The organism is Burkholderia sp. Tr-20390 (genome assembly GCF_017104595.1).
Classification (GTDB): domain Bacteria; phylum Pseudomonadota; class Gammaproteobacteria; order Burkholderiales; family Burkholderiaceae; genus Burkholderia.
In genome coordinates this window covers 1-41,016 of sequence record NZ_JAAGPC010000074.1, presented here as the reverse complement: position 1 = coordinate 41,016, position 41,016 = coordinate 1, and the positions used below count along the sequence as shown (strand labels likewise).

35 protein-coding genes and 2 pseudogenes are annotated in these 41,016 nt (G+C 65.5%); 6 read left to right on the top strand and 31 right to left on the bottom strand.

The features are described from left to right. From G3N98_RS20930 to G3N98_RS20900, 7 genes and pseudogenes are all read right to left on the bottom strand, one after another. A pseudogene (locus G3N98_RS20930) lies at positions 1 to 599 on the bottom strand (glycosyl transferase); the annotation flags it as partial. Further along, positions 596 to 1,207: an HAD-IIIA family hydrolase gene (locus tag G3N98_RS20925; RefSeq protein ID WP_089443821.1), complete on the bottom strand. Its 612-nt coding sequence runs from the start codon at positions 1,205 to 1,207 to the stop codon at positions 596 to 598. The pseudogene G3N98_RS20930 and the gene G3N98_RS20925, both read right to left, overlap by 4 nt. Then, entirely contained in the window at positions 1,198 to 1,980 is a 783-nt protein-coding gene (locus G3N98_RS20920; RefSeq protein ID WP_206149112.1) for an SDR family oxidoreductase, read from the bottom strand. The genes G3N98_RS20925 and G3N98_RS20920 overlap by 10 nt, the downstream gene beginning before the upstream one ends. Positions 1,981 to 2,135: 155 nt before the next feature. Next, positions 2,136 to 2,651: a hypothetical protein gene (locus G3N98_RS20915; RefSeq protein ID WP_206149111.1), complete on the bottom strand. Its 516-nt coding sequence runs from the start codon at positions 2,649 to 2,651 to the stop codon at positions 2,136 to 2,138. After that, positions 2,605 to 2,847, bottom strand: a pseudogene (locus tag G3N98_RS20910) (response regulator); the annotation flags it as partial. The gene G3N98_RS20915 and the pseudogene G3N98_RS20910, both read right to left, overlap by 47 nt. Before the next feature lie 198 nt (positions 2,848 to 3,045). Beyond that, on the bottom strand, positions 3,046 to 3,939 hold the full coding sequence (locus G3N98_RS20905; protein ID WP_206149110.1) for a BON domain-containing protein: 894 nt from the start codon (positions 3,937 to 3,939) through the stop codon (positions 3,046 to 3,048). 187 nt (positions 3,940 to 4,126) lie between these two features. After that, positions 4,127 to 4,495, bottom strand: a complete 369-nt coding sequence (locus G3N98_RS20900; RefSeq protein WP_089476608.1) for a chemotaxis protein — start codon at positions 4,493 to 4,495, stop codon at positions 4,127 to 4,129. Positions 4,496 to 4,795: 300 nt separating this feature from the next. Between G3N98_RS20900 and G3N98_RS20895 the strand changes: the two genes are divergently transcribed. Next, the gene (locus tag G3N98_RS20895; protein WP_206149109.1) at positions 4,796 to 6,388 is read left to right on the top strand and encodes an ATP-binding protein; all 1,593 of its coding nucleotides are present in this window, start codon (positions 4,796 to 4,798) and stop codon (positions 6,386 to 6,388) included. A gap of 17 nt (positions 6,389 to 6,405) precedes the next feature. On the opposite strand, the gene G3N98_RS20890 is transcribed toward G3N98_RS20895, so the two are convergent. The 5 genes from G3N98_RS20890 to G3N98_RS20870 form a co-directional block, all read right to left on the bottom strand. Next, positions 6,406 to 6,729 carry a four-helix bundle copper-binding protein gene (locus tag G3N98_RS20890; RefSeq protein ID WP_206149108.1) on the bottom strand — a complete coding sequence of 108 codons (324 nt, stop codon included), beginning with the start codon at positions 6,727 to 6,729 and terminating at the stop codon, positions 6,406 to 6,408. A 29-nt stretch (positions 6,730 to 6,758) separates the two neighbouring features. Then, complete coding sequence (locus tag G3N98_RS20885; protein WP_206149107.1) at positions 6,759 to 7,964, bottom strand: zinc-dependent alcohol dehydrogenase; 1,206 nt, start codon at positions 7,962 to 7,964, stop codon at positions 6,759 to 6,761. 576 nt (positions 7,965 to 8,540) lie between these two features. Next, positions 8,541 to 9,767: a porin gene (locus G3N98_RS20880; protein WP_206149106.1), complete on the bottom strand. Its 1,227-nt coding sequence runs from the start codon at positions 9,765 to 9,767 to the stop codon at positions 8,541 to 8,543. A gap of 60 nt (positions 9,768 to 9,827) precedes the next feature. Further along, the gene (locus G3N98_RS20875; RefSeq protein ID WP_089476603.1) at positions 9,828 to 11,153 is read right to left on the bottom strand and encodes an MFS transporter; all 1,326 of its coding nucleotides are present in this window, start codon (positions 11,151 to 11,153) and stop codon (positions 9,828 to 9,830) included. A gap of 53 nt (positions 11,154 to 11,206) precedes the next feature. Then, positions 11,207 to 12,268 carry a lactonase family protein gene (locus G3N98_RS20870; RefSeq protein WP_089430075.1) on the bottom strand — a complete coding sequence of 354 codons (1,062 nt, stop codon included), beginning with the start codon at positions 12,266 to 12,268 and terminating at the stop codon, positions 11,207 to 11,209. 238 nt (positions 12,269 to 12,506) lie between these two features. Here G3N98_RS20870 and acnA point away from each other — a divergent pair, with 238 nt between their 5' ends. Genes acnA through G3N98_RS20855 form a run of 3 tightly spaced genes read left to right on the top strand, consistent with a single transcriptional unit; the run spans position 12,507 to position 16,842 of the window. Beyond that, on the top strand, positions 12,507 to 15,131 hold the full coding sequence (gene acnA, locus G3N98_RS20865; protein WP_206149105.1) for an aconitate hydratase AcnA: 2,625 nt from the start codon (positions 12,507 to 12,509) through the stop codon (positions 15,129 to 15,131). Positions 15,132 to 15,169: 38 nt separating this feature from the next. Then, positions 15,170 to 16,063, top strand: a complete 894-nt coding sequence (locus tag G3N98_RS20860; RefSeq protein ID WP_089429264.1) for a GntR family transcriptional regulator — start codon at positions 15,170 to 15,172, stop codon at positions 16,061 to 16,063. Between the two features lie 44 nt (positions 16,064 to 16,107). Then, on the top strand, positions 16,108 to 16,842 hold the full coding sequence (locus tag G3N98_RS20855) for an ABC transporter substrate-binding protein (RefSeq protein WP_206149104.1): 735 nt from the start codon (positions 16,108 to 16,110) through the stop codon (positions 16,840 to 16,842). Between the two features lie 280 nt (positions 16,843 to 17,122). Here the strand turns inward: G3N98_RS20855 and G3N98_RS20850 are convergent, their stop codons facing one another. The 6 genes from G3N98_RS20850 to G3N98_RS20825 form a co-directional block, all read right to left on the bottom strand. Continuing rightward, positions 17,123 to 18,121, bottom strand: coding sequence for a transketolase family protein (locus G3N98_RS20850; RefSeq protein WP_175238070.1), 999 nt, complete (start codon positions 18,119 to 18,121; stop codon positions 17,123 to 17,125). Then, positions 18,118 to 18,963 carry a transketolase gene (locus G3N98_RS20845; RefSeq protein WP_206149103.1) on the bottom strand — a complete coding sequence of 282 codons (846 nt, stop codon included), beginning with the start codon at positions 18,961 to 18,963 and terminating at the stop codon, positions 18,118 to 18,120. The genes G3N98_RS20850 and G3N98_RS20845 overlap by 4 nt, the downstream gene beginning before the upstream one ends. A 40-nt stretch (positions 18,964 to 19,003) precedes the next feature. Then, entirely contained in the window at positions 19,004 to 20,329 is a 1,326-nt protein-coding gene (locus G3N98_RS20840; RefSeq protein WP_206149102.1) for an MFS transporter, read from the bottom strand. Between the two features lie 74 nt (positions 20,330 to 20,403). Continuing rightward, a complete protein-coding gene (locus G3N98_RS20835; RefSeq protein ID WP_206149101.1) occupies positions 20,404 to 21,153 on the bottom strand; it encodes an SDR family NAD(P)-dependent oxidoreductase in 750 nt (249 codons plus the stop codon). A gap of 159 nt (positions 21,154 to 21,312) precedes the next feature. Next, the gene (locus G3N98_RS20830) at positions 21,313 to 22,212 is read right to left on the bottom strand and encodes a LysR substrate-binding domain-containing protein (protein ID WP_206149100.1); all 900 of its coding nucleotides are present in this window, start codon (positions 22,210 to 22,212) and stop codon (positions 21,313 to 21,315) included. A gap of 621 nt (positions 22,213 to 22,833) precedes the next feature. Next, complete coding sequence (locus G3N98_RS20825) at positions 22,834 to 23,421, bottom strand: TetR/AcrR family transcriptional regulator (RefSeq protein WP_089476595.1); 588 nt, start codon at positions 23,419 to 23,421, stop codon at positions 22,834 to 22,836. Between the two features lie 164 nt (positions 23,422 to 23,585). On the opposite strand from G3N98_RS20825, the gene G3N98_RS20820 reads away from it, so the two are divergent. Next, on the top strand, positions 23,586 to 23,834 hold the full coding sequence (locus tag G3N98_RS20820; RefSeq protein ID WP_089476594.1) for a hypothetical protein: 249 nt from the start codon (positions 23,586 to 23,588) through the stop codon (positions 23,832 to 23,834). Between the two features lie 126 nt (positions 23,835 to 23,960). Beyond that, positions 23,961 to 24,440, top strand: coding sequence for a DUF1348 family protein (locus G3N98_RS20815; protein ID WP_047851177.1), 480 nt, complete (start codon positions 23,961 to 23,963; stop codon positions 24,438 to 24,440). Between the two features lie 227 nt (positions 24,441 to 24,667). Here G3N98_RS20815 and G3N98_RS20810 read toward each other — a convergent pair whose 3' ends face one another. The 13 genes from G3N98_RS20810 to G3N98_RS20750 all read right to left on the bottom strand — a co-directional run. Further along, on the bottom strand, positions 24,668 to 25,030 hold the full coding sequence (locus G3N98_RS20810) for a Fis family transcriptional regulator (protein ID WP_241026011.1): 363 nt from the start codon (positions 25,028 to 25,030) through the stop codon (positions 24,668 to 24,670). A 183-nt stretch (positions 25,031 to 25,213) separates the two neighbouring features. After that, positions 25,214 to 26,584, bottom strand: coding sequence for a metallopeptidase TldD-related protein (locus G3N98_RS20805; protein ID WP_206149099.1), 1,371 nt, complete (start codon positions 26,582 to 26,584; stop codon positions 25,214 to 25,216). Between the two features lie 90 nt (positions 26,585 to 26,674). Beyond that, complete coding sequence (locus G3N98_RS20800; RefSeq protein WP_206149098.1) at positions 26,675 to 28,489, bottom strand: aminopeptidase P family protein; 1,815 nt, start codon at positions 28,487 to 28,489, stop codon at positions 26,675 to 26,677. A 53-nt stretch (positions 28,490 to 28,542) separates the two neighbouring features. After that, positions 28,543 to 30,309: an ATP-binding cassette domain-containing protein gene (locus tag G3N98_RS20795; RefSeq protein ID WP_206149097.1), complete on the bottom strand. Its 1,767-nt coding sequence runs from the start codon at positions 30,307 to 30,309 to the stop codon at positions 28,543 to 28,545. A 62-nt stretch (positions 30,310 to 30,371) separates the two neighbouring features. Continuing rightward, the gene (gene tldD / locus G3N98_RS20790; RefSeq protein WP_206149096.1) at positions 30,372 to 31,838 is read right to left on the bottom strand and encodes a metalloprotease TldD; all 1,467 of its coding nucleotides are present in this window, start codon (positions 31,836 to 31,838) and stop codon (positions 30,372 to 30,374) included. Positions 31,839 to 31,863: 25 nt separating this feature from the next. Continuing rightward, on the bottom strand, positions 31,864 to 33,177 hold the full coding sequence (locus G3N98_RS20785) for a thioredoxin domain-containing protein (protein WP_206149095.1): 1,314 nt from the start codon (positions 33,175 to 33,177) through the stop codon (positions 31,864 to 31,866). A gap of 14 nt (positions 33,178 to 33,191) precedes the next feature. After that, complete coding sequence (locus G3N98_RS20780; protein ID WP_206149094.1) at positions 33,192 to 33,602, bottom strand: biopolymer transporter ExbD; 411 nt, start codon at positions 33,600 to 33,602, stop codon at positions 33,192 to 33,194. A 1-nt stretch (position 33,603) separates the two neighbouring features. After that, the gene (locus G3N98_RS20775; RefSeq protein ID WP_089459807.1) at positions 33,604 to 34,329 is read right to left on the bottom strand and encodes a MotA/TolQ/ExbB proton channel family protein; all 726 of its coding nucleotides are present in this window, start codon (positions 34,327 to 34,329) and stop codon (positions 33,604 to 33,606) included. 30 nt (positions 34,330 to 34,359) lie between these two features. After that, complete coding sequence (locus G3N98_RS40355; protein WP_206149093.1) at positions 34,360 to 35,025, bottom strand: energy transducer TonB; 666 nt, start codon at positions 35,023 to 35,025, stop codon at positions 34,360 to 34,362. A gap of 107 nt (positions 35,026 to 35,132) precedes the next feature. Beyond that, positions 35,133 to 37,427 carry a TonB-dependent receptor gene (locus tag G3N98_RS20765; RefSeq protein ID WP_206149092.1) on the bottom strand — a complete coding sequence of 765 codons (2,295 nt, stop codon included), beginning with the start codon at positions 37,425 to 37,427 and terminating at the stop codon, positions 35,133 to 35,135. Between the two features lie 466 nt (positions 37,428 to 37,893). Beyond that, entirely contained in the window at positions 37,894 to 38,868 is a 975-nt protein-coding gene (locus G3N98_RS20760) for a FecR domain-containing protein (protein WP_089476586.1), read from the bottom strand. A gap of 42 nt (positions 38,869 to 38,910) precedes the next feature. Then, on the bottom strand, positions 38,911 to 39,402 hold the full coding sequence (locus tag G3N98_RS20755; RefSeq protein ID WP_089459803.1) for an RNA polymerase sigma factor: 492 nt from the start codon (positions 39,400 to 39,402) through the stop codon (positions 38,911 to 38,913). Between the two features lie 637 nt (positions 39,403 to 40,039). Beyond that, positions 40,040 to 41,016 (bottom strand): aminopeptidase N C-terminal domain-containing protein (locus G3N98_RS20750; RefSeq protein ID WP_206149091.1); only part of this gene is annotated, 977 nt, incomplete at its 5' end.

Here is a 41,016-nt window from a genome sequence, read left to right as displayed (position 1 = left end):
CCCGGCCGGCGCGGACCGCCGATGCGCTGCAACGTGGCCCGCAACCGCGCACTGACCGCACGCCGCGCCGCGTCGCCGGGCTCGAACGCCATCCGCCAGTTCGACGTCGTGGCGCCGATCGCGCGCACGAGCGCGAGCTGCCGCGCCACCTCGTGCCGCACGTGCGACTCCGGTTCGCTTTCCGGCACGCGATCGGTCAGCAGTTCGTACGGGTTCTCGCGGCAATGCGCGAGCCGCAGCGGAATGCCCGCCAGCCAGCACATCATCGCGGCGGGCAGCGGATTCTGGCTGTAGACGGTAAAGACCACGGCCGCATCGAAACGGCCGGCCAGCAGCCGATCGATCATGTCGAGATCGGCGACCGGATTGCCGCGCACGTCGGGGTGCTTGACCCACGGCGCATCGTAGGTCCACACGTCGTCGACCATCGGCAGGTGCGTCGCCAGCGCGGCGCCCGTGCGCGACGTCAGCAGCGTGAGCCGGCGACCCTCGCCGCTTTCCTGCAGCGCGCGCAACGCGGGCGTCGTCATCAGCACGTCGCCGACGCTGTCGAGCCGCACGCACAGGATGCGTCGTGCGCGACGCCACGCGGCGTTCATCGCCGGCCCCAGGTGCCGTGCCGCCGCACGGCTTCGCGCGCGACGATGTCGGCCGCGCGGTCGACGCGATCGACGACGTGGTGCGGCGTGCGCGCGGCGCCGGTGCGCCATTCGGTCTCGTGCCCGCAGTCGACGAGGATCGTGCGGCAACGCGCGGCGCGCCCGGCCTCGACGTCGTCGAGGATGTCGCCGATCATCCAGCTCCATTCGGGGACGACGCCCAGCGTGGCCAGCGCGCGACGCAACATGCCGGGGCGCGGCTTGCGGCAGACGCAGTCAATCGTATAAGCCGGCACGCTGCCGCGCGGGTGATGCGGGCAGTAAAAAAAATCCGCCAGTGTCGCGCCGTTTGCTTCGAACAGTTCGGCGAGACACCGGCGGACCGCGCCAAGCTCGTTTTCGGTAAAGCGGCCGAGCGCGACACCCGGCTGGTTCGAGACGACCACGATCGGCATGCCGGTCGCGCCGAGCGTGCGCAGCGCGCGCGCCGCGCCCGGTGCGAGACGCATGCGCGCCGGATCGACGTTGTAGGGCACGTCGTCGAGCAACGTGCCGTCCTTGTCGATCAGCACGGCCCCGGGCAGCCCCCTTTCGCGCTTCAAGGCCATGACGTCTCCTTCATCGGCAGCACCATCACTTCCGGCACCACCGTGCCGGGCGGCTGCATCAGCACGAAACGCACGGCGGCCGCGACGTTCTCGGCCGGCTGCAGCGTGTCCGCGTCGATGTCCGGGAAGCGGTCGAGCAGGAACGGCGTGCGCATCCCGCCCGCGACGATCGCCGACACGCTCACGCCGGCCGGCCGCAGTTCGGCATGCAGCGCATGCGACAGGCCGAGCAGCCCCCACTTCGTCGCGTGATAGGCGGACGCATTCGGCCACGCGCGCTTCGACGCGGTCGACGCGATGTTGACGATATGCCCGGTGCCGCGCGCCTTCATCATCGGTACCGCGGCGTGGCACATCAGGTAAGGGCCGAGCAGGTTCGTCATCAGCACCTGCCGCCATGCGTCGACGCTCACGTCGTCGATCGGCGCGATCACGTCGATCGCCGCGTTGTTGACGACCACGTCGAGATCGCCGAGCGCTTCCCGCGCGTCGTGCACGACCTGCAGCACGGACGCCTCGTCGCGCACGTCGAGCGGCCGGCCGACCGCCGGCCCGCCGTGCCGTTCGAGCCGCTGCGCGACGGCGGCCGCGCGGTCGCCGTCGAGATCGGCGACCACCACGTGCGCACCGTGCCGCGCCAGGTCTTCGCAGATGGCCTCGCCGAGGCCGCGGCCGCCACCGGTCACCAGCACGACGCGGCCGGCGAGCGGCGCTTGGGTCGAATCGTGTTTGACGTCGTTCACCTGCACCTCCTTGCGAACGTCCGGACGCATCCGGACTGGCTGTGACGCTTGTCGCGACAAGCGTCGATGCAGGAGATGCAGCGAGAACCGTGCCGGCTTGCCTGCACCCGTGCCGCCTCGCGCGCCGGCACGCCATCGCTGGCTTTTTTATAAGCTGCTGTAAAAACCGCCCCGGCCGGCCGCGCTCAGATCGCCAGCGCGTCCGGCGTCGCCTGCGCGCGGCGCTTCGCGAGCGCACGCAGGCAGTGCGCGATGCAGCCCGCGAATGCCTCGTCGAACCACGGTTGCGCGCCCGACACGCCGACCACGATCCCGCCGAGCGCGACCCCGCCCCACAGGTTCGTATCGCCCGCGCGCAGCCGGTACGGCTCCAGCGCCTGCACGACGTGGCCGTCGCGGCCCGTTTCCCACGACAGCCGCGCCTTCGCGCGCGCATACGCACGGTAGTCTGCGTCCCAGTCCTTCGGGTCGGGCAACGAGAACTCGTACAGGATCGCGTCCTCGAACGCCGCGTCGCGAGGCCCAAGCGCGGGATCCATGATCACGATGTGCAGGCAGCCGCTGTCGCCGACGAAGTCGCTCTGCAGCGCGGCCGACAGGCTCGGCAGCAGCAGTTCGACCGCGGCGACCGCGGTCTGGCGGTCGACAAATGCGCTACCGGCGCGGCGGCCGGTCAGCGCTTCGGGTGGCGGGTTCGACATGGGTTTCTCCAGAGGAAAAGGCGAGTGCGCGCAACGTCGCGATCAGGTCGGCCGTTGCGGCGGGCTTGGTCAGGTAAGCGTGGAAACCGGCCTCGACCGCGCGCGTGCGGTCGCGCTCGCGCGCGTGGCCGGACAGCGCCACGCCCTCGAGCGGCGCGCAGCCTTCCCGATCGCGCGCGGCGTCGATCTGGCGAATGACGCGCCGCTGGTCACGCATCCGCCGGCGCGTAAGCACGCGCCGTGCAGGCCGCATCGATCGCGAACGTGACGAAGCCGCCGCCGTACTTGCCGATGACGATGACGATCACGAGCACCGCCCGGGCGGCGTATCGTCGGTTCCCGTCGTCATGCGTGCGGGAGGCGGTTCGGGGCGCGCCGGTTCATGCACGAGCGCTCAGTGATGCGGTTTGCGCTCGCGGTCGCGACCGACGGTGCCCGGCTCGGGATCGAGCACGGCGGGCTGCGTCGGCGTCACGGTCCGCTGGTCGGGATGCAGCACCATCCCCGAATCGTGCTCGCCCTCATCACGCCGAACCCGCACGCGATTCTCGACGTCGCGCACGCCCATGCAGCCGTCGGCCAGATCCTCGATGCCATGCTTCATCCATCGCGCCGGCACCGTGCCGTCCAGTTCGACGCGGCCGTCCTGCACCTGCACCGTGACGTCGCTCACGTCGATGTCGAGTGCATGCGCGAGCCGCTCGCACACATCTTCGCGGATCCGCTCGTCCGATCGCGTATAGCCTTTCGGCCCGCGACGATTGCGCAGCGCGTCGCGTTCGGCGTCGCTGCCGAACCGCGACAAGTCGGGGGCGTCGCCGCGGTAGCGCGGAACGTCGCGCGGATCGCCATAGGCGCGGTCGCGGTCGTATTCGCCCATCCGGTGATGCCCGCGAAACGCCGGGGGAACGCCGCGGTACGGGCCTTCCCTGTACTGGCTTTCCCGCCAGTCACGGCCCTGCGCGCGATAGTCGCGCTCGCCGTAGCCGGGATCGGGTTCGCGCGCCGGCTGGCGCGGGAAATCGCGCTGCCAGCCCGCCTCGGCCCCGCCGCGCCGCTGGCCGACCGGCCGCGCCGCGCGTTCGCTCCATTCGCTGCCCCAGTCTTCCGGACCGACGTCCTCGCTCGCGAAGCGGCGGTACGCCGACTCGTCGCCCGCTTCCGGCCATCGCGCCGGATCGTCCGGGATGCCGCGCTCGCCGGCGCCTCGGGTCGCGCGTTCGTTGCGCTCCTGCCAGTCGGGCGGGCCACCGCGTTCGCCGTGCCGTCCGGGATATCGTCGTTGCATCGTGTCCCTCCTTGAGCGCGCCTGCGCCGTGCACGGCCCCATGCCGGGTCACGGCGCGCGTCGGTCAGGTCGAATGCAAGTCGCGTGCCGCCGTGGTGGCCGATGGAAGACGGACGCGCATCGCGACGTCGATCAGCTGCCGGACGCGAGAATCTGCAATGCGATTGCAGTTTTTGCGTGCCGGGCGTCACGGCGTGCCGTCATCGCCCGCTTCGTCCCCGTCATCCGGTTCCGTCGTGCGGCCGGGCTCGCTCAGCCGCTCGGTGCGGTCCGGCTTGATGTCCATGCCCTCGTCGAGCGTCGAATCGCCGTCCGCCGACGCGCGCTCACCGGTGCCCGCACGGTCCGTATCGCTGTCGAGCGACGCATCGCCGCGTTCGAGCGCGTGATCGTCGAGCGGCGAATCGACGTCGAACGGATGACGGCGCGCGCCGGCCGTGTCGCTGCCACTGTCGGACGAGTCGCTCGGCCCCAGTGCGCGGCCGTCGCGGCCGCGGCTGGCATTGTCGTCGTCCGGGCCGGACGGTTCGTTGTCGGGGTTCAGCGTGCTGTTCATGTGGTTCTCCTTGCGAGGCTCGCGGCCGCGTGCAGCCGGCCCACGCGGCGCGGCTGGCGGATCGCAAGCGCATGCAATCGGCGTGCCGCGCCGCGCACCGGAACCGATTGCGCGCGGCCGGAATGGCGATCGGCACAACCGATGCGCACCCATTGATCAGCCAAATTGAGTTCCCTTATGCTTTCGGGGGTGCCAATCCCCTAAGCTTTCGGGGTGCCAATCCGATCCGTACCGCCGCCGCCGGCCCGCCCGACGGCGGCCGGGCGGCGCTTGCCCGCCCGCCTTCGACAAGCCGCTCCGATGATGAAAGACGACCTCAATCCTCGCTCGCCTCCCCCGCCGCTCGGGCAATCCGACGCGCGCGACCTGTTGCACCGCTTCGCCGAGTTCCGGTTCCAGACGGTCGTCGAGTCGATCACCGACTACGCGGTGTTCATGCTCGACCCGTACGGCAACGTCGCGACCTGGAACGCGGGGGCCGCACGCATCAAGGGCTATCGCGCCGCGGAGATCGTCGGCCACCACTTCTCGCGCTTCTATCCGCCCGACGCGATCGCGGCCGGCCGGCCGTCGCTCGGGCTCGCCGAGGCGGCCGCCAACGGCCACTTCGAGGACGAAGGCTGGCGCGTGCGCAAGGACGGCTCGCAGTTCTGGGCGAACGTGACGATCACGCCCGTGCACGATCACTCGCACCAGCTCTGCGGCTTCATCAAGATCACGCGCGACATGACCGAGCGCAAGCGGCTCGAGGAGCTCGAAGCGTCGACGCACCGGCTCAGCGTGTTCATCGCGATGCTCGCGCACGAGCTGCGCAACCATCTCGCGCCGTTGCGCCACTCGGTCGGCGTGCTGCAGAGCCTGGCCAACCCGGCCCCCGCGCTCGCGCAGTGCCGCGACGCCGTGCATCGTCAGGTCACGCAACTGACACGGCTCGTCGACGACCTGCTCGACGTCGGGCGCATCACCGCCGGCAAGCTCGAGCTGAACGACCGGCCGATTACCGTGCGCGACATCGTGTGCCGCGGCGTCGAAAGCATCCAGCCGAAGCTGGCCGCGCGCGGGCAGCACATCCACGTCGATCTGCCGGCCGATGCCGTGCCGCTGCACGGCGACGATGCGCGGCTCGTCCAGGTGCTGCACAACCTGCTCGACAATGCGTCGAAGTTCTCGCCGCTCGGCGGACGCATCGACGTCGGCGCCACGATCGAGGGGCCGGTCGTCGCGATCCGCGTGACCGATCGTGGCGTCGGCATCGCGCGCGACGCGCTCGAAACCATCTTCGACCTGTTCGAGCAGGAAAGCGGGGCGGGCCGGCGGCCGACCGACGGCTTCGGGCTCGGTCTCGCGATCTGCCGGACGTTCGTCGAACTGCACGGCGGGCGCATCTCGGCCGAAAGTGCCGGGCCCGGTCACGGTGCGACGTTTACGGTGCGGCTGCCGATCGACCGCATGGCGCGCGCGACCCGCGCCGACGTGCGCGGGCCGGTCAAGTCCGCGCAGACGGACACGACGCCGCTCCGTATCGTCATCGTCGACGACAATCGCGATTCGGCCGACACGCTCGCCGTGCTGCTGCAGGTGAAGGGGCACGCGCCGCGCGTCGCCTACAACGCGCACGACGCCGTGGCGCTCGCCCGCGACTACGCCCCGCAGCTGATGATCCTCGACCTCACGATGCCCGACGTCGACGGCTTCACGCTCCTGCACGAACTGCGCGCGATCGACGCGCTGCGCGACACGACCTGCGTGGCGCTGTCGGGACACGCCAGCGCGGCGGACCTGGAGCGCACCGCACGCGCAGGCTTCGACGAGCACCTCGTGAAGCCCGTCGAAATCACCGTGCTCGACGCGCTGCTGCAGCGCGTCGCACGCCGGGTTCGCCGCACACCGTGACCGCCGTGCTCACGTGCTCAAGCCACCGCGCGACACATCGCCGCGCATGCTTCACACGCGAGCGCGCAGCGGCGGCAATGATCGTGTGCATGCCGCTGGCATTCGGCCGCACACAAGTCGCATGCCTGCGCGCACAACGCGCAGACGCTGGGCGTGAGCACGCTGCGGCGCGCCATCGCGCCCGACGCGAAGCGGCACAGCTGCGCGCATTCGATGTCGAGCGCGATGCAGTCGGCCAGCGCCTGCGCGTGGCGTTCGGCGAGGCACGCGGCCGTACAGGCATCGCAGGCGTGGGCGCACGCGTCGCAAGCGGCCATGCAGTTGTCGTAGGGATCGTTCATCGCAGTCCTCCCGGTTTCGGTTCGCATCGTCACGGCGTCAGCTTCACCTTCATCCAGCCCGGCTCGCGCGTGTCGAACGCGCGATAGGCATCGATCGCATTCGTCAGCGGCTCGCAACGCGTGAGCACCGACAGCGGGTCGAATGCGCCGCTGCGCACCAGCTCGACGAGCGGCGGCGTCACCGTTCGATGATTGCAGTTGCCCATCTTGATCGTCAGGTTGCGGTTCATCGCATCGCCGACCGGGAACACGCGCGACGCCGGCGGATACACGCCGATCACCGCCACCGTGCCGGCTTTCGCGACCGCGCGCACCGCCCATTGCAGCACCTGCGACGGCCCGTCGCCCGGCACCCAGTTGCGGCCGTCCGGCTTGCGGTGCGGCGCGATCGCCTCGACTTCCGCATCGAATGCATGCGCCGCGTCGCGATCGGCCGCGGCCGGCCCGTGCGTCGCGCGCATCGCGTCGACGCCCACCGCGTCGATCACGCGATCGACGCCGATTCCGCCCGTCAGCCGCAGCACCGTCTCGACCGGGTCGTCCTCCGCGAAATCGACGATCTCCGCGCCTTGCGCGCACGCCATCTCGAGGCGCAACGCCACGCGGTCGATCGCGATCACGCGCCCGGCGCCCATCAGCTTCACGCTCGCGATCGCGAACTGGCCGACCGGCCCCGCGCCGAACACGGCGACCGTGTCGCCCGCGCGCACTTCCGCGAGCTGCGCGCCGAAATAGCCGGTGGGAAAAATGTCCGACATCAGGATCGCGCGATCGTCGTCGATCGCATCCGGCAGCCGAATCAGGCTCGCATGCGCAAGCGGCGTGCGCGCGTACTCGGCCTGCAGCCCGTTGAACGCGCCGCTCGCGGCCGGACCGCCGAAGAACGCGGTACCCGCACGCGGGCCGCCCGGGTTCGCGACGTCGCATTGCGCGGTGTAGCCCGCGCGGCAGTACGCGCAACTGCCGCATGCGATCGTCGACGGAATCAGCACACGGTCGCCGCGCCGCAGGTTGCGCACGTCGCGCCCGACCGTCTCGACGATGCCGACGCCCTCGTGGCCGAGGATCGTGCCCGGCTTCATCCCGCCGAGGGTGCCGCGCACCATGTGCAGGTCGGTGCCGCAAATCGCGCTGGCCGTCAGGCGCACGACCGCGTCGGTCGCGTCGGTGACTTCGGGATCGGGCACCGTGTCGATGCGAATGTCGCCGATACCGTGAAATACGACTGCTTTCATGTCAGGCCCTCCTTGTTCGAACGTTCTCGGAACTACCGAGAAAACAATCGAGCAAGGAATGAGCCCTGACGGGCCTGGCCTGAATGCTCTCCGCGGTGCGGAGAGCATTCGTCCGTCACGGCGCCAAGGGCGTCGTTGAGGCACGACGGACGCGCCGCGCCGCGCAGCCATCTTGGGCTCTCGGCCACGTCGATTGCCGAGCCCTTCCTGTCGGGCCCGTGGCTGGCAAGCTTTGCGGAGCGTTATCCCGACGCGACCATCGACATGACCGTCACGGACGAAACATTCGACGTCGTCGCGCGCGAATTCAATGCCGGGATCCGGCTGGGACAGGTCATCGAGAAGGACATGATCGCCGTGCCGCTGGGCGGCGAGCAACGCGAACGCCCCCGCAATGGTCGTCAGGTATCGACGCGCGTCAGGTCGTGCCACGCGAAGACGATGATGACGGTGGATTCAACCCGTCGATGCAACAGCTTGATGAAATCGCTCAGCCGGTGTATCGAAGTAAAGGGCTATTCGCGGACGCTCATTGAGCCGCTCCGCCCAGCACACCCGGCGCCCGCCACTGCTCGCTCAGAACTTATGCCGCACCCCGACCCGAAGCGAAACCTGCTTGTCAGTCGCGGACGGTGTCAATCCGGTGATCTGCGCAACCGCGGGCTGCCCGAGCGAGTCCGTCCCGCTCGCCTTCTCGAACACGGCAACCGTATAAACGTCGGTACGCTTCGACAGGAAATAATCGACACCCGCGCTGAACAGGTTGTAATTCGCGCCGCCCTTGCCGCCGGCACCGCCGTTTCTCGTGTAGTCGTAGGCGACGCCGGCTTGCAACGACGGCGTAAACTGGTATTTCGCGTTGATCTCGACGTTGTTGAACGCCGCGGTGCCCGCGTAACGCAGCGCATTCGGCCCCGACGCGGAGCCCAGCCCCTCGAAGCGCGTATTCGAATACGCGAGATTGACGCTGAGGGCGGCCAGCGTCACGCCCGCTCCGACGCCGGCGATTTCGAGCCGGTTCGCCGACGCATAGCCGGCGAACACGGGGTTGTTCTCCGGCGCACTCGCGTTGCCGGCGCTGCCGAGGTTGTTGCTTGTCGCCGGGCCGGCATTCGGATTCGCGCCGAAGAACGACGTGTTGGGGTTGCGGACGTTCAGGTAGCCCGCGCCGATCGAAAACGGCCCCGCCGCGTACGACGCGCCGGCGCCCCAGATCCAGTTGGTCGAGAACGACCCGGCGGTGCCGCCGAGATTCATCAATGCTTCGACCGTCAGCCCGCGGTAGCTGGCACTGCGGAACTTGATCGAATTGTTGATGCGTCGCGTGTTCAACGCGTTGTCGAGGTCGCCCGGATGCGAGGTCATGTAGCCGCCCCACTGCGGCGCGGCGAGGAACGGCCCGTAAAAGTCAACGACAGGATCGTACTGGCGCCCGAGCGTGACCGTGCCGACCGGATGGCCCAGGCCGACATACGCCTGCCGCCCGAACATCGCACCGCCCTGGTTCAGCACGCCGCTATTGCTGTAGAAACCGCTCTCCAGCGCGAACAGTGCCTTGAGACCGCCGCCGAGATCCTCGCTGCCCTTGAGCCCCCAGCGGCTCCCCTGCAGGCCGGCCGATCCGCCTTCGATCATCGCGATCTGATGACCACCGACCGGGCCGGCCGCCGTTCGCGCCGTTTGCACATTGCTGGTGTAATTGATGCCGCTGTCGATGATCCCGTACAACGTCACGCTGCTTTGCGCCAGCGCGATCGCCGGCACTGAATTCAGTACAACCAAGCAAAATGAAAGCTTCTTCATCAATCGATCTCCTCCTTCGGTTATATGTTCCGGCTCGCCGCCGGATTGAGCTTCATCGTGTCAATGGGTCTGGTTCACCACGTTCGACGGCGTGTCGGCGGCCGGCTGTTCGTGAACGCGAATGAAGAACGTCATCAGGAACGACACGACGAGCAGCGCCGCGAGAAACAGCAGTCCAGGGGTCGCGCTCTGCCCCGCTCCCTTGACGAAGCCGATCATGAACGGCCCGACGAAGCCGCCGAGGTTGCCGATCGAGTTGATCACCGCGATCGACACGGCCGCGGTCGAGCGGCTGAGAAACAGCGTCGGCAGCGCCCAGAACGGCGACTTGAACGCGTACAGGCCCGCGAGGCTCAGGCTGATCATCGCGATCGACACGTACGGGTTCGTCGACAGGCCCGCGCCGAGCAGCGCCGCGGCGGCCACCGCCAGCGGAATCGCCGAATGCAGGCGTCGTTCGCTGCGCCGGTCCGAACGACGCGACCACATGACCATCGCGATCGTCGCAACCACGTAGGGAACCGTCGCGATGAGCCCGATCTCGGTATGCGAGAGCCTCGACGAGAAGCCCTTGATGATCTGCGGCATCCAGTACCCGACGCCGAGGCTGCCGCACTGATACACGAAGTAGATGAACGACAGGTACAACACCTTCGGGTTCGTCATCGTCTTCAGCGAACCGAGATGCTGCGCACGCGGCCGCGCCTTGCGGTCGTTGTCGAGTTCGTTCAGCAGCCACGCGCGCTCCGCGGGCGTGAGCCACTTCGCGTCGCCCGGGCGGTCCGTCAGGTACAGGAAGCACAGGATCCCGCCGACCAGCGCGGGCGCGCCTTCGAGCACGAGCATCCAGCGCCAGCCACTCCACTGGAACCAGTGGACGTGATCCATGATCCACGTCGAAAGCGGCGCGCCGATGATGTACGACACCGGGATCGCGGCCGTAAACAGCGCGACGGTCGTCGCGAGTTCCTTCGCACGGAACCAGTAGGTCAGGTACACGATGATCCCGGGGAAGAAGCCTGCTTCCGCCACGCCGAGCAGGAACCGCAGCACGTAGAGCTGCGTCGCGTCCTGCACGAATGCGGAGATCACCGACACGACGCCCCACGTCACCAGGATCCGCGCGATCCATACGCGTGCGCCGAACTTGTTGAGCATCACGTTGCTGGGCACTTCGAACAGGAAATACCCGATGAAGAAGATGCCCGACGCGAAGCCGAACGCCTCGCTCGACAGCGCGAGCTCCTTGTTCATCTGCAACGCGGCATAGCCGATGTTCGCGCGGTCGAGATACGAAATGATGTAGAGGACGAACACGAACGGGATGATGCGCCACGCGATCTTGCGCACCAGCGCGCGTTCGTCGATAGGGGTTGCTTGATTCATGAATGTGCACCGGCGGACCTGCCGCCGGCTGTCTCCTGATGGGGCGGGAAGGATTACGCGCGGTGTCCGGAGAACACCATGCACACGGGGCTGCCCGACGCGACCGAGAAGCCGGTCGGCTTGAGGCGGCCCGTCGCGGCATCGATCGCGAACGCGACGATGCTGTCGCTGTCTTCGTTCAGCGCGTACATGAAGCGGCCGTCCGGCGTGCCGGTCATGAAGCGCGGCGTGCGGCCGCCGGCCGGTTCGGCCGCGACGAACGCGAGATGGCCGCTGGCCGGGTCGATGCGGAACACGGCGATGCTGTCGTCGCCGCGGTTCGATGCGTAGACGAAGCGCCCGGCCGGATCGACCTCGATCTCCGACGCGCGGCTGTTGCCGGTGTACGTGTCCGGCAGCGACGACACGATCTGCACGGGCGTCAGCGCACCGTTCGACGACGTGTACCGATAGGTCGTGACGGTCGAGTCGAGTTCGTTGACGACATACGCGAGCGCGCCGTTCGGATGAAACGCGACGTGACGCGGGCCGGCCGTCTCGCGCGTGACGACGAACGCCGGATCGGCCGGCGCGAGCCGCCCGTCCTTGAACCGGAACGAGAACACGCGGTCGAGCCCCTTGTCCGGCACGATCACGAATTGCCCGGTCGGGTCGAACGGGTTGAAGTGCGGCTTCGCCTGCTTCTGCTCGATGCGATGCGGGCCGATCGGGCCTTCGAGCGGAACGAGCTGCGCGACCTCCTGCAGCGTCCCGTCGACCGCGATCGGCAGCACCGCCAGGCTCGCGCCGATGTGGTTCGACACGACCACGTAGCGGCCGGTCGGGTCGATCGCGAGATGCACGGGGTTCTTGCCCTGCGTGCTCTGGCGGTTCAGGAACGTGAGCTGGCCGGTCGTCTTGTCGACCTTGAATGCGCTGATGTCGCTCAGGTCGCCGTGGACCGTGTACAGGTGTTCGCCATTCGCGCTCAACGCAAGGAACGACGGATTCACCAGATCCTTGACGAGCTGCACGCGCTCGAGCGCCCCCGTTCCGGTATCGACGCGATAGACGCTGATCCCGTCGCCGCGGGCGTTTCGTTCGCGCGTGGTGCGCGATCCGACATAAGCAAACATGGGTGTTTTTCCTTTCAAAGCCTTGTGTGATTCGTCTGCAGAAACCGGCCCGGCGGCCGCGCCGAGGAGCGCGAGCGCGCCGAGCGCCGCCGTGTGCCCCATCACGCGGCGACGCATCGGATCCGGACGGTTTTCGTCCGGGTCGTTGCCTGTTTTCGTCACGGTCGTCTCCTGAATTGTTGTATGTCGGGTTAGCACTAGATTGCATTTTTACTTGTTAAAGTGCAAAAATACAGTCATGGAAAACACCAACTCCCCCTCGGAAGCCCGGTTGACAGTCGATGGCGCGACGTTTCGCTTCGTCGACCTTCCCGGCCGGTTCGGCGCCACGTTGCGCGAACTGCCCGTCGTGCTGCGTCTGCTGCTCGAAAACGTGATCCGCAATACCGATGGCGACGAGCGGCAGCAGGCGGTCGACGCCATCGTCGAATGGACACGCCGCGCGACCAGCGAGGCCGAGATCGCGTTCCAGCCGAACCGCGTGCTGATGCACGACACCACCAGCACGCCGGCGCTCGTCGATATCGCCGGGATGCGCGACGCGCTCGCCGAAGCCGGCGCGGATCCGGCGTCGCTGAACCCGGTGCTCCCGGTCGATTCGTCGGTCGACCACTCGCTGGCCGTCGAATATTTCGCGCGGCCGGACGCCGCGCCGCTGAACTTGCAGCGCGAGCTGCGCCGCAACGCGGAGCGCTACCGGTTCCTGCGCTGGGCATCGAAGTCGCTGACGGGCGTGCGCATCCATCCGCCGGGCACGGGGATCATGCATACGATCAACCTCGAGCAACTGGCGACGGTGGTCACGACGCTCGAGCGCGACGGCGAGCGCTGGGCCGTGCCCGACACGCTGATCGGCACCGACAGCCACACGCCGATGATCAACGGCATCGGCGTGCTCGGCTGGGGCGTAGGCGGCCTGGAGGCGCAGACGGTGATGTTCGGGATGCCCGTGATGCAGCGCATTCCCGACGTGATCGGCGTACGGCTGACCGGCGCGTTGCGCGCGGGCGTGCTGGCGACCGATCTCGCGCTGACCGTCACGCAGCGGCTGCGTGCAATCGGCGTATCGGGTGAGTTCGTCGAGTTCTTCGGCCCGGGCGTCGCGACGCTCGGTGCCGGCGAGCGCGCGGTCGTCGCGAACATGGCGCCCGAGTATGGCGCGACGACCGGCTTCTTCCCGGTCGACGGCAACACGCTCGACTACCTGTGCGCGACCCACCGATCCGAATCGGCGATCCGGCTCGTCGAAGCGTTCACGCGACAAGCCGGCCTGTGGTTCGATCCGGATGCCGAGCCGCGCTACACGCGCACGATCGACCTCGACCTCGCGTCGATCGGCATGCACGTCGCCGGGCCGCGCCGCCCGCAGGACCTGCTCGATCATTCGCAGACGGCCGCCGCGCTCGCACCGCTCGCGTTCCATCCCGCGCATCCGCATCCGTCGATGCCGAAGCATCCGGTCGCGATCGCCGCGATCACGAGCTGCACGAACACGTCCGATCCTGCGCTGCTGATCGCAGCCGGCCTCGTCGCGCGCAACGCGCGTGCGCTCGGGCTGAAGGTGCCGGCATGGGTCAAGACGTCGCTCGGCCCCGGTTCGCCCGCGGCGGCCGCCTACCTCGAACGGGCCGGGCTCGTCGACGACCTGTCGGCGGTCGGTTTCGATATCGTCGGGTACGGCTGCACGACCTGCATCGGCAACTCCGGGCCGTTGACCGAGCCGATCCGCGCGGCGCTCGCCGACGCGTCGATCCGGCCGGTCGCGATGCTGTCAGGCAACCGCAATTTCCCGGGGCGCATCCACCCGGATCTCGACCTCGGCTTCATCATGTCGCCGCCGCTCGTGATCGCGTTCGCGCTGGCTGGCGACGCCGAAATCGACGTGAGTCGCGACCCGCTCCAGCACACGGCCGACGGCCGGCCCGTGTACCTGCACGACCTGTGGCCGACACGCGAAGCCATCGCCGAACTGACGGCGGCCGCCGCCGATCCGCACGACTACCCGCGTGCATTCGCGCACGCCAGTGCGAACCCGGCCTGGCACGACCTCGACGCGCCCGACAGCGCGCAGTTCCCGTGGGATCTGGCCTCGACCGCGCTGCGCCGGCCGCCGTTCGCGTCGGCGTCGCAGCGCAGCCAGCTCGGCACGTACAGCGCGTATCCGCTGCTGGTGCTCGGCGACGACGTGACGACCGATCACATCTCGCCCGCCAGCGCGATCCCGAAGGACAGCTTCGTCGCGGATTTCCTCGTGTCGCGCGGCGACGATCGCGATGACCTGAACGTGTTCGCATCGCGGCGCGGCAACTGGGAAGTGATGATGCGGGCCGCGTTCTACAACCGGACCCTCGTCAACCGGCTGCGCGACGGCATGCCGGTCGCGCATACGCTGCACGTGCCGAGCGGCGACGTGTTGCCGATCTTCGAGGCAGCCGCGCGCTACCGGGAGGAAGGCAATCCGGTCGTGCTCGTCGCCGGCGAGCGCTACGGCACCGGATCGTCGCGCGACTGGGCCGCGAAAGGCCAGCGGCTACTCGGCATCCGCGCGGTGCTGGCGGCAAGCTTCGAGCGCATCCACCGCTCGAACCTGATCGGGATGGGCATCCTGCCGCTGCGCTTCGCGGCGGGCATCCACCCGGACACGCTGGACCTCCGGCCAGGTGATAAGCTCGAGGTCGACGCGCCGGCCGATGCGCTGTCGCCGCGCTGCACGGTGCCCGTGCGCATCGTGCGCGCCGACGGTCGCGTCGAGCCCGTCGACGCGACGGCCGCGGTCGAGACCCGTCTCGAATGCGAGCTGCTGCGCTCAGGCGGCGTCATTCCGCTGATATTGCAGAAGAACTTGACGACGCAGGAGGCTTGAGACCGAAGCCGCCCGCGGCGCCCCGAATGCTCACTCACATGATCGACCGCTCCATCGCGACCCAGATTGTCGAATTGATCAAGACGGAAGGACTCGCCGTCGGCGCGCACCTGCCCGCGCAGATGCTGGCCGACCGCCTGCGCGTATCCCGTTCACCCGTCAACGAGGCGCTCGCGCTGCTGCACGAGAAAGGCATCCTGACGCGCGAGCGCAATCGCGGCTTCTTCGTCGCGAAGCCCGTGATCGAGCCGCTGTCGGACGTCGTCGACGAACTCGGTCTCGGCGAAGCCGACGTGATCACGAGCGTGTATTTCCGGATCGCGGACGATCGCCTGAAGGGCGAGCTGCCCGACGAATTTTCCGAGCAGCTGATCCGCACCCGCTACGGGCTGACGAACGCGCAGCTCACGGCCGTGCTCGGGCGTATCGCGCAAGAAGGCTGGGCCGAGCGCAAGCCGGGCTACGGCTGGCAGTTCTCGCCGATGCTCACGACGCCCGACAGCCTGTTGAAATCGTACCGGCTGCGCCTTGCGCTCGAACCGGCCGCACTGCTCGAACCCGGCTACCGGCTCGAACCGAAGGTGCTGGAACGGTGCCGCGAAGTCGAGAAACACCTGCTCGCCGGCGGCATCGAGACCGATACCGCCGATCAACTGCACGATCGCGGCGTGCGGTTCCACGAATCACTCGTCGAAGCATCGGGCAACAGTTTCTTCATCGACACGATCCGGCGCGTGAATCGCGTGCGCCGCCTGCTGTCGTACCGCTCGATGCAGGATCGCGAGCGCTACGTCGAACATGCGAAGCAGCATCTTCACGTGCTCGAGCTGCTCGAGCGCGAGCGCAATGAAGAGGCATCGGAAGAACTGCGTCAACACCTGTTGCATACGCTCGATGCGCTGTCGCGCATCAGCGCCATTCTCAAACCTTGAGCGCCCGTGCGAGCGGCGCATCCGATTCCCAAACGAGCCCTTTCATGACCGTCGACCCTTCCGTCCTCTCCGCGTTCACCCCGACCGGCAAGCTGCGAGCGTCGATCAATCTCGGCAACCCGATCCTTGCGAACCGCGACCCGGCCACGGGCGAGCCGTTCGGCGTGTCGCTCGACCTCGCACGCGCGTTCGCTGAGCGGCTGTCTGCCGAGCTGGAGCTCGTCGTGTTCGACGCCGCCGGCAAGTCCGTGCAGGCGCTGACCGAAGAGCGCGCCGATTTCGGCTTCTTCGCGGTCGATCCGCTGCGCGGCGAGACGGTCGCGTTCACCGAACCGTACGTGCTGATCGAAGGCTTCTATCTCGTGCGCGACGATTCGCCGATTCGCGGCAACGCGGATGTCGACCAGCCGCACAACCGGGTGGCGGTTGGCAAGGGCAGCGCATATGACCTGTTCCTCACGCGCGAACTGAAGGCCGCGCAGATCGTGCGCGCGCCGACATCGCCGGCCGTCGTGCCGACGTTCGTCGAACAGCAGCTCGAAGTCGCGGCCGGCGTGAAGCAGCAGCTCGAAGCCGATGCGGCGAAGACGCCCGGCCTGCGCCTGCTCGACGAGCGCTTCATGGTGATCCGCCAGGCGATGGGCGTGCCGAAGAGCCGCGGCGAAGCGGTCGCTGCGCTTCTCTGCCAGTTCGTCGAGGAGATGAAGGTGTCGGGCTTCGTCGCGGATTCGCTCCGTCGACACCGAATCACAGGGGCTTCGGTCGCACCCCTGCGCTGACGGGCTTCCTGTTGAGCGCGGATGCAAGCGAGATCCTCAGGCAGCAACCGTCGTGTGCAGCGGCGCGTCGCTTTAACGGGGTGCAGAGCCACCGCGGACCAGAAAAAGGCCGTTACCGCTAACCCATTCAGGTCGTCAATATTCGACCTTGGCAATGCTCCCCAGCAAACCGTTTGCTTGCTGGGGAGGCTGTAGCAAGCAGCCGGTAGCGCCAGGAAGCGGTCACAATACGGCCGTCGCACTATGTAACGTTCTCCCGGCATACCCTGGCTTCAATCCGTCATCCCGCCCACGACCGGATATTCGCCCGCATCGCGCCGGCCGAGATCCCGTAACGATCGTGCAGCGTCGGCAGCGCACCCGCGGCGAGATACGCATCGGGCAACCCGATCTGCCGGAACGGCACGACAACGCCGGCCGCCAGCAGCGCGGTCGCGACCGCTTCGCCGAGCCCGCCGATCACCGTATGATTTTCGGCGACGATCACCATGCGCCCTTTGCGCGCCGCCTCGCGGACGATCGTCGCCGTATCGAGCGGCTTGATCGTCGGTACGTGCAGCACCGCGACATCGACGCGATCGGCCTCGAGCGCCTTCGCGACCTCGAGCGAACGCATCGTCATGATCCCGGACGAGATCAGCAGCACGTCGTTGCCGTCGCGCAGCAGCTTCGCCTTGCCGAGCTCGAAACGGTAATCGTATTCGTCGAGCACGGCCGGCACGTTGCCGCGCAGCAGGCGTGCGTACACCGGCCCCTTGTGCGCGGCGATGGCCGGCACCATCTGTTCGATGTCCAGCGCGTCGCACGGATCGATCACGGTCATGTTCGGCATCGCGCGCATCAACGCCAGATCCTCGGCCGCCTGGTGGCTCGGTCCGTAGCCGGTCGTAAGCCCCGGCAGTGCGCAGATCAGCTTCACGTCGAGATTGTCCTCGGCGATCGCTTGATGGATGAAGTCGTACGCGCGGCGCGTCGCGAACACCGCGTAGGTCGTGACGAACGGCTGCGCCCCTTCGTGCGCGAATCCGGCGGCCGCCCCCATCAGCAGCTGCTCGGCCATCCCCATCTGGTAGTAACGCTCGGGAAATGCCTTCGCGAAGATGTGCAGGTCGGTGTACTTGCCGAGATCGGCCGTCATGCCGATCACGTTGGCGTTCGTGCGTGCGAGTTCGGCCAGCGCATGGCCGAACGGTGCGGAGCGGGTCGCCTGCCCTTCCGCGGCGATGGACGCGATCATCGCGGAAGTCTTCAGGCGCGGCTTGTTGTCGACGGTGCTCATGCGTGTCTCCCTGCTTCGAGTGCGTCGAGCGCGAGCTTCCACTCGTGCGCATCGACGCGAATGAAATGGCTTTTCTCGCGTGCTTCGAGGAACGGCACGCCGCGCCCCATCTTCGTGTCGCAGACGATGATGCGCGGCTGCGGTGCGTCATGTTCGCGTGCATGGTCGAACGCGCGCTTCACCGCATCGATGTCGTTGCCGTCCACGCGTTGCGTGTACCAGCCGAAGGCCTCGAGCTTGTCGACCAGCGGTTCGAACGCCATGATCTGCGTCGACGGGCCATCGGCCTGCTGGTTGTTCACGTCGACGATCGCGATCAGGTTGTCGAGCTTCCAGTGCGCGGCCGACATCAGCCCTTCCCAGATCGCTCCTTCGTCCAGTTCGCCGTCCGAGAACAGGGTATAGACGAATGCGTCCGAGCCTTTGCGCTTCAGACCGAGGCAACGACCGACCGCAATCGTCAGCCCGTGCCCGAGCGAGCCGCCGGACATCTCCATCCCCGGCGTGTAGCTCGCCATCCCGGACATCGGCAAACGGCTATCGTCGCTGCCGTAGGTTTCGAGTTCGTCGGCCGGCAGGATGCCGGCTTCGAACAACGCGGCGTACAGCGCGATCGCATAGTGCCCGTTCGACAACAGGAAGCGGTCGCGCCCTTCCCACTCGGGGTCGTCCGGGCGATAGCGCATCGCGCCGAAGTACGCGACGGCCAGCACGTCGGCGATGTCGAGCGCCTGGCCGACATAGCCCTGCCCCTGGACTTCGCCCATCAGCACGGCGTTCCTGCGGATGCGGTACGCGCGCTCGGCGAGCGTGACCGCTTCATGGATCGTTTCGGTATCCATTGATTACTCCAGTATTGGATCAGAAGGTATGCAGGTCGAATCAGCGGTTCACGGATCGCGGCACGAGGAACACCAGCAGCGCGCCGAACGTGATCGCAACGGAGATGAAGAGCAGCCCGGCGGTGGACCTGCCGGTCAGGTCGTTCAGCCAGCCGACGATCGCCGGCGAGAAGAATCCCGCGAGGTTCGCGAAGCAGTTGACCGCGGCGATGCCCGCGGCGGCCGACATCCCGCCGAGCAGCGCCGTCGGCAGCGACCAGAACTGCGACGACGACGCGAGAATGCCGGCCGACGCGATGCTCAGGCACACGATCGATGCGCCGACGCTGCCCAGCATCGGCAACGTCGCGAAACCCGCCGCCGCGACCAGCATCGGCACCGCGAGATGGAAACGGCGCTCGCGGCGGCGGTCGGCGCTCATGCCGATCAGCGGCAACGCGACGATCGCGCACGCATACGGAATCGCGGTGAACAGCCCGACCCACAGCGGCTCGGCGACACCGGCCTTGCGAATGATCGTGGGCAGCCAGAACGTCAGGCCGTACTGCCCGAGCACGACGCAGAAATAGATCGCGGCCATCAGCCAGAGCCGGCGATCGGCAACGAACGCGCGAATCGACAGGTGAGCGGTCGTGTGCGCGGCATCGGCCGAGACGTTGCGCGCGAGCAAGGCTTTTTCGGCATCGGTCAGCCATTTCGCGCCGGCGATGCCGTCATCGAGATACAGCAGGATCGCGAAGCCCAGCACGAACGAAGGCAGCGCCTCGAGCAGGAACAGCCACTTCCAGCCGGCCATCGACATCGCGCCGTGCAGCGAATGCATGATCGCGCCCGACAGCGGCCCGCCGATGATCCCGGCGAGCGGAATCGCCATGAAGAACAGCGACAGCGCCTTCGCGCGACGCGCCGACGGGAACCAGTACGTGAGATACAGGATCACGCCCGGCGCGAAGCCCGCTTCGGCGACACCGAGCAGAAACCGCAGCGCGTAGAACGCGGTAGGCGACTTCACGAACACGAAGCTCGCGGATATCACGGCCCACGTCAGCATGATGCGCGCGAGCCAGCGGCGCGCCCCGACCCGATGCAGGATCAGGTTGCTCGGCACTTCGAACAGAAAGTAGCCGAGGAAAAAGATGCCTGCGCCCATTCCGTACACGGTCTCGCTGAACCGCAGCTCGTTGAGCATCTGCAGTTTCGCGAATCCGACGTTGACCCGGTCGAGATAGGCACCGAGGTAGCACAACATCAGGAACGGGATCAGCCGGCGCGCGACCTTCGCATAGGTCGCCGCTTCGAACGTCTGTACATCGCCCTGTTGCAGCATCTCGCCGTGAACCGGCGGTGCGGGGTACTTTGCTCTCATGTTTGTCTCCTGCCACGGCCCCGGGTTGTCCCGGGTGCATGATGGGCGGCGCCGCACGTATCGCGGCGCCGTTTTCAGTGGATCAGCATCCCGCCGTTGACGTCGAGCGTGATACCCGTCAGATAGCTCGACAGGTCACTCAGCAGGAACAGGCATGCATGGGCGACATCGTCGGCTTCGCCGAGGCGGCCGAGCGGAATGCCCTTGATGATGTCCGCGCGCATGTCGGGCGTCAGCTTGTCGCCGGTGATGTCGGTCTGGATCAGGCCCGGCGTGATCGAATTGATGCGGATGTGGTCACCGCCGAATTCACGCGCCATCGCCTTCGCGAGCCCAAGCACCCCGGCCTTCGCGGCGCTGTAGTGCGGCCCGCCGAAGATGCCGCCGCCGCGCTGCGCGGACACCGACGACATGCACACGATGCTGCCGCCGCGCTGCTCCTTCATCGCCGGCAGAACGGCTTGCGACATGTACAGCGTGCCGCGCAGGTTCACGTCGACGATCGCATCGAAGTCGCGCGCCGAGATATCCAGCGTGCGCACGGGTTGCGTGATGCCGGCGTTGTTGACGAGGCCGTCGATGCGGCCATAGCGTTCCAGCGTCGCACGGGCTGCGGCCACGCATGCGTCGCGGTCGGTCACGTCGCAGGCCAGGCCGAGATGGTCGCGCCCGAGTTCGGCGGCTGCCGCCTCTGCGTCTTCCCGACGAAGGTCGAGGATCGCCACGCGTGCGCCGTGGGCGGCCAGTGCCCGGGCGGTGGCCTTGCCGATACCGCGCGGCGACGCGGCGCCGGTCACGATGATGGTCTTCTGGTCGAGCAACATCGGTCGTCTCCTGAGTGTTGATGTGTGCATGGAGTGTCGGCTCCCCTGACACCCGCATCAACGCGGAAACGCTCAGCCATGGCTGAGAAAAATTCAGATGACGGCGCGCGGCCGGTGCTGCAGCGCAATATCCCCGGGGGGCGCGGCCGAACGGCCCGGTCAACCCGTTTGCTGATGACCCGCGACTTCTCGCTCGATCCAGGCAAGGAAGCGCTTCACGCGCGGCAGTTCCGCGTTCTGACGCGGGTAAACGAGATGATGTGCGCCGACTTCGACCGCATGGGCCGAGTCGAACACCGGCACCAGCAGCCCTTCGCGGATCTTCACTGACGCGAGCATCAGGCTTTCGAGCGCAATGCCGAGGCCGAGCGCGGCGGTTTCGAGCGACATGTACGAACGGTCGAACGAAAAATCGAAGGTCTTCTGGGCCGCGAGCGGCACGCCGGTCCGGCCGAACCACTGCTTCCACTGGACCAGCGGCGTTTCGGAATAGATCAGCCGGTGCGCGAGCAGGTCTTCCGGCGCGTTCACCGGATGCCGCTCGAGATAGCGCGGCGACGCGAGCGGCGCGATGAACTCGCCGCGCACGGTCCGGACCTCGAGGTTGTCCCAGTTGCCGTAGCCGTGCCGGACGTCGATATCGTAGAAGCCGTTCGAGAACGACACGTTTTCGTAGGAGCACGCGAGGTTCAGCTGGATATCGCCGTTCGCCTCCTGAAACGACGACAGCCGCGGCAGCAGCCACATCAATCCGAAGCTCGGGCTCGAATGCACGCGCAGGATATCGACTTCGGTGCGGCTCGACGCGCGCTCGGTCGCGCGGCTGAGGTCGGCCAACGAGCCGGTGACGTCGGCCAAATAGCGTTCGCCGGTCGGCGTGAGGACGAGGCCGCGCCCCGAGCGCTGAAACAGCGGCTGACCGATCTGCGATTCGAGGTTGCTGAGCTGATGACTGACGGCGGACGCGGTCAGGCCGAGCTCTTCCGCCGCGCGGTTGACGCTTTTGGTCCGGGCGACGCTTTCGAACGCGATGATGGCCTTGAGCGGCGGGATACGCATATTGGAATCTTGGGAAATTTGCAGAACGCCGGCAAAGCGATATCGCGCTCGGGCGATCATCCAGGCAAAGCCAGTCCAATATATTACGCGTCAATTCCAGGGCGCCGGAGGGCCTCCGTTCGCCGTAGACCCAAACAAGGTTTGTCCTCGTTTGCGAAGTGGAGATGTCCCTTCGCCGGCTCACATCCGCCCGGGAGCCGGGCACTCTTCTGAATTCAAGGAATTGCTCGCCACGAATTAAAGTCGGCACCAGGCGCGGTGCCGCGAAGCCCAGTGGCAACTTCCCTTGCGGTGCCGGCAGCGGCGGTCACGCGTTGTGCGAAATCCGAGCTTGAGCGGGCAATCGCTACTGCTGATTGAGCGGTGCTTCGGGATCGTGCCTGCACGGCGACCGCGATGCCGGCAGGGAAGCGCCGGCGCACGCCGAAGTAGAGGGTCGGCCGACCTGCTTTATTGGCGTCCGAACTGTGCACACGGGAAGCAAGTGCACAGGCGGTGGCGCGAAAGCTGGACGACGACAGGGGGGCCTCTGTACAACTGGAAGAACGGTTACTCGGATGAGAGGCCTCGGCGTACATGAAACTCGACACGCGTGTTGACGTCCACGCAGAAATGGCGCCTTCAAGCAGCTTTGGACCTGCGCCTTGTCGACGCGCCTTCTTCGATTCTCGCCAGTACACGCTTGCCCGAATCCGCCACGGTGGGATCGTGTGTCACCTGATAGCGCACAATCATGCCTTCCACGCAGAGCATCGCATCTGCGGCGACGGTAGCAGGCGACTGGAGCCTGAGGCGGCCAGCGAGTTCAGCAATGTACTGCTCAAGCGCGTGCTTATGTGATACGGCCTGCTGAAGATGCCCCGGGTCTCCCGTCGATCCGGCTTCGGCGACCACATTGATAAAGGCGCAACCACGGAAGTCTTCCTGCGCAAACCATTCACCTAAGGCTTCCGCGATGACGGGCAGCCCGGCACGCTGAGCAAAACGGGCCTCCACCTCTTCGACAAACCAGCGCATCCAGAACTCGTGACGACGGTCCAGGAACGCTGCAATAAGTTCGCTCTTGGAGGCGAAGTGCCGGTAAAGCGACATTTTTGCGACGCCTGACTCGGCGATGATCTTGTCGATGCCCGTGGCACGAAACCCGTCCTGATAGAACAGGTGCGCAGCGGTTTCCAATATCCGGTCGCGTGCGGAGGGTTGTGACATTTCGGCCCCTTTTTTGCCAGATCATGCCTCCATTATGGCAGACAGACCTGTCTCTGCATAGGCGCCGAGCGGCACAGAAATTTCTTGACAGACAGACCTGTCTACACCAGTATTGATACAGACCTGTCTCAATCACTCAAGGTCGGTCCGTCAAGGAGACTGTCATGTGCCCCTCAGATTGCGAAGTCACTGCCCTTCATCAAGCTCTGCAGGCCGATAAGTCGAATCCGGCCACATGGCGCTGGTACAGCGACCTGATCGAAAACCATCGACTCGCGCTTCGCCTCAAAGAGGACCAGTGGGTCGTCGCGATTGACGGCAGCGACTTTGCATCCGCCGAGGGCCTGTACGCGGCCGTGCGTTGGGCGCACATCATGACGCACTCGGGCGGTTACATCACCTTCGCGGTGTAAGCGGGCGAAGTCCGCCCTGCACACGGGCGAGTCGCCAGACTAAGCGATCGAGAACACGCAGCACTGCGCTTATCCACCCTTCGACCCGGTATCGGGTCTTCATCCACCAGCCACTGAGGAAACACCATGTCGACCAACACTGAACTCCGCCCGCCGCTTCCGCCGTTCACGCTGGAGACGGCCATCGAGAAAGTCCGTCTCGCGGAAGACGGCTGGAATTCGCGCGACGCCGCCAAGGTCGCGCTCGCCTATTCGCTCGACACGAAATGGCGCAATCGCGCAGAGTTCGCGAACAATCGAGCGGAAGCGCAGGCGTTCCTCGAGCGCAAATGGAAGAAGGAGCACGAGTATCGTCTGATCAAGGAACTGTGGGCGTTCGGCGGCAATCGCATCGCCGTGCGCTACGCCTACGAATGGCACGACGACTCGGGCAACTGGTTCCGCTCCTACGGCAACGAGAACTGGGAGTTCGGCGAGGATGGCCTCATGCAACGCCGCTATGCGTGCATCAACGATATGCCGATCAAGGAATCCGAGCGCAAATATCACTGGCCCCTGGGCCGTCGGCCGGATGATCATCCCGGCTTGTCGGATCTCGGCCTCTAGTAGCTAGGCTGATCGTATCGCTTCGATTGGAAGCATGCGGGGAAACAAAGGCAACGGTGAGGCAGTCTCTGCGACAACTGCCTCCCGAAGCTTGGTATGACGGAGCAACCCCACCCAGCTTGGGAATTCATGGGTGTCTCGCTGTCCTTCTCACCTAGCCTGCCCTCTAGCGATTGCTGCCCACTCCACTTCTGCATGGTCAACTTTCAAAAGACGACCGTGCAGTGTCACGCCTGGCGACTTGCCGATTCCAGTCGATTCGCGACGGCCTCGATCGCGCTCACGGGAGCGCGAGCCAGTTGGTCATCATGGCTCGTCACCAGCTCGGCGAATAACCGATAGCTGTCCTCGTCGAACTGGATCTCGCCATCCCGCCCAGCCTGAAGCGCATTCCATGCAGCGGCCTCGTACTCATGGAACCCCCGCGTTTCCGCTGCGCCATACCCCAGCGATCGCAGCATATCGGCGGCCAGTGCCACCCTTGTCAGCAATTGCAGCGACGTCAACGTCCCAACGCCCGCCTTCAGTGCTTCGAGTTGCAGATGATATTCGAGCGCCAGACTATCCCTGACATGCCGGGGAAGCGGCATGCAATCGATCTTTCGAGCGCGTTTCCTCAGACTGGATTGGCGAGCCCGGCTATGGAAATCACGCATCGATCACTGTCCAGGAAATTGCCGGACGAAGGCTCCCCCTTCCACGCAGCCCGGAAAAGCCATTCGGCAATCGTCCAGGCAACGCCCCGCGAGCCGACGCGATCTCGACGAAACCGCTCATCGTCCGGCCACGGTCATTTCTTCGATCAACACCGAGCCCGACGTCAACGCGCCCGCCGTAAACGTATCGCTTCCCACCGCAACGATGTTCCTGAACATCTGCTGCAGCGTGCTGGCGACCGTAATGCCTTCCACGGGGTACTGGATCTTGCCGTTCTCGACCCAGAACCCGGCGGCGCCTCGCGAATAGTCTCCGGTCACCAAATTGATGCCCTGTCCGATCATCGACGTGAGCAGCAGCCCCGTCCCGAGGCGCTCGAGCATGCCGTCGAGATCGTCGCCCGGCAGGGTTGCCGTGCTGCGCAACGACAGACCGTGCGGGCCGTGCGCGTTGCCGGTCGTTTGCATGCCGAGTTTTCTTGCCGCGTAAGACGACAAAAAGTAGCCTTCGATCACACCGTCGTGCGCGACGCGACGCTTCCGCGTTCTCACGCCCTCGCCGTCGAACGGCGCACTGCCCATCGCAGCGGGTACATGCGGATCCTCGTCGATACGGACATGCGAAGCGAAGATCTTCTTCCCGAGACTGTCGACCAGGAAAGACGCTTTCGCGAACAGCGCGCTGCCGCTGGCCGCCTGGACGAAATTCATCAGCAAACCCGTCGCCAACCGCGCCTCCACCAGCACAGGAACCTTTCTGGTCTCGAAGGGGCGCGGCTGCACACGCGCGATGGCACGCTCGGCTGCGTAACGCCCCACGAATTCGGGCGACGCCAGATCCTGGGGCCGCCTCTGCGACGTGTGCCAGGATTCCATCTGCATATGACTGCCGCTTCCCGCCAGCGGTTTGCATGATATCGAGTGATTCGACGACGCGTAGCCTCCCTGAAACCCGTTCGACGCGGCGAGCACGAAGTGTCCGTTCATGGTGTCGACGCTCGCACCCTCCGAATTCTGGATCTGCGGGCTCACCGAAAACGCAGCGTCCTCGGCTCGGCGCGCCAGTTCCAGCGCTCCGTCGATCGACAGAGACCACGGGTGGTAGAGATCGAGATCGCGCGGCGAATGTTCGAGCTGGTCGTCGTCGGCAAGCCCGGTCGCCGTGTCCTCGGCCGTGGCGCAGGCAATATGGTAAGCGGCAGCGACCGCATCTTTCAGGGCAGCCGGGGATAAATCGGACGTGGTCGCCGTACCCTGCTTGTTGCCGACATAGACGATGACGCTGGCGCCCTTGCTATGCTTGTGTTCGATGGTATTGGTCGCGCCACGCCGAACAGATACGGAGAAGCCGCTGCCTTCCGCGATCCTTGTCATCGCGCTGGTCGCACCGATAGCCTTGGCGTGCGCCAGGACGTCGGCCGCATATTGGTTGAATTCGTCTTGCGTATGCAGAAATTCATTCGATTGCATGTTCAGGTTGGCTTCCATGTTTCACTGTCTCGTATTCGTTATGACGTGTCGTCACAGGTCACCGTCGGTGACGTGACGCTCCCTCTTGTGTCGACCCGGCTGGCTTCGTCAGACAGGCTGCGTGCGCGCATCCAGCCACGCCTTCGCGTCGCCGCTCACGTGCCCGCCGACGCACTCGCGCACCGTCGCGTGATACGCGTTCAGCCACGCGCGCTCGTCGTCGTGCAGCAGGTCGATCAGCACGCAGCGCGTGTCGATCGGGCACAGCGTCAGCGTCTCGAATGCGAGGAAGTCGCCGAACTCCGTCTGCTCGCCCTCGCGGTTCACGACCAGGTTCTCGATCCGGATGCCCCATTTGCCGGGCCGGTACACGCCCGGCTCGATCGACGTGATCATCCCTTCCTCCATCGCCGTATGCGGCTCGGCCGGCGCGGAGTGCGAGATGACCTGCGGACCCTCGTGCACGTTCAGGAAGTAGCCGACGCCGTGACCCGTACCGTGACCGTAGTCCAGCCCGGCCGCCCACATCGGCGCACGCGCGATCGCATCGAGCATCGGCGAGCGGATGCCGCGCGGAAAGCGCGCGCGCGACAGCGCAATCATCGACTTCAGCACGATCGTGAAATCGCGGCGCTGCAGGTAGCTGATCGTGCCGACGGGCACGACGCGTGTGATGTCGGTCGTGCCGGTCGTGTACTGGCCGCCCGAATCGATCAGCAGCAGGCCGTCGCCGGCGATCGTCGCGTGCGACTCGGGCGTCGCGCGGTAGTGCGGCATCGCGCCGTTCGCATTGAAGCCGGCGATCGTCGCGAAGCTCGGCTGCACGTAGCCGGAGCGCCGTGCGCGCGCGGCCGTGAGCTGCTCGTCGATCGTCAACTCGGTGATCGTCTCGCGGTTCACCGCCTGCTCGAACCATGCGAAGAATTCGGCGAGCGCGGCGCCGTCGTGTTCCATCGTCACGCGTACGTGCTCGATCTCGGCGGCCGTCTTGCGCGACTTCGCCAAGGTCGACGGGTTCACGGCCTCGGTCAGCTTCACGCCGGCCGGCACCGCCTCGAGCGCGCCGACCGTCATGCGGCGCGGATCGATCAGCAGCGTCGCACCGTCGGGCAGCGCCGCGAGCGCGGCGCGCGCGGCATCGTACGGGCGAACCTCGACGCCGTCCTGCGCGAGCGCCGCGACCAGTGCCGGCGAGATCTTGCCGTCGGCGACGAACAGTGTCGCGCGATCGCTGCCGATCATCGCGTGCGCGACGAACACGGGGTTGAAGGCGACGTCGGTGCCGCGCAGGTTGAACAGCCACGCGAGATCGTCGAGCGTCGACACGAAATGCCATTGCGCGCCCTGCGCGCGCATCGCGCGGCGCACCTCGGCGAGCTTGCGCGCGCGGCTCGTGTCGGCCTGCGGCGAGACGTGCTCGAATACCGCGTCATCGGGCAGCCCGGGACGATCGGGCCAGATCGCGTCGAGCAGGTCGAGATCGGTGCGCAGCGCGATGCCGCGCGCGTTCAACGCCCCCGTCAGCGTGCGGGCCGCCGCGACCCCGAGCACCGCGCCGTCGACGCCGACCGTCGCACCGGCCGCCACGTTCTGCGCGAGCCACTCGACATGCGGCGCGCTTTGCTGACCGCCCGTCATCTTCATCAGCTGGACACCCGTACCGGCCAGTTCGGCCTCGGCCTCCACCCAGTAGCGGCTGTCGACCCACAGGCCCGCGAAATCCGCGGTGACGACGAGCGTGCCGACCGAGCCCGTGAAGCCGGACAGCCAGCGGCGCGCCTGCCAGCGTTCGGGCAGGTACTCGGACAGGTGAGGGTCGGCGGACGGCACGAGGTACGCGGCAGTATTCTCGCGGGCCATCGCGTCGCGCAGTTGCGCAATGCGAGCCGCCGCCGGCGTCATGTCAGGTAGAGGTTGATTCATGAACGTTCGTTTGTGTTTGGAATGGCGCCCGTGACGGGTTGCCGAATCGCCCGTCACGCGGCGTCTTCATTCTTCACGCGATCGGTTTCTCGTTGCATCTGCTCCGCCGTCAGCAATTGCCACGCGCCCTCCGCCTGAAGCCGGAGTACGTTCTGGTGGTACGCCAGCAGCGAATCGCGGTGGCCGACGCTGACGTACGTTGCACCGGCCAGCGCGAGTGCCCGATACAGCGATTGCTCGGTGGCCAGGTCGACAGCGCTCGTTGCCTCGTCGAGAAACACGTAACGGGCGCGCGCAGCCAGTGCGCGTGCGAAGCCGATCCGCTGCTGCTCTCCCAACGACAGCACTCTCGACCAATCGATCACCGTATTGAATCCCCCATGCCTGCGCGCGAGATCCGGCAGATTGACCTGCTCCAGCAAGGCCTGGAGCTGTTGATCGGTATGCGTGCTTTCCGTCTCCGGGTACAGGATCTGCTCGCGCAGGCTTCCCAGCAGCATGTACGGACGTTGCGGCAGGAACAGCACATCCTGCGGCGGCGGCATCGTGATCGTTCCGCTGCCCGTTCGCCACAGTCCCGCCACGGCGCGCAGCAACGAACTCTTGCCGACGCCGGTTTGCCCCATGATCAGCAAGTGCTCGCCCCAGCCGATTGCCAGGCTCAATCCTCGCAGCAGCGTGCGCTCGCGGCCCGGCGTCTGGAGCGTAAGACGCGTCAGTTGAATCGCGTTGCCTTCCTGATACGCGATGGTTTCCGCGCGATCGGCATGGGCTGCGCTCACCGCATCCGCCTTTTCGACGATCTGGGCAAGCCGCACCACATGGGGCGCGGCGGACGCGAATATCGGCATGAACGTCGTCACGCGCTGGATGCCCTGAAGCAGCAGCGTTGCCGACGCCGTTCCTTGCGTCACCACGCCGAAACTGATCTTGCCGCTGAAGTAGAGCGGCACGAGGATGACGACCGGCAACAGCGTCCAGACGACGCCGACCAGCGACTCGGTCGATCGCATGATGAAGGCGTAGCGCGCGGTGCCCATCGCGATGTCCACGACCTTGTCCAGCCGTCGCGCCACGCTGCGCGCCTCGGCGGATTCGCCGCGGTAAAGCGCGACCGTCTCGCCATTGCTTCTGACATGCAGGATACCGAAGCGAAGCTCAGCCTCGGAAACGGTCAGGTCGAAGTTCAGGCGAATGAGCGGCCGGTACAGCAGCCACGTCACCACGGCGGAAATGATGCCGTAAGCAATGACGCCGTAGAACAAGAGCGGGGAAATCTGACGAAGCAGCAAGCCCTGGATGCCCAACGTGCCGGCCGAATAGATGGCGATGCGCGGCAACATCGCCGCCATGTTGCAGAACGGCCCCGCTTCCTGCTGAATGCGCTGGTCGACGTTGTCGACGTCGCCATCCTGTTCGATCCGGTAGTACGTCCGGGCCCCCAGATACCGGGACATCAGGTCATTCGTCATCCATGCGCGCCAATGGATCGCGAGCCGGGTATAGACGAAATCGAAGAACTGACTGAGGATGCCGTTGTTGATGACCAGGCCGATCGATGTCACGAGCAAGAACAGGCGCCAGTAAGACAGCTCGTGGCGCCCCACCAGCGCGTCACTCATCTGCCGGGTCAGGATCGAGACCTTGCCGCCAAGCAGGATCTCGAACAGCGAGAACGAGATGAAGATGCCGAGTGCCAGCCATGAGCGCGATGCGCCGGCTCTCGTCCAGTAGGGGCGGGATATGTCGATGAAACGTCGAAAGAAGCGGCCGTTGAGACTGTAGTCCTTCGGGTCCGCTTGCGTGGTGGCAGTGAACATGTCTTTATTCGTACATTGATCGGGCGCGAAAGTCCGTCGAAACGAGCCGTATCGATCCTGGCTTAATGCGTTCCGCCAACCGTCACCTCGTCCAGCCGCAGTGTGGGCTGGCCGACGCCGACCGGCACGCCCTGGCCTTCCTTGCTGCACGTGCCGACACCCTTGTCGAGCGACAAGTCATTGCCGATCATGCTCACGTACTTCAGCGATTCCGGGCCGCTGCCGAGCAGCGTCGCGCCCTTCACCGGGTAGGTGATCTTGCCGTTCTCGATCATGTACGCCTCGGACGCCGAGAACACGAACTTGCCGCTCGTGATGTCGACCTGCCCGCCGGAGAAATTGACCGCATACAAGCCGTTTTTCACCGAAGCGATGATTTCCTGTGGATCCTTGTCGCCGTTCAGCATGTACGTGTTGGTCATGCGCGGCATCGGCAGCGCCGCGTACGACTCGCGACGTGCGTTGCCGGTAACCGGCATCTTCATCAGGCGCGCATTCAGCGTGTCCTGGATGTAGCCCGTCAGGATGCCGTCCTCGATCAGCGTCGTGCGCTGCGTCGGGTTGCCTTCGTCGTCGATGTTCAGCGAGCCGCGGCGGTTCGGCACCGTCCCGTCATCGACCACCGTCACGCCCTTCGCTGCAACCCGCTCGCCGATCCGGCCGGCGAACGCCGACGAGCCCTTGCGGTTGAAGTCGCCCTCGAGGCCATGGCCGATCGCTTCGTGCAACAGAATCCCGGGCCAGCCGGCCCCGAGCACGACGGTCATCGTGCCGGCGGGCGCCGGGCGCGCGTCGAGGTTCACGAGCGCCGCGTGCACCGCGTCATCGACGTAGCGCGACAGCACGTCGTCGGTGAAGTAGCCGTAGTCGAAGCGGCCGCCGCCGCCGCCGGAGCCGATCTCGCGGCGGCCGTTCTGCTCGGCGATCACCGTGACCGACACGCGCACGAGCGGGCGGATGTCGGCCGCGAGCGCGCCGTCGCTGCGGGCGACCAGCACGACGTCGTATTCGCCGGCGAGGCCTGCCATCACCTGCGTGATGCGCGGGTCGCGGCCGCGTGCCATCTGCTCGATGCGCTCGAGCAGCTTGACCTTGGCCGTCGCGTCGAGCGACGCGAGCGGATCGGACGGCAGATACAGGTCGTGGCCCGTCACGCTCTTCAGCGAAGCGTCCGCCGTCACTTTCTGCATACCGCCGCCGGCCGCCGCGATCGCCTTGGTGGCCGCGGCCGCCTGCGCGATCGCCGCGGGCGAGAGATCGTCGGAAAACGCGAACGCGGTGCGGTCGTCCGCGACCGCACGCACGCCGACGCCCTGGCCGATGCTGAAGCTGCCCGATTTCACGATGCCTTCCTCGAGTCGCCATGCTTCGCTGCGGCGTGCCTGGAAGTACAGGTCCGCGTAGTCGACGCGATGCGTGAAGATGTCGGCGATCGTGCGCGTGAGCAGGCTCTCGTCGACGCCGTAGGGCGTCAGCAGAATGTCCTTTGCGACGATCAGATTACGCAAGGAGGGATCAACAGAGATCATGAATAATCGAAGGAAGGAAAAAGGTTCAAACGGAACGGGGCGCGTTCGCGCTCAGCCAAGTCAACAGGGATTCCGCCACATCCGCACAGACGATTGCGGCTTGCCGCGCGCTATCCATGCTGACGACGTCGTATCGCTTCCAGAGGTCCGGGTCCTGCTCCCGGCACTGTTGAATGAATGCCCCGCGGCGCTCGATGAAGGCCGACACCCATGCCGCCCGCGCTGCGGCGTCGTCGCGCGGCGCACTTCCGATCTCGCTGTGCACCTGTTCGGTAGCGCGTTCGATCATCGCGGTGATTTTCTGCTCTTCGTCGTCACGCCAATCGGCCTTGCGGCGAAGCTCCCGATTCACGTACTTCAGGATCATGTGGAGTTTCCCATTGGCCGACCAGTCCGACATGGGACCGGCCAAGCCCTCGAGCATCTGGCTTGCCTCGAGGTCGGCCGATCCGTCACCCACGCCCAGCATCACGGCCGCGCGCTGCAACGCTTCCCATTCCTTTGCCGCGATCTTCTCGCCGGCGAGCTCGCGCGCGTGCGCTGCCTTGATGCGCAACACGATGCCGCGCTCGGTTTCACCCGTGAAGTACTGCGTGATCTCCCAGCGCGAGCGGTAAACGAGTTCATGGAGAACGTCGGTCGTGGCGCGCGCGAGATTCGCGCCCACCGGAATTGCGTGGAAGATCTTCAGCGCCGTCGCATCGGCTTCTTCCGCACCCTCCTTGACTCGGCTCAGGAAGATCCAGATCGAATCGACGAGGTCCCCGAACTGCCGTGGTACCCCGACAACCTCCTCGAACTGACCCCGGGCGCCTGCCAGCCGCGTCGAGGGTTCCTGGACGCGCTCACTGCCGCGCTGCGCGTCCGAAAGCTCGTGATAGCGGCTGATGCATCTATCCTTGTGCGCTTCATCGCCGCCGAAGCTGCACCATTCCACGGCCGGTGCATCGACCGCGGCGGCCTCCGGCTCGTTGTTTCCGGCTTCGCTCGCGGCCGATTCCGGCGTCTCCAGTCCGCATTGCGCAAACCATTTCTCCATCGTCATGCGCATCCGTATGGTCGACGGGCCGGTCAGCCTGTCGTGCTCCTTGCCGTTCGCATAAAAGATCAGCGTCGGAATCGCCCTCACACCGAATTTCTTTCCGCCGTCCGGCTCGGAGTCGATGTTCAGCTTCAGGATCTTCAGTCGCCCCTCATAGTCCTTCGCAAGCCGATCCAGATGAGGCGCGAGCGCACGGCAAGGTCCGCACCACGGTGCCCAGAAATCCACGAGTACGGCTGTTTCGCCCGACACGTCGTCGAGCAGCGTCGCGGCGGTCGTATCAAGAATTGACATCATTCATATTCCTAAATTTATTTTGATTTCGGCTGCGTGACGAAATCGATTTTCACGAGGCCTGCGCGCTGGGCCGCCGAAAGCAGGTTGGCCACCGATTCATAACGCGCGGCCCGGTCGGCATACAGCTCGATCTCCGGCTGAGGTTGCTGGGCCGCCGCCTGATTCAGCCTGGCATCCAGTGCATCGGCTTCAACGGGTTTCTCGTCCCAAATCACCGTGCCGCTCGCGTCGACCGATAAACTCACGTGCGCGGGCCGCGTATCGTTCGGACTGCTGTTCGCACTCGGCAAGTCGAGCTTGACGGCGTGATTGATCACCGGCAACGTCACCATGAACACAATCAGCAATACGAGCATCACGTCGATGAGCGGCGTCATGTTGATGTCGCTCATGACGTCGTCGTGGCTGTCGTCAAAGAACGCCATGTCAGCTCTCCTCGACCGTCGCGACGCGTTTCTGCTCGATCTTCACGCGAACGGAAGCCGTGCGATGACGGTCCGAGTTCATCAGATACGCGTGCAACTCGTGGCGGAAGCGCGCGAGCTTGTGGACGATCATGCGATTGCCGCGGGACACCGCGTTGTAGCCGAGCACGGCAGGGATCGCGACAAACAGGCCGAACGCGGTCATGACCAGCGATTCGCCGACGGGCCCGGCCACTTGCGCGAGACTGCTCTGCCCCGCCTCGCTGATGCCGAGCAGCGCGTGATAGATCCCCCAGACGGTGCCGAACAGGCCGACAAACGGCGCCGTGCTGCCGACCGATGCAAGCGCCCCGAGGCCGCTCGCCATTCGGGCAACCTGCTCTTCGAGCGCCACGCTCAGGCAGCGCTGCAGCCAGTCGTCCGGCGAGAGCACTTCCTTCAGGTGCGTATCGTTATGTCGCTCCGATGCTTCACGCGCGGCCTCCGCGAGATTCTGGTACGGGTTGCTGTGGTCGAAGCGACCCAGTGCCGCACACCCTTCCTCGATCGAACCCGCCTGCCAGAATTTTCGCTCGGCGGCTTTACTCTGCCTTCTCATGCGGATCAGTTGCGCGCCCTTGTAGAGCATGACCGCCCACGACGTCAGCGACATGACGACCAGGACCAGCGCGATGGCGTGACTGATCGTGTCGCCACGATTTACGATGTCTGCGATTCCGTAGTTCATTGCTGTACTCCTCGACGAGCTGCTTGCAGCTCAGTTGTCCAATCTGAATTCAAGTGGTTGAAGCGCACGAACGACGATCGGCGTCCCGTTCTCCAGGTAAGGCTTGCAATGCCCGGCGAGCATCGCGGCACGCGCGGCCGCATCGAGTTCTTCGAAACCGCTCGATTCGGTGGTCGTCGCCTCCGTGATGCGGCCGTCGATGCCGATCGTCACGCGAAGCATCACCTTGCCTTCGTGACCCAGCCGGCGTGCAAGCGCGGGATACGGCGGCCGCTCGATGTCGCATGAAACGTGTGCCACGCTCTTGGCGTCCTGCCCACCGGCGAGCGCCATCATCTGCGCGGCTGCCGGCTGCGCCGACGGGGCGCTCTTCGCGCTTGTCTCGACGGGTTGGACGGCGGGCGGCGTAGGCACCGGCGGGTCCGGTTCATGCACTTGCGGGGTCGCCGCCTGGGCCGCACGGGGTGCGTCGTGATGCGTGGCGAGCACGGGCGCGCGGTGCGGCACGGGCGGCTTGCGCGTCACCGGCTTGACGGGTGGCCGCGGCGGAACGGGCGTCGGGGTCGGTTGCGGCGCGTTCACCAGCGTCACGCTGATCGACGATCCGGCCGACGCGAGCTTCCCGGCATGCAGGTCGAGATGGACGTCGGCCTTCCAGAACGCGACCAGCAGCAATGCATGCAGCGCCACTGCCACGCCGATTGCGACAGGCCGTCCATAACCGATACGAACCTTCCGGCCCGCTGCTGCAGGGCCGGATGCTTCCCTTGACGGCAATACGATCGAACTATCCACGACATGCCTCAGAAGTTGTAGCGTCCGGTCAGATAAATCAGTCGGCCTGGCTGCAGGCCGACGATCGATGAAGTCATCTGGTTCTGATAGAGGGTGCGGTTGAACAGGTTCTTGACGCCCAGGGTCGCCGTCCATTGCTTCGCGTGGTAATACACGCTCGCATCGGTCTGCGCTTGCCCCGGAGCCTTGAATACCCCGAGGCGGGAGTTCGACACTTGATAGCCGCTGCGCGCTTCGACGCCCGCGCCGACGCCCCACCCATGCAAACGCTCGCCCTGCAGGTCGTAGGTCATCCAGATCGTGCCGCTATGACGCGGCACTTCGCTCACATCGTCCGGGATTTGCTGCTGATTGCTGAAGGTGTAGTTCGCGGCAACGTTCAAACCTGGGAACAGACGGCCGGTGAGGCTGAGCTCTACCCCGCGTACCACCATCCCCCCGCCTAGCGTGGCGAAGTTCGTGCCGGGGACTCCAATCAGGACGTTGCTTTGCGCCGTTCTGAATACGTCGGCCGTTGCGCTCAGGCGATCGTCGAAGAAGTTGAACTTGAAGCCTGCCTCGACCGATCGCCCGATTTGTGGAGGCGGCACACTGCCATCCAGCAGAAGCGTTCCATATTGCGGGTAGAAACTGCGCAACGCGTTCGCATAAACGGCGACGTTATCCGTGAGCTGGTAAAGGATGCCGAGGTTCGGCGACCATTGCGATTGAGAGGCCGTATTGGTGCCCCATACCGTCCCGCGGGCGATGCTCGCGAGGATATGCAACCTGTCCCAGGTGATCTGATCCTGGAAGTAGACCGTGCTGGAGTACGATTTGACGGGGCTGCCGTAATATTTCGGCGTCCCGGGAATGGGCGGTGCCGAAGCCAGCGGGAATGGGGCAACGAGAAACTTCATGGGCAAACCGATGAAATCGGTCCAATAGTCGCTGTTGCTCACGCCCACGAGAACGGTTTGCTTGACCGGGCCCAACGAAAACTTCGCCTGCAGATGATTGTCCAGGTCGAAGCCGTAGGAACGCGAGCGGTCATTGAAGCCCACAAAAACGGTCTTCCCGGATCCGATGCCGATCGGATCATAGAAATCACGCAGGGAAAAAGTCGACTGCTGATATTGCGCCTTGCTTTCAAACTTGAAGATCGATCCGAGCTGCTGTGTGAAATCGACCGACAGCGTATCCATCTGGCTCAGCGAATTCTGGGATGGCGTGCTGCGCGAATGGATCGGCAGCGGGTCGTCGCCGAGCCGAGGCTGTGTCAGCTGTATCGGCGGTCTGTTGACCACCTGATGCTGGTAGCCGAGAACGATGTCCGTGTTACCCGATTTCCATTCGATCGACGGCGCGACGTAGAAGTTTCTCTGGCCGTCGTAACCGCCGAAGGACTCACCGGCACGCTCGGCGGACAAGACGAACCGATAACGGAGCGACTTGTCGCTCGTCAACGCGCCACCCAGATCGATCGAGCTCATCCAGTCGCCGTAGGAGCCCGTTTGCAGCGTCAGCTGCCGAACGGTTTCGGCGGTCGGTCTTTTGATCACGATGTTGACCACGCCGCCCGGAACCATGGCTCCCGAAAGAATGGAGTCGGCACCTTTGAGCACTTCGATTCTTTCCACGCCGGCCACCGGAATATCCAGCGAATTGCTGGACCCCGTATCGTTGTGGCCATTGCTCATCGTAGCCGCTGTGAAGCCCCGGACACTGACTTGAGCACCATTACCCCAGTCCAGCAACGTGACACCGCTGACGTTGGCGAGTGCCTCGGACACCGTTTGAGTCTGCTTGCTGTTGAGCAGGTCCTTCGTGACGACCTGAATCGACTGCGCGGTCTGCGAAATCGGCGTATCGGTGCGCGTCGCCGTGCTGGTCGAATCGGCGACGAAGCCCTTATCGAGGCTGGCGCTGCTGGTACTTTCACTTACCGTGATCGTCGGGAGTACTGAATCCTGTCCCGACTTCGACGCGCCCGGCGAAGGCGGTGGGTCGGACCGCTTGATGACGTAAGTCTTCGCGTCCACTTGCTCGACGCGCAGACCAGTACCGTTCAACAGGCGCGCCAACGCGTCATTCACGGTCAGCATGCCCGACACCGCCGGCGCGGCGCGGCCCGCAACGATGTTATCGGGCGCGAGGATATTGACGCCGGCCTCGCGAGCGAGCTGTGACAACGTGGCGGAAAGCGACTGCGCGGGCAAATTGATTGAAGTTTGCGCATACAACGGAATGCTCGCCATTCCGACCACGATGGCCGCCACATGCCTTGCCAACGCCCTTGCCACAGGCTGCTTTGATTTCTTCATTGTCCCCTCTCTGTCAGTGCAAAGATGTGAGTGAGCCTTGACGTTGTTATCGATCAGGCTTCACTACTAAAGACGAAGCAGGGAACAAAAAGGACCAGCGGCGCGCTATTGAAATTTTTCATCGCGACGATAGCCAAATGCTTTTGAATCGGGCTGCCTGCGCGAGCCCGAAAGAACGGCTTGTCGGTTGCGTGTCGCCATCGCGAAATCGCTCGGCGGAAGCAAGTTGTGAGGAGTGGAGAGTGAAGCGCTGCTGGAAGTTATCGCGCGTCGATAGCGAGCGCGCGTCCGTGCTCGGGCGCACCGGGCGGTGCGACGACCGCAGACCAGGACCGACCGATGGACAGCTGGCTCCTTGCCAGCGCGAAAGAATTCTTCGGCGTTTTCGTTATACGAGGACGTGTAACGCCGGCGTCGCCTCGTCAGGCGCGAACATTGACGGCAGCAGCAACACGCGGAAGCGGCGCTATCGACGCGATGCGATCACGGCTGTCCCGTCCGGCTGAAACTTCACCGTCACGGGGGCGACCATGGGCAACGATCTCAGCAAAACATCGGGATCCGAAATTGAAAACCCGCCCGTCACGCGAAACCGCGCCGCGACGTTATCCGCAAGCACGATGCGGGCGACCCGGTAGCGCTGCAATTCGTGTACGACGCCGGACAGCGGCGTGCCGTCGAATTGCAGGCGCCGATCCTTCCAGCTCACCATCGCGTCGAATTCCTGACTGTCGGATACTTCGACGATCTGCGTTCCGGTTGCCCTCGCCGCTTCGTTCGCGTCGAGATCGACGACAGGGCCGCCCGAGCGGAGCGACAGCTCGACGCGCCCTTCCAGTACCGCGACGTCCACATCGGCGGGACGAACGCGTACGGAAAAGCGCGTGCCGACATCGCGGATATCGGTCGCGCCGGCAATCACATGAAAAGGACGCAGGGAGTCGTGCTTGACGGCATAGAGCGCCTCGCCTTCCAGCATCGTCACTTCCCGAGACCGGAGCCGATTGACGAACTGTATCGACGTAGCGGTATTGAGGCGCACGTGGCTGCCGTCATCCAGAGCGGCGTCGACCTGCTCACCGATAGCCGACGAAAAACGCTGCTCCGACAGTACCGGATTGACCGCCCATGCGGCCACTGCGAATGCACACGCACCGAAACCGATTGCACTCGCGATTGCGGGCCATCTCGGCGCGCGTCGCACAACTGCTTCCCGGGAGGGCGAAAGATGACGCCTGTAGCGACCGCGCAGTTCGTGCACGAAAGTGTCAACCTCTCGGTCGACGCTCATATGCTCGGCGATATACGCCAGACGTTTCGGATCGTCTCCAGCCCAGCGCTGGAGCGCAGCACGCGCAAGGGTTCGCTCCTCGCCCCGACCAAAATTGATCGTTACGAGGAGTTCGTCAGCCTCGTCCTTTTGCGACTCGGTCCATGTCATCGTTGAAAATGGCACAATCCGTAGCGAATCGAATGATTCATTCTACAGCAAGGCGATTCTGCATTCTTTCATCGCCTGAACCAGGTACTTGCGCACGACGGTCGTGCTGATTCCCATCTCCTGCGCAGTCTCGTCATACGAAAGACCGTGCAACTTGCACAACACGAATGCCTCCCTGCAACGGGGTGGCAACGCATCCAGCGCCTTGCCGAGAATCTCCATCCGCTGACGCGCAGCATAGCGTCGCTCCGGCGTCAGTTCGGATACGGGCAACTGGTCGACGAGTCCGTCGACGTCGTCGAGCGACTGGTGCGGTACACGCTTCCTGCGTCGAGCGGAATCGATCTGCTGGTTGCGCGAGATGGCGAACAGCAGGCCGGCCGGCGATTCAACCGGGCGCTGCCCCGCATAGCGGAGCACCTGCTCGAAGGACGACTGCGCAATATCGGCGGCATCGTCAGCGCTCAACTCCCGGGTGAGAACACGGCGGAGGTCGGCGTAGCCCCGCAAGAGATCATCGATAAAGCTAGCCATTTGCGTTGCTCCGTCCCACATCCAGCGATACATGGAGATCGTAAGAATTGACCGGCTGCCGCGCCGTGATCTGACCAAATCAATTTCAAGCGTTCGCCCCTAAGATGACATCATCATAGCGACGCCAATTTAGAATGAATTTCTTTTTTTGGGCGCTTTTAACTTTTGTCGAGACATAATTTCCTACCGCCCGCCGAGATCTTACGTTTCACTTAATATGACGAATTAGGAACGCATAAATCCCGGCGCAGCGACTTCTGACACGCGCACAAAGAAAACCCCCTCGATAAGCGGCACGATCTCGCGAAAGAAATATGGAAAGTATTTTTATTCTGAATCGCGTCGTCGTTACATCGATAAATTCGACATACGAATTGAAATCTTCCGAATTAAAATTAGTATGACCACGTGATTGCGTCGGCAATACAGAGCGGAGCTGTCCGACATTGCGGCACGTCTGTCGCGAGCGATGCGGGGGCGCCGGCGTCTTCCGTCAAGGAAGAATCCATTCGGTGACAAATGCTCCGCACATGATTGGCAGATACGTGACCGCCGCCTTCGGCATTGGCCATCTATCTGCAAGACGCATGGAATCCCGCACCACCGGATCAATTGAAATCGCCGACGCGTCCAACCGTCAAGCCAACGCCTTCTCGACGATCTCGCGCACGTCACGCGATTTCGCGCCGGCGGCGACCTGCTCGAGCGCTTCGCGCATCCGGTCGCGCAGCGCCGGCGTGAAGCGGCGCCACAGTTCGAGCGAGCGGGCGAGGCGCGCCGCGACCTGCGGGTTGATCGCGTCGAGCGCGAGCACCTGTTCCGCCCAGAACGCGTAACCCGAACCGTCGGCCGCATGGAATTGCGCGGGGTTGGCCGCGCAGAAGCTGAAGATTAGCGAGCGGGCGCGGTTCGGATTCTTCAGGTTGAACGCCGGGTGCGCGAGCAGCTTGCGGACCTTCGCGAGCGTCGGCTGCGCGGGCGTGCCGCGTTGCGCAGCCTGCATCGCGAACCACTTGTCTATCACGAGCGCTTCCTTCTCGAAGCGACGATAGAAATCGTCGAGCGCGCGCTCGGCCGGTTCGGTCGTGCCGGCGGCCGCGGCGGACAGCAGCGCGCCGAGCGCTGCCGCGCGATCGGTCATGTTGTTCGCCGCATCGTATTGCGCGGTCGCGAGGCGCACCGCATCGGCCGGATCCTCGAGTTCGGCGAGATACGCGAGCGCGAGGTTCTTCAGCGCGCGGCGGCCGGAGGCCTCCGGCGTCGGTTCGTAGGCGCCGGGCGTCTGGTGCTGCTCGTAGGCGGCGAGCCACTCCGCGCGCAGCGCGGTGGCGAGTTGGCGGCGCACGAACTGGCGTGCGCGATGCACGGCGGCCGGATCGGCTTCCGCCATCTGGTCGGCGAGGTAGGTTTCCGACGGCAAGGTCAGCGCGAGTTCGCGGAACGCCGGCGACAGCGTCGCGTCGGTCAGCACGCGGCGGAATGCGGCGACGAAGTTCTCGCCGAGCGTGAGCGGCTCGTTCGCGGCCGCACGCGCGGCGAGCGTCAGCAGCGCGCGGGTCGCGAGGCGCTGGCCGGCTTCCCAGCGGTTGAACGGATCGCTGTCGTGCGCGAGCA

Coding starts and splice junctions, on each gene's coding strand:
- G3N98_RS20925 (WP_089443821.1), bottom strand. CDS start 1,207: ATGGCCTTGAAGCGCGAAAGGGGGCTGCCCGGGGCCGTGCTGATCGAC.
- G3N98_RS20920 (WP_206149112.1), bottom strand. CDS start 1,980: ATGCGTCCGGACGTTCGCAAGGAGGTGCAGGTGAACGACGTCAAACAC.
- G3N98_RS20915 (WP_206149111.1), bottom strand. CDS start 2,651: ATGTCGAACCCGCCACCCGAAGCGCTGACCGGCCGCCGCGCCGGTAGC.
- G3N98_RS20905 (WP_206149110.1), bottom strand. CDS start 3,939: ATGCAACGACGATATCCCGGACGGCACGGCGAACGCGGTGGCCCGCCC.
- G3N98_RS20900 (WP_089476608.1), bottom strand. CDS start 4,495: ATGAACAGCACGCTGAACCCCGACAACGAACCGTCCGGCCCGGACGAC.
- G3N98_RS20895 (WP_206149109.1), top strand. CDS start 4,796: ATGATGAAAGACGACCTCAATCCTCGCTCGCCTCCCCCGCCGCTCGGG.
- G3N98_RS20890 (WP_206149108.1), bottom strand. CDS start 6,729: ATGAACGATCCCTACGACAACTGCATGGCCGCTTGCGACGCGTGCGCC.
- G3N98_RS20885 (WP_206149107.1), bottom strand. CDS start 7,964: ATGAAAGCAGTCGTATTTCACGGTATCGGCGACATTCGCATCGACACG.
- G3N98_RS20880 (WP_206149106.1), bottom strand. CDS start 9,767: ATGAAGAAGCTTTCATTTTGCTTGGTTGTACTGAATTCAGTGCCGGCG.
- G3N98_RS20875 (WP_089476603.1), bottom strand. CDS start 11,153: ATGAATCAAGCAACCCCTATCGACGAACGCGCGCTGGTGCGCAAGATC.
- G3N98_RS20870 (WP_089430075.1), bottom strand. CDS start 12,268: ATGTTTGCTTATGTCGGATCGCGCACCACGCGCGAACGAAACGCCCGC.
- acnA (WP_206149105.1), top strand. CDS start 12,507: ATGGAAAACACCAACTCCCCCTCGGAAGCCCGGTTGACAGTCGATGGC.
- G3N98_RS20860 (WP_089429264.1), top strand. CDS start 15,170: ATGATCGACCGCTCCATCGCGACCCAGATTGTCGAATTGATCAAGACG.
- G3N98_RS20855 (WP_206149104.1), top strand. CDS start 16,108: ATGACCGTCGACCCTTCCGTCCTCTCCGCGTTCACCCCGACCGGCAAG.
- G3N98_RS20850 (WP_175238070.1), bottom strand. CDS start 18,121: ATGAGCACCGTCGACAACAAGCCGCGCCTGAAGACTTCCGCGATGATC.
- G3N98_RS20845 (WP_206149103.1), bottom strand. CDS start 18,963: ATGGATACCGAAACGATCCATGAAGCGGTCACGCTCGCCGAGCGCGCG.
- G3N98_RS20840 (WP_206149102.1), bottom strand. CDS start 20,329: ATGAGAGCAAAGTACCCCGCACCGCCGGTTCACGGCGAGATGCTGCAA.
- G3N98_RS20835 (WP_206149101.1), bottom strand. CDS start 21,153: ATGTTGCTCGACCAGAAGACCATCATCGTGACCGGCGCCGCGTCGCCG.
- G3N98_RS20830 (WP_206149100.1), bottom strand. CDS start 22,212: ATGCGTATCCCGCCGCTCAAGGCCATCATCGCGTTCGAAAGCGTCGCC.
- G3N98_RS20825 (WP_089476595.1), bottom strand. CDS start 23,421: ATGTCACAACCCTCCGCACGCGACCGGATATTGGAAACCGCTGCGCAC.
- G3N98_RS20820 (WP_089476594.1), top strand. CDS start 23,586: ATGTGCCCCTCAGATTGCGAAGTCACTGCCCTTCATCAAGCTCTGCAG.
- G3N98_RS20815 (WP_047851177.1), top strand. CDS start 23,961: ATGTCGACCAACACTGAACTCCGCCCGCCGCTTCCGCCGTTCACGCTG.
- G3N98_RS20810 (WP_241026011.1), bottom strand. CDS start 25,030: ATGCCGCTTCCCCGGCATGTCAGGGATAGTCTGGCGCTCGAATATCAT.
- G3N98_RS20805 (WP_206149099.1), bottom strand. CDS start 26,584: ATGGAAGCCAACCTGAACATGCAATCGAATGAATTTCTGCATACGCAA.
- G3N98_RS20800 (WP_206149098.1), bottom strand. CDS start 28,489: ATGAATCAACCTCTACCTGACATGACGCCGGCGGCGGCTCGCATTGCG.
- G3N98_RS20795 (WP_206149097.1), bottom strand. CDS start 30,309: ATGTTCACTGCCACCACGCAAGCGGACCCGAAGGACTACAGTCTCAAC.
- tldD (WP_206149096.1), bottom strand. CDS start 31,838: ATGATCTCTGTTGATCCCTCCTTGCGTAATCTGATCGTCGCAAAGGAC.
- G3N98_RS20785 (WP_206149095.1), bottom strand. CDS start 33,177: ATGATGTCAATTCTTGATACGACCGCCGCGACGCTGCTCGACGACGTG.
- G3N98_RS20780 (WP_206149094.1), bottom strand. CDS start 33,602: ATGGCGTTCTTTGACGACAGCCACGACGACGTCATGAGCGACATCAAC.
- G3N98_RS20775 (WP_089459807.1), bottom strand. CDS start 34,329: ATGAACTACGGAATCGCAGACATCGTAAATCGTGGCGACACGATCAGT.
- G3N98_RS20765 (WP_206149092.1), bottom strand. CDS start 37,427: ATGAAGAAATCAAAGCAGCCTGTGGCAAGGGCGTTGGCAAGGCATGTG.
- G3N98_RS20760 (WP_089476586.1), bottom strand. CDS start 38,868: ATGACATGGACCGAGTCGCAAAAGGACGAGGCTGACGAACTCCTCGTA.
- G3N98_RS20755 (WP_089459803.1), bottom strand. CDS start 39,402: ATGGCTAGCTTTATCGATGATCTCTTGCGGGGCTACGCCGACCTCCGC.